The organism is Phenylobacterium sp. (genome assembly GCF_035539035.1).
GTDB lineage: Bacteria > Pseudomonadota > Alphaproteobacteria > Caulobacterales > Caulobacteraceae > Phenylobacterium.
Genome location: NZ_DATLJI010000016.1, coordinates 500,561 through 557,351, shown reverse-complemented (window position 1 = coordinate 557,351; position 56,791 = coordinate 500,561). Strand labels below are relative to the sequence as shown.

Genomic DNA, 56,791 nt, shown 5'->3' with positions numbered 1-56,791 from the left:
GGCCTGTTGGCCTCCATCCAAGCCTCCACGTCCGCCTGGCGGCGCAGGTCGACCGCGTCTCGGCCGACGGTGAGGACCTCGCAGTCCTCCGACGCCAGCCGGCGGACCACCGCCGAGCCGACCATCCCGCGATGGCCGGCTACCCAGACGCGCTTGCCCTGAAGCCGATAGAGGCTCACCGCGGCTCGGCCCCGACGAACAGGAGGTCGGCCTGAATGGCCGAGCCGTCCGTGTCGAAGTGGGTGTTGAAACGGCCCTTCAGCGCGAACCCGTGGCCCCACAGAAATCGCTCGATCTCGTCCGCTAACTTCTGGCCGGCGTAGAGCTCCACGAACGACGCCTCGACGTAGACGACGTCGATATTCGGCAGCAGGGCGGTCGCGCCCTCCAGCACCTCGTATTCGAAGCCCTGTACGTCGATCTTCAGAAGGGCAGGACGAGCGAGTTCGCCGCTGACCACCTGATCCAGGCGTTCGGTGCGCACGCTGAGCTGCCCCGCCTCATCCATGCCAAACATTTCGCGTTGGCGGTCGCCGAGCGGCAGGAGGGACGAGGAGTCTTCGCGGCTAGCAACATGCATGAGTGCGAGGCCTGACTCACGGCTGCAGGCTAGATCGTGCACCGTGGAACGCTCGGCGGCGAAGGTCCGAAGGACCTGCTGCAAGCGGGCGCGCGGCGCAGGCAGGGGTTCGAAGCATTCGAGCCGCGCCTGCGGCCAGGTGGCCGCGGCGAAGGCCGCGAACTGCCCCTTGTTGGCGCCGACGTCAATCACAGTGCCGAAGGCGAATCTTGAAAGCGACGCCTCGTGCTCCACTGTCGGGGCCACACGCAGCCACAGCGCCGGCCAGAGCTGAGGGCGGATCGCGATTGCGGCAAGCTTGTGTGCGCGCGAAATCATCGTGGCGTCCTAGCCGTATCCGGAGCAGCCGTCGGCCTTTTCTGGACGAAGACTAACAAGAACGGGCGCAGAGCCGCCGGAACGACACCTCCGATCCATGATGTGATGCGAAGAAGTGCGCGGCTGCGCGCGAAATACATGATTTCGGCGGAGTGAGTGAACGAGCAATTGCGCCAGCGGCCTTCTGGAAAGTAGCGGCGGATCGCCGATTCTGTGTTCAGTCGATAACGGGTTGGGAACACGTCGACTTCGGACCTGCCCGGCTGCAGGATCGAAATGGCTTTACTGTGAAGGCTGTTGGGAATCAGCGTCGCTCCCATCGCCACGATGCCGAAGCGGTTCGGGGTGCGGGCGCAAAACCATCCTCCAGGCTTCAGGACTCGTTCGACCTCTCGTGCAAAGGAAGCTGGGTCTTCCACATGTTCGAGCACCCAGTCACTAAGGACGACATCGAAGGTCGCGTCCGGGAAGGGAAGCGGCGCGCATGGGTCGAATACGACAGCTTCGTCGACGTGCGGGTTCTGAAGGACCGCGGGGTCAACGTCCGCACCAACGACGCGGCCAACCCGCCCCTGCAGCGTTGCGTACCGACGCTTGTAGTCGGAGATTTCGGCTCCGCCGTGTGCACCTCGACCGGCTCCAAGGTCCAACACCGAAGAGGTGGGGCCAATCAGGGCGTGGATATACGAGTAGAAGAGGAATGTGAGGTCGAGGCGGCTAAACCCCGCGATGCTTCGCTCGGGGAAGCACGCAACTAGATTATCCTCGGCGACAGATGGCATGGCGCTGCTCAGGCGTAGGCCGCGATCGGGTCGGTGAGCATGGCCTTCAGGTCCTCGCGGACCATCTCGCGGGCGAGCTCGCGGACGCTGGTCTCGTGCGCCCAGCCGAGCCTCGTGTGCGCCTTGGTGGGGTCGCCGAGCAACAGGTCGACTTCGGTGGGGCGGAAGTAGCGGGGGTCGACCTCGACCAGGCACTTACCGGTCTTGGCGTCGTAGCCCTTCTCGTCCTCGCCTTCACCTTCCCACCGGAGCTTGAAGCCGGCGTCCTCGAAGGCCCACTCCACGAACTGCCGGACCGTGGTGGTTTCGCCGGTGGCCAGCACGTAGTCGTCGGCTTGCTCCTGCTGCAGCATCAGCCACATGCCGCGGACGTACTCCCGGGCGTGGCCCCAGTCGCGCTTGGCGTCGAGGTTGCCCAGGTAGAGCTTTTCCTGGCGTTTGTGGGCGATGGCCGCGGCGGCGCGCGTGATCTTGCGGGTGACGAAGGTCTCCCCGCGCAGCGGGCTCTCATGGTTGAACAGGATGCCGTTGGAGGCGTGCATGCCGTAGGCCTCGCGGTAGTTCACCACGATCCAGTAGCTGTAGAGCTTCGCCACGCCATAGGGGCTGCGCGGATAGAAGGGGGTGGTCTCCTTCTGGGGAACTTCCTGCACCAAGCCGTACAGTTCCGAGGTGGAGGCCTGGTAGAAGCGGGTCTTGTCCTGAAGTCCCAGGATCCGGATGGCCTCGAGCAGGCGAAGGGTGCCGACGGCGTCGGCATTGGCGGTGTACTCGGGCGTCTCGAAGCTCACCGCCACGTGGCTCTGGGCGGCGAGGTTGTAGATCTCGTCCGGCTGCACCTCCTGCACGATGCGGATCAGGTTGGTGGCGTCGGTCAGATCGCCGTAGTGCAGGCGCAGCCGCGGGTCTTCCTCGTGCGGGTCCTGGTAGATGTGCTCGATGCGGCCGGTGTTGAACGACGACGAGCGCCGCTTCACGCCGTGCACGACGTAGCCCTTTCCGAGCAGAAGCTCCGTCAGATAGGCGCCGTCCTGGCCCGTGACGCCGGTGATCAGCGCGACCTTGCGGCCTTTCGCGTCAGGCATGTGAAGACCCCTCGGAGATGATGCTCATGCCGCTTTGAGACGTGCGGCGGTTGTTTGAGGCGACCGCTGCAAGAAGAGAGCCGCGCGGGTGAAATCTGCGATCAGGCCGGGCTTGCCCAGGGCCTGGGCGAGCCGCAGCCGGTGGGCGCGTTGCTCGGGGCAGGGCGGTTCGGCGGCGGCTTGCAGGATGGCGCCGGCGAGCGACAGCGCATCGCCGGGCGGGGTGAGGATGGACGAGGTGTCGAGGAAGGCTGCCAGCTCGGTGCCGGCCTCGGCGGTGACGACGATGCGCCGGCCGGACGCCAGCATGCCGCCGAGCTTCGAGGGCAGCAGCAGGTCGGCGGCGTCTCGCTCCTGCGGAAGGACGTGGAGATCGGCGAGGCTGAGGAACTCCGAGAACCGCGCCTCGGGCTGGAAGTCGTAGACGCGGATGTTCGGCAGCTCGGCGGCGGCCGCCTCGACCTGCGACCGCATCGGGCCCTGGCCGGCGATCGCGAAGACGATGTCGGGGCGGCCCTGCAACTCCCGGGCCGCGTCGATCACCAGCCGGACGCCCTGTTTTGCGCCGATGTTACCGGAGTAGAGGACGACGAAATCGCCGGGCTTCAGGCCAAGCTCCGCGCGGTAGGCCTGCGAGGTCTCTTGCGGGCGGATCTGCTCGAGGTCGACCCAGTTGCGGATCACCTCCACCTGCGCCGGATGGACGCCCTTCTCGAGGATCTTCTCCGCCATCCGGTAGGAGATGGTAATCACCCGGCCGAACGCGCGGGTAACCAGGCGGTCGTAGAGCGCCGCGGCCTTGACGAGCAGTCCGCCCTTGCCGAGATGGCCGACGGCGAAGGCAGCCTCGATCTCCAGGTCTTGCACGTGCAGCACGGTCTTGGCGCCTACCAGCCTGGCCGCCAGCAGGGCCAGCGGCGCCGTGAACAGAGTGGGCTCGACGGTGAGCACCACCTCGGGGCGGCGCTTGAGGATCTGCCAGAAGGCGACCGGCGCGGAGCTCAGCGCGAAGGACAGCGGCGCGAGCAGGCGGCGGATGCCGCGCATCTCCTGGTGCAGGTAGAGCGGGCAACGATAGACCTTGGCGCCGGCCAGGGTCTCTTTCGCGTAGTGCCTGGCGGAGTATGGCGCCTTGGCCTTCCAGCCGGGGTAGTGCGGCGGCGCGGTGACCACGCAGACGTCGTGACCCTCGGCTGCCAGGTGCTCGCCGATCTCGCCGGTGTAACGGCCCACGCCCGCGATCTCGGGGGCATAGTTGATGCCGTAGATGACGATCCGCTTTTTCAAAGACGCCCCCCGCCGTGGCTGACGGTCTTCCCCCGAAAACTCTGCCCCTCTCAGAGCTCAAGTGCTCCGCCGCCGAGGCTTGTCCCTACCGACGTTCGATAGCGCCCCTAATCGCTAGCTAGCAGGGGGCCGATCGCCGCAGCGCCGCCATTGTCCCAATCCTGCACACCTGAGCAGCGGCGTTGCAGGTGCTGCGCCAGATGTTCACCCGGCGCCGCCCTGCCACCTCGCCGTCAGGACCTCAGCTCACATAGTACTTCTTGTACTCCGCATAGTAGTAGCCCGGGTCGCCATAGCCGTACCGGGTCTGCTCCTTCATATCCATCTGCGTCAGGGCTACGCCGCCCAAGTGGGCGCCGGTGCCGTTCAGCAGGCGGAAGGCGGACTCGATCGCCTGCTGGGGCGTCTTGCGCCAACGGGCCAGGAAGATCACGGCGTCGGCTTTCGGCGCGAGGACGCGGGTGTCCGCCACCGGAAGGACGGGGGCCGTGTCCAGCACGACCAGGTCGTAGCGCGCGCGAAGCTCCGCAAGCACGCGATCCATGGCCACCGAGCCGAAGACGTCCTTCGGGGTGAAGGCGCTCTTGGCGAGGGGCAGGTAGTGGGCTCCGGTCGCGGCGTCGACCTGTATTGCGGCGTCCAGCGTGGCGTCGCCGCCCAGGACTTCGAGCAGCCCAACGCTGGGTTCTGCCCCGAGCACCCGGTTCACCGTCCGGCGTCGCAGGTCGCAGTCCACCACGATGGTCCTGGCGCCCTGCAGCGCGGAGGTGCGGCCCAGGCAGATCGACGTCGTCGTCTTGCCCTCGCCCGGGAGGGACGAGGTGACGGCGACCACCTTCACGGGCTCGCCGAGCCGGGCGTAGAGAATCGAGGTTCTCAGGTTCCGGAAGGCTTCCGCGAAGCTGGAAAGCGGCTTCTCGACCACGTAGTCGATGGGCGCGGCCTTGCTGCTATCGGCGACTGAGGCGAGGAGGGGAACCGCGCCAAGGTAGGAGGTCTCCAGGCGCCGCTCGACGTCCTCCGCAGTGGCCAGGCCGGCGTCCAGCATTTCAGCGAGCACCACGGCGCCGGCTCCGGCTCCGAGGGCGAGGAGCAGGCCCAATGCCAGGTTGAGCGGCACCTTCGGCGAGCTCTGGCCGGTCGGGATCTTCGCTTTGGAGACCACCCGCGCGTCCGATTGCTCAATGCCTTGCTGGGTGGAGGTCTCCTTGTAGCGGTTCAGGTAACTCTCGTAGAGCGTGCGCGAGGCTTCCGAGGTGCGCTGGAGCTCGTTGAGGCGGACCATGGCGCGGTTGTTGGCGGCCAGGGTGCCGCGCGCCCCGCCGAGACTGCCGGCGAGAGCGGCTGCGCGCTGCCGGGACACCGACGCGCGGGCCTCGAGGTTTGAGATGATCCGCTGGATCTCCTGCTCGATCTGGGCGTCTATGTCCGAAAGCTGGCGCTTGGCCTTCAGCATCTCGGGGTGGCGCTCGCCGTAACGGCCCTGCAGGTCCGCGACCTGGCCGCTGACCTGGGCGCGTTGTTCTCTAAGCTTCTGGACCACAGGCGAGCTCAGCGCCTCGCCGACGTCTTCCCCAGTCGACCCGGACGCGAGTTGGCGCCGCGCGGTGTTGAGGCGGGCCTCGTCCTCGGCGACCTGGGCGCGAGCCTGGGACAGGGTCAAGTTGTAGTTGGAAATCTCCTGCTCGGTCAGGTTGGTGCCCGATGCGCTCAGCAGGTTGTTGGCGATCTTGAACTGCTGGACGGCCGCTTCGTCCGCGAGCACTTGGCTGCGCAACTCGTCGAGGCGACTATTCAGCCAGCGCGTCGCCTGTTGGGTGGCGTCGAACTTCGCTTCCAGCTGTTCCAAAAGGTACAGCTCGGCGAAGGTGTTCGCGATCCGCGCCGCCTTCGCCGGTTGCTCGGATTCGAAGCTGACGTTGATGACGTAGGTGAGGCCGGCGCGCTTTACGGACAGATGGCTGAGGACCGCGTCGACGACGCGCTCATGCTGCTTCTGCGCTTCGATGGGGGAGAGCCGTTCCTGCGGCTTCTCCCCGCCAAACACGCCTGCGACGCCGCTGATCACCGCACCGAGGCCGCTCGGCTCCCTCAGCGTGCTGTTGAACTCCGGATCCTGGCCGAGCTTCTGCGCCTTGACGACCCGCTCCGCGAGCTGCCGCGACTTCAGAATCTCGACCTCGGTGTCGACGACGCTGGAGTCGGCGGGGAGGCCGGACAGAACCTCCTCCACGTTGGTGACCCGCTCCTGGCGGGTGTCCAGCATGACGTTGGCCGTGGCCGTGTACATCGGCGTGGCGCTCAGGGTCAGCAGGATGGCGGTCAGGAACACCAGCAGCGCGATCCCGCCGGCCAGCCGGATGCGGCGCCGGAAGGCGGCATACAGCCGGCGCAGGTCGATCTGGCCCAGCGGGGAGACGGAACTGGAAAAGGACCCGCGCTCCTCCATGTCCGATGCGGGAACGGGACTATGGATGTTCATTTTGGCAGCCTCGAAGATGCAGCGCCCAGATCACTGCAGGAGCTGGGCCAACAATCATAGCGCCGCACCGATGCGACCGGTGCGGCCTATGCGCGCTGCCTAGAACTGCGCCGTGAGCGTGGCGGCGATCTTGTTCTGCTTGAAGTCGGTGCCGACGCCCTTGACCGTGTCGCGACGGTCGTAGGCGTAGCTCGCCGCGAGGCCGATGCTCCGGTTCAGCAGATAGGTGGCGCTGACGCCGGCGCTCTGGCGCTCGTCGCGGCGGTTGATGATGTCGTACTCGTCCTCGCCGTAGGCGGCGCGCGCGGTGAGGATCACGTTGCGCATCAGCTCGTGGTCGACCTGGGCGCCGATGTTCGACGACAGGTAGGCGCCGGTGCCGGGGGTGGCGCTGTCCTCGACGGTGCGCGAACCGGTGAAGGTCACGGTTGTGAGCTGCGTCGGGAACCACTCGACCTGGGCGCGCGCGCCGAAGCCGTCGATATCCTCGAGACGGGCATCATCGAAGGACTGCTTCAAGTAGCCGACGGCCACTTCGCCACGGGTGACGGCGCCCAGCTCGAAGTTCGCGCCGACCAGGAACTGTATGCCGTCCGAGTCCCGCCCGGCTTCGGTCGCGGTAGCGGCGCGATCGTACTCCCGCTTGTTGCCGATGACCTCGAAGAAGAGCGCGGTGTCCGGGCTGACGGCGTAGTCGACACGGCCGGCGAGCAGGCTCACGTTCCGGTCGCGGAAGGTCTGGTCGATGATGCCGCCGCCGATGCGGGGCGGGCTGTCGTAGTCGAAGCGCTGGAAGGCGTAGCGACCCTGGAAGCGCAGACGGTTGACCGTGTGTTCGCCGATCAGGCGCAGGGAGGCCAGGTCGTACTGGGTCGGCTCGGCGCCCGCGCCCGGGCTGTCGGGCGAGGTTCGCGGCTCCGTCAGCTTCGCCCAGTCGAACGAGCCCGTCAGGCTCGTAAAGCGGAGCAGGTCCAGCCGGCCATTTAGGCCCGCGCCGTAATCGGTCGTGTTCTCGCTGTCGAAATCCTGGTAGCGGTTCAGGATCGCGCGGGCATAGGCGCCCAGTGCGTGCCGCGACCAGTCCGAATTGAGCGCGACCTCCGGCGTCACGCGCCAGATCAGGTCATCCACCTCATCGCCGTCGGTCGCGAAAATATTGTCGTTGTGCTCCGCCGTGACCGAAACCTTCGGATAGGCGAGGAAGCCCCCCACCCGGAGACCGCGCGCCTCATAGCCCTCGCGGGGCCGCTGGCTGACGGCGACGTTGCGATCTCGCGCGAAGAGGCTGGCGGCCTCCGTCGGCAGGGCCATCCCGACGCGCTCCGCCGTGGGCCCGATGCTGGACTGCGTCGAAGGCGTGGCTATCGGGCCGCCGGCCGGCGTCTGCGCCAGCGCGGCGGTGGAGTACCCGCCCACGAGAAGCATGGCCGTTCCGGCGGCCAAGATCCGCTTATCCCCAATCACGATCACTATCCCCTGTTCGTGTACGTGCCGCTGCGCCCGTGTGCGCATGCAGCTCGGGCAAGCCCCCCAAAGCTTGCCCTGTAGAGTTCTCGGCTAGCCGCGGTAGTCCGGCACCACCGGCGGCGCGGGCGGCGGCGGCGGCGCGGGCGGCTGGACCGTACCGGTGGTCGTCTCTCCCGTCGGGGCCTGCGCCATTTGTGTCGGCGGCGCGCTAGTTTGGGTCGCCACCGTCTGCTGAGTGTTGGTCACAGCAGCGGTGACCGCCGGGCTCGTGATGCCTTGGCTCGCCAGCGTCGTGTTGGCGGTGGTCAGCGCGGCTTGGGCAACCGCGGGCGAAACCGCCGCGGTGGTCAGCGTGCTGGCGATAGCTTGTTCGACGGCCGCCTGCTGGGCGCCCGCGTCGGCGCCGGCGGACGCGGCCACGGCGGTCTGCACGGCGGCGGCCACGGCAGTGGAGACGACGACGGTCTGCTGGGCCTGCACCGCGGCGGCGACGGCCGGCGTGGTCGTGACGCCGGAGCTGGCGAGGTTGCTGACCGCGGCGGCCATGGCCACGTTGGCGACGGCCGGCGGGGCCTGGGCCACCGCGAGGGTGGTGGCGATCGCCTGCTCGACCGCGGCCTGCTGCGCTGCAGGCGTCTGGCCCGCGCTGCTCGCGGCGGCCGTCTGGACGGCCGCCGTGACGGCGGTGGCGACCACAGCGGCCTGCTGCGACTGGACAGCCTGGGCCACGGCGGGAACCGCCGTCAGGCCCTGGCTGGCCAGGGTTGTGACGGCCGTGGCCATGGCGGCGTTGGCCACCGCTGGCGGCGCCTGGGAGGCCGCGATGGTCTGGGCGATGGCGGCCTCGACCGCCTGCTCCACGACCGGCCCGGGCTGGCCCTGGTTGGCGGCGACCGCGGCCTGGACGGCCTGGGCGATGTCGGTCGCCAGCGCCTGGGCCGAGCCCTGGTCCTGGGCGGTGAGCTGGGCCAGCGCCGTGCCGCCCACCATCGTCGCGCCGCCGATCGCAGCGACGGCCACGAGGCTACGCATCGCCGCGCCGAGGCTCATATTCTTAAGGTTCATAGCTTGCCCCACAACATCGCCCAACTCGATTTCGAGAGTTAGCCTCATAAGCTAGACCACACGGAAAGTCGATCCTAAATCAAATATTCACATTCCCGGCATTCCCCGCGACTGATGCAGTTTTGCGACACTCTAGGGCGAGTGCCGGTCAAAGCTGCTAATCCAAAGGGCCGCCGCTAGACGTCCGCTGGGATTGCGGACGCTGGCCAGCACCCGCGGCACGTTGACGTCCCGGCTTCTGAGCCGATGGAAGGCGCGGGCCTCCTCATAGACAGCTCGCCGTGCGTCGGGCGTCAGGTGCTCCCAATGCTCGAGTCCGAAGCCGATGCGCCACGCCGCGATATTGGGGTCCACGGGGAGCAGATCATAGGACTGGCTGAAGAGCTGCACGCCGGCAGGCGTGAGCCGGCCATGGCGCAGGAAATCTATGTAGGCCAGTCGAAGCCGCGGGCTGTTCTCGTAGGGCGCGACGGCGAGCGCCTCCCGCGACTTGCGCTCCGCCCAGTCGACGTCGGCGGCCGAGGGCGAACCCAGCACGCGGCGATAGGCGGCTTCGTCGTAGCCCTGGCTGAAGCCGAGGGTCAGTGGCGGCGGTCCAAGCGTCGCGCCGGTGTTGAGGACCACCAGGCCCCCAAGGCTCAGGAGCCCGCCCGCTGCGGCGAGGGTGGCCAGGATCGCTGTCGTGCCGCGTTCGGTCATCGGCGGGAAGAGCCCTGGCCGGCGCTGAACTGCAGTCCGAGAAGCAGGCTCCAGAAGGCTGCCATGGAATATGTCTCGAGGGCGAAGTCGGTGAGGCCGTGGACGAGCACGACAAGGTCCGCAGCTAGCAGGCCGAAGAGGACCGCGGTCATGCGTGTGCGCCTCAAGGCGTTGCGGGTGGCCAAGACCACCACGCATCCGATGGCCGCGAACATCGGGATGGCGGCTAGCAGCCCCCCCTGTTCCAGCCAGGAGAGATAGACGTTGTGGGCCGCCCGGACGTTCCAGATATCGGCCGCGTTGCGCGCATCGAGCAACAGCCGGTTCAGGGTGTCGAAACTGCCCAGGCCATGGCCAAGCCACGGCGCGCCCTTGAACGCTTGCCAGTGCGCCTCGAAGACCTCCCGACGGCTATCGAGCTCCCAGCCCCTGCCCATGAGGCGGGCGATCAGGACCTCGCCGGCAAAGGCAAGCAGGACGGCGCCTGCGACGAGCGCGAACACCGCTGCGATGCTGGCCCGCGAGAGCTTCGTTCGGCCGCTGAACACCTGCAGGGCTCCGAAGGCGAGAAGCCCCGAGGCCGCGGCCGCGAAGCCGCCGCGCGACGCCGTCGCCAGCAGGCTCACGGCCAGAAGGAGCGCCGCGCCGGCCAAAGGCGCCGTGCTGCTGAAGCGGCGCCGGACGGGTGCCGACCGTGCCCGCGAGACGCCGGCCCCTACGGTCATCAGCAGGAGCGTCCCGAACAAGGTGGCTGCGGTGTTGGGGCCGGCGAAGGTGCCCCCGAGGCGGTTTACGGACGGCCCAAGCCGCCCACCGGCGAAGGTCAGGAACGACCAGAGGGCGATCGCTGCGCCCAGTACGAGGATGACGTTCACCGTCAGGCGGGCTCGCTCGTCGGATGCGCCCGCGGCCAGGCCGACGCCGAACAGGCAGGCCAGCCCCAGGAGCTTGATCAGCTCCAGCAGGGTCTGGGACTTGTCGAGCGTCGCTGCGCCTGGCGCTATGCCGACGTAGGCCCAGACCGGATGCGGTCCGCTGGGAACGAACGGCGTCATCGACCAGAGCGCCACGAGAACGACGACGCCGAACAGCGCTGCGGGCAGGGTGAGGTCGCGGATGCGCCCGAGTTCGCGCCGCAGCTTCGGGGTGGCGAGGCAGGCGCCGAGCAGCAGGGCCCCGAGCAGCGCCAGCGTCAGCGCCGTCTTTGGCAGCATGGCGCCGTAGAGGGCGTGGCCGGCGAAGATCAGGGCCGGGGCGGCGAGCGCCAGCCACCGGGCGTCCTGCGCCCACCAGCCGGGCGTCCACCATGGCGCGCCGACCCTGTCCTCCGCCCGAATCTGCACGCCACCCCCGCTTCGATCGCGCGGGAACAAAGCCTAGTGCAGGCTGGCGAGCAAGAGGCGGGGCGCGCTCGTCTCCAGCGCCGGGCCGGCGGCGAACGCCCAGCGGGCGGCGGAGCCCGCCACCTGCCGCTCGCGCCACTGGTAGGGGGTCTTGGTCCACGGCAGGACCCACGGGCTCAGGTTGTCGAGGACGTATTCGCCTGCGTCGGTGTCCACGAGCAGGACCGCGTGGCTCTGGCCCCTGGACGTGGTGACGACGGCGATGGAGAGGGCCGCCTTGGGGAGGCCCGCGGCGACGAGCGCGCGCCGCTTCTCGAGCACATAGTCCTCGCAGTCGCCGACCTTGCCCCCGGCCTGCAGCGGCGTGCTCCAGATCTCCTCGACCCCATAGGCCTCGGCGTCGGTGCGCTGGACGATCGCGCGGTTCACCGCCTCGTTGGTGCGGGTGACCAGGGACCACAGTCGGGGGGTCAGCGGCAGCTTCTCGGCGGCCGCAGAGGCTTCGGCGACCGCCACGGCGGGCAGGGCGGCGTCCGCGGCGGAGGGCGCGACCGGCGCCTGCAGCTGCTTCGCGAACACCTGGGTCCAGTCGTACCGGAAGGCGGCGTCGGCCGCCGGAGCAGCGGCCGTGACCGCCGGGATCACGGCCTTGGGCGCAGGCGCACTCGTCCCGAAGACGCCGCTCCAGTCGAACTGGATGGCGGCGACCGAGGTGGACGCCGCCTTCGGCGCGGCCCGGTTCATCGCCTCGAGCTCCGCGGCCGAGGCGCCGCAGTCGCCGGGCTGGCGGCCGCAAAACTCCACGAACCCGCGCGGGGCGGTCGCCGCGGCGCCGAGCGCCATCGGGGCGGAAGGCTCCGGCAGGGTCGCGCAGGCCGCCGCGGAGAAACCCAGGCCGAGCATGAGCGCGCGCTGGGCCAGCGTATTGAAGTAAGACACCACACCACACCCAAATTTGTAGTTGTTGGGTGGGTTGTGCGCCCTGTCGCTTTAACGTTGATTGTAGATATATGCTTTCAACAGTCCGAAAGCTTATGGTTCCGCTCCCGTTTACCAAACTTGAGAGAAGTAAACTGGAATTATCCACTTAATCCCGCGTTAGTCATGAATCCGGCGCGAGCTTTGCTGTACGTTTAGGAACTTGTGTCGGCGTGACGCGGGCGGGCCTATTTCCCGCGGAGCAGGTCTGAAGTAGAAAGCCGGGTTCGAGGGGACCCGCACGTGCGGAGCGTTGCGTCATGAAGAAGTTCGTTGGGCTGCTCGTCGGCGCCGTCCTGGCCGTCTGCGGCCTCATGCTGCCGGCGGTGGCGGTCGGCCAGGAGGCGGAGGCGACCCGTGAGGTGCCCGAGTACCGGCTCGGTTCTGCCGACAAGATCCGGGTGATCACCTACGGCGAGGAGTCGCTGACCGGCGAGTTCACCGTTGGTGGATCGGGCAAGGTGTCCTTGCCGCTGATCGGCGAGGTCGATGCCGTCGGTCTCACGGCCCGGGAGTTCCAGGAGCGCGTCGAGACCGCCCTGAAACACGGCTACCTGAAGGACCCGCGCGTCAGCGTGGAGGTGCTCAACTACCGGCCGTTCTACATCCTCGGCGAGGTGAACAAGCCCGGGGAGTATCCCTACACCAACGGCCTGACCGTCCTGAACGCCGTCGCCACGGCGGAGGGATTCACCTACCGGGCCAACAAGGGCAAGGTGTTCATCAAGCGCGCGGATGGCGAGAAGGAAGAGGCCTACCCGCTCACCAGCACGACCAAGGTGGCGCCCGGGGACACCATCCGCATCGGTGAACGGTTCTTCTAGCCCACTGCGGTGCGATCCCGAGCCCTCGGCCTCTCACCGTGCTGCGAGCGGCAGGCGCCAGGCCGCCGCCATGGGGCGCCCAGGGTTCGCGGCGGTTAAGCCTTTCGTAGCACGAACCTTTAACCCCGCTCGGCGTTACCTGGGCTCGACGCTCCAGGGAGACGCCCGTGGCCTACATTCAGCTGACGCACTCTGACCAGCGCGGAACCCGTTTGCCTCTGGGAGCCAGGCTTGCGGTCGTGATGGGGGTATCGGCCGCCGCGTGGGTCGGCCTCTTCCGGCTGGTTGGCCTGATCTAGCTCAGTACGCCTGCGGATCGCGCAACAGGAGCAGGCCCGTGCGGAGCAGGACGACAAGCTCCAGCTTCAGCGACCAGTTCTCGATGTAGTACAGGTCGGCCTCGAGCCGCGCGCGCACGCAGTCCAGACCGCGCACCTCGCCGCGAAGGCCAGTGACCTGAGCCAGGCCGGTGATCCCCGGACGCGCCTGGAAGCGGCAGTGGTAGCCCGGAATGCCCGCACCCCACTGGTGGTCGTGAGCGAGCGCGTGCGGCCGGGGCCCCACGAGAGACATCTCGCCCTTCAACACATTGAAGAGCTGCGGGAGCTCGTCGACGCTGAACATGCGCAGGATACGGCCCAGCGGTGTCACCCGGGCATCGTTCTTCTTGGCCTGTGCGATGTCGTCATCGTCCTCGGCGACCGTCATGGTGCGAAACTTATAGATGACGAACGGCTGGTTGTTCAGGCCGGTGCGCCGCTGGCGGAACAGCACCGGGCCCCCATCCTGGACCTTGATGGCCGTGGCGACGAACAGTAGGACTGGCAGGACGAAGAACAGCACAGTCAGCGCCATAAGCAAGTCGAAGATGCGCTTAGCGCGGCTCGTGGCGACGCGTGGGGCGCTGGCCGAGGGCTGCACCACGCGTGGCGCACGCTGAACGACTGTCTCGAAATTGGTCACTAGAGCCCCCATCCGGCTGTTGCTCAGCAACCTGAGCAATCGCCGTGCCCCTAATAGCTAACCAACCGTTACCATGGATTGGGGCGTCGGCAAAACCCGGGTGCGCGCGTTCTCAAAAGGAGGGTCGCGCGTCAGGATGGAGCGCTGTGCCCACACTACATCCACGCTTCGGCAGGGCGATGCTGGCGGAGGCGCTGGCCGCGCCGCTGGCGACCAGCGCAGTGCGCGACATGGTGCGGGCTGCCCCCAAGGCCAGCGTGGCGCCCAGCGCAGAACGCGACAGCTACATCGCAGCGTCACCAAAGTGACCCTTGATCGGCTCCGATCTCGGAACCACGTTTGACGAGTTAGGGCTCGCCGCCTCCAACGCGGAAGTGCGGTTCAGCCGGTGCGAGCCCCATCAGTCGCGACGCGGCGGGCGGGCGAGACGTCCGGAAGCTGATGGATTTCAGCCGCTAACCCGCGGCAGGGCCGGCACGACCCCTCAGCCGCGCGCATAGACGTCCTCCAGCCGCACGATGTCGTCCTCGCCGAGGTAGGCGCCGGACTGCACCTCGATGAGGTTGAGCGGCACCTTGCCCGGGTTGCAGAGGCGATGCGTCGCGCCCAGCGGGATGTAGATGCTCTCGTTCTCGCCCAGGAGCGTCTGGACGCCGTCGAGGTGGACCTCGGCGGTGCCGTTCACCACCACCCAGTGCTCGGCGCGGTGGAAGTGCTTCTGGAGGCTGAGCTTGCCGCCGGGATTGACGGTGATCCGCTTCACCTGGAACCGCTCGCCCACGTGAATGCCCTCGTACCAGCCCCAGGGACGGTAGACCCGGCGGGTCTGCACGGCGGTGGCGTGGTTGGAGGCCTTCAGCCGCTCGACCACCCGCTTCACGTGCTGGTCGGCGTGGCGGCTGGCCACCAGAACCGCGTCGGGCGTGGCGATGACGATCAGGTCCTCGACGCCCACGGTCGCGATCAGCGGCCCCTCGCTCCTCAGGTACGAGCCGCGGGTGTTCTCGGCCAAGGTGTCGCCGATCTCCACGTTGTCGTCCCCGTCGCGGTCCGCGAGCTCCCACAGCGCGCTCCAGGCGCCGACATCGCTCCAGACGAAGGAGGAGGGGACGACGGCGGCCCGAGCGGTCCGCTCCATGACCGCATAGTCGATGGAGATGGACGGACAGGCCGAGAAGGTCTCCGGATCGAGGCGCAGGAAGTCCATGTCGCGGGTGGCGGCGGCAACGGCGGCCTGCACGGCCGCGAGCACCTGCGGCTCGTGCCGCTCCAACTCCTCCAGCACTGCGCGGGCGGGCAGCAGGAAGATCCCGCTGTTCCAGTAGTAGTCGCCGCTTTCGAGGTAGGCTTCGGCGGTGGCGAGGTCCGGCTTCTCGACGAACGCCTCCACCTTGCGCGCCGCTCCGCTCAGCGCCTCTCCGCCGCGGATGTAGCCGTAGCCCGTCGCCGGCGTGTCCGGTTGAATGCCGAACAGCACCAGGGCGCCCTCGCGTGCGGCGGGGAGGCCGGCCTCGATGGCGGCGAGGAAGTCGGCCCTGGCCGGTATGGTGTGGTCGGCCGGCATGACCAGGATCACGGCGTCCGAATCCTCCGAGCTCGTCAGCAGGGCGGCGCTTGCAACCGCGGCGGCGGTGTTCCGGGCTGCGGGCTCGAGCACGATGGTGGGCGCCGCAGCGCCGGCCTCACGCAGCTGTTCGGCGATGACGAACCGATGCTCGGCGTTGGCCACGACCATTACGGGGTGGAAGCGCTTCGCGTCCGCGACCCGCAGCGCGGTCTCCTGCAGCATGGTTCGCGGCCCGGCCAGCGGCAGGAGCTGCTTGGGATAGCTCTCCCGCGACAGCGGCCACAGGCGCGAGCCCGAGCCGCCCGACAGGATCACAGGATAGATCTTCCCCGACATGCGCGCTCCGACTCCCGACAAACCTGAGGTGCTTCTTGCCACGGACCTATTACTGGCAAGCTACAGCGACGTCGAACGCCGGCGGCGGCGGCGGCGGTGCGGCGTGGCGCCGGGGCGACGCCTCCGCTATGTGGCCCGCATGGCCCCCGACTTCCGCAGTCTTTCCGACGCCGCGCGCTGGTACGGCGAGTGGCTGCGCGACGCGGCGCTGCCGCTGTGGTCGACGGAGGGTCTGGATGCAGCGCGGGGCAGCTTCCAGGAGACGCTCACGGTCGACGGCGCCCCGGCGGGCCCGGTGCGACGCAGCCGGGTGCAGACGCGCCAGGTCTGGGTCTTCGCCACGGCCGCTGGGGAAGGCTGGGGCCGCGCCTACGGCGAAATCGCCTGCCGGGCCTTCGATTTCCACCGTGCGCACTACCTGCGGCCGGACGGGCTCTTCGCCCGGGCGGCCGATGCCGAGGGGCGGATCACCGACCCGACGCCGCTGCTCTACGAACAGGCTTTCGCCCTGCTGGCGCTGTCGGGCTTGCACGCGGCCGGCCTCGGCGACCGCAGGGCGGAGGCCGGGGCCCTGCTCGAGGCCGTGGAGGCGCTCCGTCATCCCTGCGGCGGCTGGCGCGAGGCCGGGGAGCGTCCGTTCCAGGCCAACGCCCACATGCACCTGCTGGAGGCGGCGCTCGCCTGGGAGGCGGCGGGGGAGGGGCGCTGGGCCGCCGTCTCGGACGAGATCGCGACGCTCGCGCTGGAGCGCTTCATCCAGGATGGTCTGCTGCGGGAGTTCTTCGACGAGGCCTGGCGGCCGCTCGGGGACCGGGACGGGGGCCTGGTCGAGCCGGGCCACCAGTTCGAGTGGGCGTGGCTGCTGGACCAATGGGCGACTCGGCGCAGCCGGACGGATCTGCGCTCGGTGGTCCAGGGCCTGTTCGAGCGCGGGCTACAGGGCGTCGATCCCGGGCGTGGCGTCGTCGTGGGGTCGGTCTGGCCCGATATGAGCGTGCGCGATCCGGTGGGCAGGCTCTGGGCCCAGACCGAACACCTGCGGGCGGCGGTCGCCTTCGGGACGGAAGCGCAGGCGCTGGCGGCGGCCGCGGGGCTGGCGAAGTTCCTCCACACGCCCAGGGTGGGAACCTGGCGAGACAAAATGCAGGCGGACGGAAGTTTCGTCGACGAGCCGGCGCCCGCCACCTCCCTCTACCACCTGGTCGCCGGGCTCATGCCGCTGCTGGCGCCGGGCAGGGCGCGCGACGGCTAGAAGCGGGTCGTGAGCTGGACCCGCGCATAGAGGCCGGAGTGGCCGCCGGCCTGGCGCACGGCCTCGCCCGGCAGGGCGCACACCGCCGAGAGGTAGAGCTCCGTGCGTGGGGTGAGGGGCAGGCGCGCGTCCGCCTGGCCGAGAACGGCGGTGAGGCGGCCGTGGTCGGGGACGCCGGGCAGGGGGCGGCCGCCGGCGTAGACGGCGTCCCCGGTGGCGTCTCGCGCCACCAGGAAGCCTGAAAGGCCAAGCTCGGCCCCACCGAACACAGCCGAGCCCTCGATCGCCGCCAGCCGGTAGTTGGTCTGGTAGATGAACGGCGCGTCCGACAGGCCGAAGGCGTTCGGATAGAGGGGATCGAACGTCCCCAGCTCGCCGTCTCCGCGCCTTCGATCGCCGCTCGCATAGGCGAGGGCCGCGCCGAGGGTGGGACGTCGCGGCGCGTCGAAGGTGTAGCTCGCGCCCGTCGCCGCCGACGAGGCCGAGATGGTCTGGTTCGAGGCCTCGCCCCACTGCCAGTCCGCCTGCGCCCAGGCGGCCCAGGCGGGCTGCCGGACGGCGTAACGCAGTCCCGCTGTCCACCGCCGCTCCGGGCCCGTGTGATCCGCGAAGCGCGCCTCCGTCCGCGCCCGGCGGAACACGAAGGCGGTGACGAGGCCCGCGGGCGGCCGGTAGTCGACGGACGCGCCGCGGAAGGTTTCTCCGTCATTGGGCCCGTCGTCGAAGGCGCCACGGCGCAGTCGGGTCGGACGCAGCGCGAAGACGGTGAGCCGGACGTCGCCGCGCGCAGCCTGGCCAAGCGCCCCCTGGAAGGTCCGGCGGATCGTGACCCCGTCGCGGGTGGTCACCAGCCGGTTGCCGGAGAGGTCGATCTCCTGGCGGCCGAGGCGGGCGAGGAGCTCGGTCTCCCCGAGGCGCAGCGGCGCGTCCACGAACAGCTGCGCCACGTCGAGCTCGTCCTGGTCCTGGGGTCGGGGACCGGGACGGCGCCCGTCCGCCTCGGCCGCCGCCAGCTGGCCGAAGACCCGCAGCCTGGGCGTGAGGTGCAGGTCGGCGTGCGCCATCGCGCGGCGGCCGAGCTGCAGATAGGCGGGTCCGCCGGCGATCCCGAAGTCGGCCGCGTCCATGCGCTCGAGCCGCACCCGGAGCTCGCCCCCGAGGCTCACCCAGCCCGCCCCGACCGGCAGGTACCTGAGCCGGTCGAGGCCGGTGAGCGGTTCGTGCGCCAGGCCGGCGCAGTCGTCCTTCCACCGGATCGGCTGGGCGGGGCAGGGGACGGGCTCGGCCGCGGCCGCCGCGCCGGCCGCTACGGCGAATGCGACGAGCGCCGCGCCGCCCCGCCTTCGCCAGGCGCCGTCGCCCGGCCCCGCGCCTAGCCCCATAGGTTGAGGAAGCCGGTGATGATCAGGGCGTTGACGAAGTCGATGAAGAAGGCGCCCACCAGCGGCACGGTGAGGAAGGCCCGCGGAGCGTCGGCGTACTTCTCCACCAGGGCCCGCATGATCGCCATGGCGTTGGCCGTCGTGCCCAGCATGAAGCCCGCGAAGCCCCCGGCGGCCACGGCGGCGTCGTAGGTGCGGCCCATGAGCCACCAGACCGGCCCCACCACGAGCAGGGAGACCAGGGCGAGCTGGGCCGCGAGGATGACCATCAGCGGCAGCGCCAGGCCGGCAAGCTGGGTCAGGTCGAGGGTCATGATCGCCAGCACCAGGAACAGCGACAGGGCGATGGCGCCGGCCACCTCGATGGCTGCGATCGGCAGCTTCACGAGCCCCGTCGCGTCGTCCAGGTTGCGCAGCGCGCCTGCCACCAGCATCGCCCCGATGTAGGGCGGCAGGACCACGCCGGCGGACTTGATGGACGCGCTGACGAGGCCGCCCAGCCACATGGAGACCGCGATCAGGGCGGCGGTCTTCAGCACCATGAAGGTCAGGGCCGCATGTCCGTGCGGCGGGCCCGCCTCGGCGGTGACCGTGACCACCGTCTCCAGCGGCGGCTGCAGCCGAGGGTCGAGCCGGCGGCGGACGATCACCCAGGTGGCCAGCGGCGCCCCGAAGACGCTGGCGAGCACGATGCCCGCCATGGCGTTGGCGGTGGCGACGGCGGCGGCCCCGGGCACGCCGGCCGCCTCGAACTGCGGCGCGAACGCCAGGCCGGTGGCGGGGCCACCGGAAAGCGTGGCCGTGCCGGTGAGCACGCCCAGCAGGGGGTTGAGCCCGAACGCCGCCGAGATGCCGGCCCCGAGCAGGGCCTGGAGAACGGCGACCGCGGCGGCGAGGCCCAGCAGCAGCACGACCTGCGGTCCGCCCCGCATCAGCAGGCGATAGCTCGCCGCGAATCCCAGGGTGGTGAAGAAGGCGATCATCATCGGGCTCTGCAGCGCGGCGTCGAACTTCACCGGCGGCAGTCCCGAAAGCCGGGCGGCGAGCGCCACCAGCGCGGCCAGCATCCCGCCTATCACCGGGGCCGGCAGGTTCAGCTGGTCGAGAAGGCGGACGCGGTCGCGCAGGCCGTAGCCCACCAGCAGCAGGACGCAGCCCAGGGCGGTGGTCTCGAGGGCGTTGAGCGTCAAGGACGCGCTCCGGGGCGGGACCGACAGGCCATGGCGCTCAAGGTTCGCAGCTCCCCCGCCGGCGGGATTCGTCCGGCCTTCGTCCGGGAATGTCGGCACACTCACGCTTCCGCCGCAACTCGGTTGCGCGCCCGGCGCCTATGCTTTGCCGGCCACTGCCCCAAACCGAAGGGCATGGCCTGTGAGCGTGCGCGCCCGTTGGGCGAGAGCGACACCCGGGCACTCTACCCACGGCGGCAGTTGGCCTGACGCAGGGGAAGTCCAAACCCATAGCGGGCAGTTATGGGATTCCCCCTATTGGGAAGGGGGCGTCGGATTGACAATACACCCGACGCAATCGAACCCTTCGAATAGCTGCGGGCAACACTCCGACGTGACCGGCGAATAACAAGAAGCCCTGGTGCGGAGCGGTCTTTTCTGTCCGTCAACTGCGAGGGGGCCTTATGACAAGCCATGCACCGTTGACCCGTCTGTGCGCCGGGCGCGCCGCACCTGCCCGCACAGCGGGGCTGGCGAGCGCTTCCGCCGTGGCCCTGGCCCTGGCCATCCAGCCCGGCCCGGCCCTGGCGCAGACCGCCGGAGGCGCCACCGACGTCCAGGAACTGGTGGTCACCGGCACCCGGGTGGTGCGCGACGGCTACCAGGCCCCGACCCCCCTGACCGTGGTCAGCGAACAGGAGCTGGCGGCGGCCGCGCCCTCCAACGTGGCGGACTTCGTCAACGACATCCCCTCCATCGCCGGCAGCAACACGCCGCAGACCTCGAACGCCTCGATCAGCGCCGGCACGTCGGGCGTGAACGCCCTGAACCTGCGCGCCCTGGGGATCGAGCGCACCCTGGTGCTGCTCGACGGGCAGCGGTCGGTGGGCTCGACGATCACCGGCGCCGTCGACGTCAACACCTTCCCGCAGGGCCTCATCAAGAGCGTCGAGATCGTGACGGGCGGCGCCTCGGCCGCCTACGGCTCCGACGCCGTCTCCGGGGTCGTGAACTTCATCCTGGACCGCGACCTGGAGGGCGTGAAGGGCTCCGTCGAGTATGGCCAGACGACCTACGGGGACGACGACCAGTACCGGGTGAACATCAGCGCGGGCCTGCCTTTCGCCGGCGGCCGCGGCAAGGTGCTGTTCAATGCCGAACTGGTGGACCGCGAGGGCATCTACGGGGTGCCACGCGACTGGAACCGGAAGGGCTGGTACATCATCACAAACCCGGCCTACGCGGTCGGCAACGGCCAGCCGGAATGGCTGCTTACCCCGAACGCGGGCCTCAGCAACGCCACGCCGGGCGGCATCATCGTCAACACGCCTTTGCGCGGCACGGCCTTCGGGCCGGGCGGCGTGGTCTATCAGCAGACCTACGGCACCACCCGCGACCCGTGGATGATCGGCGGCGACTGGCAGGCGGTGCAGGTCAACGACAAGCAGTCCCTGGACGCCGACGAGCGGCGCAAGGGCGTCTTCGCGCGCGCCAGCTTCGACATCACCGACAGCCTCGGCGTCTTCGGCCAGGCTTCCTACAACGAGCACGCGTCCCTGGGCTGGACCGGCGTCCAGTTCAACCAGGGCAACGTCACCATCCGCTCGGACAACGCCTTCCTGCCGGCGGCCATCCGCCAGCAGCTGGCGTCCCTGAACATCGCGAGCTTCAACCTCGGCACCACAAACGCCGACCTTCCCATCCGCAAGACCGACAACAAGCGCTCCGTGACCCGCTTCGTGGTGGGGGCCAACGGCCGGTTCGACCTGATGGGCGACGAATGGAAGTGGGACGCCTACTACCAGCGCGGCAAGACCGAGACCTTCGAGATGGCTCGGGACATCACCAACAACGCGCGCCTGGCCCTGGCGCAGGACGCGGTGTTCCGGCCCGGCGCCAACGAGATCGTCTGCCGCTCGACCCTGACGAACCCGACGAACGGCTGCGTGCCGTTCAACCGCATGGGCATCGGCGTCAACTCGCCGGAGGCCCTCGCCTATATCCTCGGCAATCCCTACCGCCGGCAGTTCTTCACCCAGGACGTGGCGGCGGCGAACCTGGCCGGCAATCCGTTCTCCACCTGGGCGGGGCCGGTCTCGGTCGCCGTGGGCGTGGAGCACCGGAAGGAAGCGGTCTCCGGCGATGTGCCCACCCAGTACCGCTCGGGGTGGTTCGTGGGCAACTACCTCCCCACCTTCGGTTCCTACAAGGTGACCGAAGGCTACCTGGAGACGGTCGTGCCGCTGTGGGAGGGCCTCGACGTCAACGCCGCGGTCCGCGTCACCGACTATTCCACCTCCGGCCGCGTGGAAACGTGGAAGCTGGGCGCGACCTATGCGCCGATCCCCGACGTCCGGTTCCGCGTCACCCGGTCCCGCGACATCCGCGCCCCCAACCTGAACGAGCTGTTCGCCGCCGGGACCAGCCGGACCAATGTTCTCGTCGATCCGTTCAACAACAACCAGAACACCCAGTTCCTGGAGGTGACCACGGGCAACCTGGCGCTCCAGCCCGAGAAGGCGGACACCTGGGGCGTGGGGGTCGTGCTGCAGCCCTCGTTCCTGCCCGGCTTCGCCGCGGCGATCGACTACTTCGACATCCGGATCGACGGGGCGATCGGCGCCGTGAGCGCCCAGACCATCGTCGACCGCTGCTTCGAGGGGGTGTCGGCGTACTGTGCGGCGGTCACCCGCTCCGGCAACCTGATCAGCCGGGTGTCGGTCAGCCCCTTCAACTTCGCCGAGCGCGAGGCGGAAGGGATCGACTTCGAGGCTTCCTACCGTATGGAGCTCGCCGGCGGCGACCTGACCCTCCGCGGCGTCGCCACCTATTACATGAAGAACTACAACAACAACGGGATCGACCAGCCCACGGACCGGGCGGGGGAGAACGCCGCCAACGGACCGCCCGAGCTCATCTGGCGCGCCACGGCCACCTGGCTCTCGGATCCCTGGACGGTGCAGCTCACCGCCCGTGGGGTGTCGGAAGGGACCTACGACAACTCGTTCGTGGAGTGCACCTCGTCCTGCCCGGCCTCGACCATCGCCAACCGGACGATCAACGACAACCACATCGACGGCGCCTACTACCTCGACGCCGCGGTGAGCTACGACCTCGACTTCGCGGGGATGGAGCGCACCCAGCTGTTCTTCAACGTCAACAACATCCTGAACCGCGACCCGGAAATCGTGGCCTACGGCCCCGCCGGCACGGCCTACGGCAACCCCTCCACCAACCAGGGGGTCTACGACATACTCGGGCGCGTCTACCGCGTCGGCGTCCGCTTCAAGTACTGAGGCCCTCGCGGGCCTGTGAAAACCTTGGGAGTAGTGCTTTGAACCAGTTGCGCGGAATCAAGACGAAGCCCCGCACGGGCCGACGGTCGCTGCTCCTGGCCGGCCTGGCGTTCGGCCTGGCCGCCTCCGCGTCCGCTTGGGCGCAGGCGGCCGACTATGACGTGCTGATCCGTGGCGGCCGGGTCTTCGACGGCTCGCTCAAGCCGGGCGTGCTCGCCGACGTGGCGATCAAGGGCGACCGGATCGTCAAGGTGGGCGACATCCCAGCGTCGGCGACCGCGGACCAGGTGGTGGACGCCAAGGGCCGCTATGTGACCCCCGGCTTCATCGACCCGCACTCCCATGCCGCTCCCGGGATCGAGACCGCCGAACTCGCCGCGGCCCAGCCCATCCTCTACCAGGGCATCACGACCGTGATGCTCAACCCCGACGGCGGCGGGCCGGGCGACCTGCGCCCGCAGGTGGCGGCCATCGAGAAGCACGGGCCCGGCGTGAACGTGGCGCCGATGATCGGGCACAACGGCGTCCGCAAGGACGTGATGGATCTGGCCAACCGCAAGGCCACGCCGGCCGAACTGGCCCGCATGCAGGCGCTCGTAAAGGACGCCATGGACTTCGGGGCTTTCGGCCTCTCCAGCGGCCCGTTCTATGTGCCGGGCAAGTACTCCGACACCGCCGAGCTGGTGACCCTCGCCAAGGTGGCCGCCCCCTATCCCCACGCCTTCCACATCAGCCACATCCGCGACGAGTCGAGCTACGACGTGGGCGTGCTTGGCGCGATCGAGGAGCTGATCACCGTCTCTCGGGAGGCGAAGATCCCAGGCGTGGTGACCCACATGAAGATGCTGGGTCCGTCGGTCTGGGGAAAATCCGTCGAGGCGATCAAGCTGATCAATGAGGCGCGCGCCCAGGGGCTGTCGATCTGGGCCGACCAGTACGCCTATGCCGCGTCGGGTTCGGGCCTGCAGCCGTCGCTGCTGCCGGGCTGGGCCCAGGAGGGCGGCAAGGACGCCATCGCCAAGCGGCTGCAGAACCCCGAACAGAGGGCGTTGATCCGCAAGGAGATGGTGTCAAACATGGCTCGCCGCGGCGGGCCCAACTCGATGATGATCCGCGGCTACGATCCCGATCCGTCGCTCGAAGGCAAGCGGCTCGACGAGATCGCCCGGGCCCGCCTGCAGGATCCCGTCGACACCGCCATCGACATGCTGATCAAAGGCGGCGCCGGCATCGTCTCGTTCAACATGAACGAGAAGGACGTCGAGAACCTGATGAAGCAGCCCTGGACCATGACCTCCAGCGATGGCGCGCTCGTGAAGTTCGGCGAGGGAGCGGAGCACCCCCGCGCCTACGGCGCCTTCCCGCGCAAGCTGCGGCGGTATGTGGTCGAGAAGAAGGTCATCAGCTGGGAGCAGGCGATCCATTCCGCCACCGCCCTCACGGCGGAGGTGTTCGCCATCAAGGACCGCGGCGTGATCCGTCCCGGCGCCTACGCCGACGTGCTGGTGTTCAACCCCGAGACCGTCCGCGACGTGGCCACCTACGAGAAGCCCCACGCCTATTCCGAAGGCATGGAGTTCGTCTTCGTGAACGGCAAGGCGGCGGTGGCGAACGGGAAGGTCACCCCGCAGCGCTACGGCAAGGTGCTGCTGCGCACCCGCGGCGACTGACAGGATCTGTTGCGGGGCGGTCCGGCTCTGGACCGCCCGACCCTGCCGTGAGTGGATGCGTCCGATGAACCACCAGTCCCCGCCCGTCGCCCCGGGGCCCGCCTGGGCCGCCCGCGTCTCCGATGCGGTCGGCGCGGCGGTGCTGGGCCAGAAGCCGATCATCGAGCGGCTGCAGATCGCGCTGCTGGTGGGCGGTCACGTCCTGCTGGAGGGAATGCCCGGCCTGGCCAAGACCTTGCTGGTGAAGTCGCTGGGCGCGGTGATGGGGCTTGAGTTCGAGCGCATCCAGTTCACGCCCGACCTGCTGCCGAGCGACGTCGTGGGCACAATGGTCTACTCCCCGCACGACGGGAGCTTCACGCCTCACAAGGGACCGGTATTCGCCAACGTCGTGCTGGCCGATGAGATCAACCGCTCGCCCGCCAAGGTGCAGAGCGCCCTGCTCGAGGCGATGCAGGAGCGGCAGGTGACCATTGGCGGAGTCCGCCACGAGCTGCCCGACCCCTTCCTGGTGCTGGCCACGCAGAACCCTGTGGAGCATGAGGGCACCTATCCGCTCCCGGAGGCGCAGACCGACCGGTTTCTATTCAAGTTGCTCCTCGACTACCCGAGCGCCGAGGAGGAGCTGCAGATGCTGGACCGCTGGGGCTCGGCCAGCCATGCGCCGCGCCTGGAGCGGGTCTCCAACGCCGCGGAGCTGCTGAGCCTGCGCGCGGCGGTGGACGAGGTCCACATGGCGCCGGAGATCGCGGCCTACATCCTGGCGCTCGTGCGGCGCACGCGGGAGCTCGCCGCCTCGCGGGCCGGCGACATGCGGCTGCTGGCCTTCGGGGCGTCGCCGCGCGCGACCCTGGCCCTCTACCAGGCCAGCCGCGCGCTGGCCTTCCTCCGCGGCGCGGCCCAGGTGACGCCGGACCTGGTGCAGGAGATCGCGGGCGACGTGCTGCGCCACCGCATCGGCCTGACCTACGAGGCGGAGGCCGCCGGCATGGCGCCCGACTCCATCGTCGACCAGACGCTCGCGGCTGTCCCCGTCCCCGGCTGAGCTGGGGACGCCGCGGATGAACGCCCCGTCGCGGATCCTCGACCAGCGCGCCCTCGCTGCGCTGCGTCGGCTGGAGTGGCGGCTGCGCCGAAGGCCGGTGGAGACCCCGCTGGCCGGGGAGTACCGCTCCATCTTCCGTGGCCGCGGGATGGAGTTCGACCAGGTCGTCAAGTACGAGTTCGGGGACGACGTCCGCGACGTGGACTGGAACGTCACCGCGCGGCTGGGCGAGCTTTACCGCAAGGTGTTCGTCGAGGAGCGCGAACTCACCGTCTTCGTTGTGCTCAGCGACGACCCGGCGCTGCAGTTCGGCTCCGGCCGGGCGGCCAAGCGCGACACCCTGCTGGAACTCGCATCGCTCGTGCTGATGCTGGCGGTGGTGAACCGCGAGCGGGCCGGGCTGCTGCATCTTCGGCCGGACGGGGCGCGACTGTTCGAGCCGAGTCGCCGCCGCGCACGGATCCTGCATGCGGTGGCCAGCCTGTTCTCCGCCGAGGCGCCTGACCCTGCGGCGGGCGCCTTCACGGGCTCGCCGTTATTCGACCAGCCGCCGCCGCGGGGCGGTCTGGTGGTCTGGCTGGGGGAGGTCCCAGCCTTCCCGCCGCCGCCGGAATGGGCCGCCTTCCGCCGCCGGCATCCGGTGATCGGCATGCGGGTGGAGGACGCCTGGGAGCGCACTGGCCCGACGGTCCAGGACTTCACCGCCTACGACCCCCACGCCCACGAGGTGGTCTGGTTCGACGGCTCGCGGGAGGGACGCGCGGCGCACGCCGCCTGGCGGGCGGAGCGCGAGCGGCTGTGGGCCGAATGGTGGCCGGATGCGCGCGATCGGCTGGTGGTGGACGCCGAGGCCGATCCCCTGACCGCCCTGGTCCGCTTCCTGCGCACGCGGGACGGCGGCGCCCATGCGCGCGGGCCGGCGACCCGATGAGCAGCTTCGGCTTCGCCCAGCCCTGGCTCTTCGCGGCCCTCCTGCTGATCCCGGCCGCCATGGCCTGGCGGCGCAGGCGCGGCCGTACGCCAGTGTGGCTGGTGCCCTACGCGGCCGCCTGGACGGCTCGCGGCAGGGGCGGGGCGAGCCTGCCCTTGCGGGTGGTCGCGCTCTATGCGGCCATGGCCCTGCTCACCGTGGCGGCCGCCCGGCCGCAGCGGACGGACCAGCGGGAGGCGGTGGTCTCGCGGGGCCACGATCTGATGCTGGCGGTCGACCTGTCCACCTCGATGCTCGCCGAGGACTACCGGGGCCCGAACGGGCCGATCAACCGCCTGGAGGCGATCCGGCCGGTGATCCGCCGCTTCATCACCCAGCGCCCGAACGACCGGATCGGCGTGGTCGTCTTCGCCGCCCGCGCCTATACGCTCGCGCCGCTGACCACCGACCACGACTGGCTCGACCGGCAGGTGGCGGCCATCCGCATCGGAATGCTGGAGGACGGCACCGCCATCGGCGACGGGCTGGGGATCGCGTTGACCGGCCTGGAGGCGGCCAGGCCCGAAGAGGGAGAGGCGTCCGCGGGGCAGTTCGTGGTGCTGCTGACCGATGGGGCGAACACCAGCGGGACGCTGACGCCGCCACAGACCACGGCCATCGCCCGCTACCGCAAGGTCCCCGTCTACACGGTGGGGGCGGGACGCGACGGCATGGTTCCGTTCCCGGTGTTCGACGACGCCGGGCGGCGGACCGGCACCCGGCAGTTCCCCTCGAGCCTCGACGTCGAGGCGCTGAAGACCATGGCGGCCGAAACGGGCGGGCGCTTCCTGCCGGCCGGGGACGTGAAGGCGCTGGAGGCGGCCTTCCGGTCCATCGATGGCGCGCGCAAGACAGAGTTCCGGGTGCGCACGCGGCGGGTGACCACGGAGCTGTTTCCCTGGGCGCTCGGTCCGGCGCTGCTGCTGCTGGTCCTGGCGGCCCCGGTGTGGGGGGCGCTGGCCGGCCGCGTCCCCAGGCTGGCGCCTCCATGAGCCTGCTGTGGCCGCAGATGCTGTGGCTGGCGCTGCTGGCGCCGTCGCTGATCGCCGCGGAGTGGCTGCTGGCGCGGCGCCGGCGGGGCTCGGCGGCCGCCGGCTTCGTTCACATCCGTCGCGGCGTCGCGGCGGGCGGCCGGGTGAGCTTCGACCCCGCGGCGGCGGGCGCCGCGGCGGCGTCCTGGCGCCTTTGGGCCGCCTTCCTGCTGATCGTCCTGGCGCTGGCCCGCCCGCAGTGGGGGCAGGCGCCGCGCGCCCCGGACGCCGAGGCCCCGGGCGAGGTGCTGATCGCGCTGGACCTGTCCCGCAGCATGCTGGCGCAGGATGTGGCGCCGACGCGGCTGGAGCGGGCGCGGGCGCTTGCGGCGCGGCTGGCCGAGGATCTGCCGGACCGGCGGGTGGGGCTGATCGCTTTCGCCGGCAGCGCCCACCTCCTGGCCCCGCCCAGCGAGGACCGGGCGGTCCTGCGCGCCTACCTGCCGCGCATGGCGCCCGAGCACATGCCTGAGCCCGGCACCAGCTTCCCCGACCTCTTGGACGTGGCGCTGGCGGGGTTCAGCGCTGCGCCGCAGGGCCGCGCCCTGGTGGTGCTGAGCGACGGCGAGGCCGAGCCGGGCTCGTGGGACGCGCAGGCCTCCGCCCTGCGGCGGAACGGCGTGCAGGTGGTCGCCGTGGGCGTCGGGACCGAGGGCGGGGGGCCGGTGATGCTGGCCGTCGACCGGCCGGTGCGGACGCCGGCCGGTGCGCCGGTGGTGTCGCGCCTGGACCCGGGGGCGCTGCGGGCGCTGGCCGCGTCCACCGGCGGCCGGTACCTGGACATGGCGGGCGCGGCCGGGCTGGCCGACGCCGTCCGCGCCGCCAGCGCGCTACCCCCGGAAGGCGCGGCGCGCGCCCCCGAAGCGCGGCCGGCGCGGGCCGACCGTTTCGCGTGGTTCGCGGCCGCGGCCCTGGTCCTGCTCGCCTGGAGCGCGGTGACGGAGTTCACGGCCCGGCCGCGCCTTCGCCGCCGGCGAGCGGCGGCGAAGGCGGCGCTGGCCGCCGCCCTGCTCGCGGCGGTGACGCCCCTGGGAACTCAGGCCGCCGCGCCGTTGCTCACCGAAACCGACCTGCAGGGCGAGAAGGATCCGCTGGAACAGCTGAAGGAGGTGGTGGCGGAGCTGGTGGGCAAACCCGCACTGGGCGCCGGCGACTACCTGCGCGTGGCCGAGGCGGCGTCGCGCTACGGCGAGATCCACCGCGGCCACGGCCACGGGCTGGAGGAGGGCGTGCTGCGCGACGGCCTCGCCGCGGTGGCGGCCGGGCGGCGGCTGGACGCCGACCTCGCCGACTGGGGGCGGCTGCAGGCCAAGCTCGAACGCCTGCTCGAGCCACCGCCGCTGGTCCCTCCCGATCCGGGCCCGCACGATCCCGCCAATGAACCCGTAGGGGCCGAGGGCGCAGCGCCGCCGCCGGGCGAGGACGCACGCGACAGCCGAGACGAGGAGGCTGGCCAGGATGATAAGGCCCCGACGGCCGGGGAGCAGGGCCTGCAAAACGTGGGCGGAAGCGAACGCGACGCCTACGACGCCGCCGAATGGCGCGAGCCCGCGCTCGTCCAGACGCTCGACCAGCTGCAGCGGCTTCGCGCCGCCGACTCGCCGGCCGAACTGTTCGCCCTGATGAACGCCCGCCGGCGCGCGGCGCGGCCCCGGGAGCAGACGTGGTGAGCCGCTTCGCTGCGCTCGTGGGGCTGCTCCTGGCCATGTCGGGCGGCCCGGCGGCGGCCCAGGGGCCGGCGCCCACCGGGGCGTTCGAGGCGCCGGGCCGGCCCGTCTGGGCCGGCGAGGTGTTCGACCTCACCCTTGCCTGGCGGGTGGACTGGGCCACCTTCCAGAACCTCGACGGCGAGCTCAGCTGGACCCCTGGCCCCCTGGTGGCGGAGCCTTGGGGCCCGCCGGCGCTGCGCGGCCCGCCGACCGACGGGTGGGCCACCATCGCCCTCAGGACCCGGGCCGTGGCCCTGCAGCCGGGCCGGATCGACCTGCGGCCGGCGCAGCAGCGGATGATCGTCCAGACCGGCATGGTCGACATGGAGGAGTACCGGCGGGCGGTGACGGGGCCGGTCAGCGTACGCAGCGCGCCCGGCCGCCTCGAGGTTCGACCGCTGCCCCCGGCGCCGCCGGGCTTCACCGGCGCGGTCGGGCGGTTCGTCGCGACCTCGGCGGTGGACAAGGCCGAGGTCCGGGTCGGCGACCCGGTCACCTGGACGGTGACCCTCACGGGGGTCGGCAACTGGCCGGCGATCACGGGGCTTGCGCCGCGGCAGGTCTCGCGCGATTTCGAGGTGCTGGGCGCGCCCAAGCTGGCCGAGGACAAGTCCGCGACCCTGTTCGAGCGCTCGGTGCGGGAGAGCGTCACCCTCGTGCCGCAGAGGGCCGGGACCTATGTCCTGGGCGCTTTCGAGATGGTGACCTTCGATCCGCAGCCGGGCCGGTACGTGACCGTGCGGGCGCCCCCGGTCACCCTGACCATCCGGCCGGGCCCCAACGGCGACCTCGCGCCACCGCCGGGCCCGCCCGCGCGGGCCGACGCCGACATCCTGCCGCCGATGCTGCACGGCCGGGGAGCCGCCCTGGCGCCGCCGTCCGACGTCGCCTTCGCCGCGGGCCTCGCGCTGGCCCCTTTGGCGCTGGCCGGCCTGTGGCTGTCGTTGGCCCTGCGCCGGGCCTGGTGCCTCGACCCGGAGCGGCCGGCACGAGGCGCGCACGCCCGGCTTGCACGTACGCTGGCGCGGCTGGCGCAGGACCCCGCGCCGGCCGAGCGCCGGCGGCTTGTGCGGGCCTGGCAGGCCGACGCCGGCGCGCGCTGGAAGCTCGGGCGGGCCGCGCCGACCCCGAACAGCTTCGGGTCCCAGCACGCCTGGCGCCAGCTGTGGGCCGAGGCCGACCTCTTCCTCTATGGCCCTGCAGGCCGGCTTCCTGACGACTGGGCTGCACGCGCCAGCCAAGCCCTGGCCGAACTGGGCGCGCCGCCGGCCTTCTCGCCCGCGACGACCTTCCGCCCGGCCAACCTCCTGCCCGCGGCCTGCGCCGTCCTGGCGGTGGCGGTGCTGGGCGCTGCGGGCGCCGGCGGGGCCGCGCCGGCCCTGACCGAGCCGGCCCTGACCGAGCCGGCCCTGCGCAAGGCGCTCGCCGACCAGCCGGCCGACTGGCGGACCCGCCACAACCTCGCCGTCACCCTGGCCGCCCGCGGGCGCTGGGACGAGGCGGCCGGGCAGGCGGCGGTCGCCTGGTTGCAGCAGCCCGGGGCGCCCGAGACCCGCGTGCTCTGGCTTCGCGCCGCCGGCAAGGCCGGCTACAGCCTGGATCGGCGGGCCAGCGTCCCGCGGCCGCGCGCCGGCCTGGCGCGGGCCGCGGCGGTGGCGTCGCCGGCGGCGTGGCGCTGGCTGGCGCTGGGGTTCGCCTGGGCGTTTGCGGGCGGCCTGGCGCTGGTCCTCGCCGCCCGCTTCGGCCAGGGCCTTCTACGGCTGCGCGCCGCAGGTTTCGCGCTCGCCGCCTTCTCCGCCCTGGGCGGGGGGACCGCCGCCTCGGCGCTGATGTTCTACGGCGTGCTGGCGAGCCCCGAGGCGGTGCTGGTCTGGAAGGCGGGGCCGCTGCGGCCGCTGCCGGTGGACACCCCCGCCGAGACCGCTCCGGTGCAGCTGGCCGCCGGCGCCGCAGGGCGCGTCGATCGGGAGTTCCTCGGCTGGCGGCGCCTGCGCCTGGGCGACGGCCGGGCGGGCTGGACTCGCCGCGAGAACCTGGTCTGGGTATGGACCGCGGATCAGTAGCCGCGCGTGCGGTCCACCACCCCGACCAGGGGCTCGCCCGCGACGGCGCGGCGCAGGTTGGCGACGATGCCGGCGCCGGCGCTCGACGGATGGGTCACCGCCGCCGCGTGGGGCGTGACCACGATGCGCGGATCGCCCCAGAACGGATGCTCCGCCGGCAGCGGCTCGGTCTCGAACACGTCGAGGGTGGCGCCCGCCAGGCGGCCAGCGTCGAGGGCCGGAATCAGGTCCGCCTCCACCAGATGGCCGCCTCTCCCGACGTTGATCAGGTACGCCCCCGTGAGCGCGGCGAACGTCTCCGCGTTGAGGATGCCCCGTGTCTGTGGCGTAAGCGGCAGGACGCACACCACGATCTCGCATCCGGCAAGGGTCTCGGCGAGAGGACCGTTCGCGGTCTGCACACCGGGCAGGCTGCGGAGCGAACGGCTCCAGCCCCGCACGTCGAATCCGAGGCTTGCGAGGGCGGCCGCGCAGGCGCCGCCGATCTCCCCCAGCCCCAGCACGGCGACCTTGCGGTCGCGGGCGAGCGGCGGTTGGAGCGGTCGCCACTCCCGCCGCTGCTGCTGGTCCCCGTAGATCGGCATCAGCCGGTGGTAGTGCAGCACGCGCTCGGCCACGTATTCGGCCATGCCGACGCTGAGGCTCTCGTCGAGCATCCGCACGACCGGCGCCTCCGGCAGCTCCGGGTCGAGCAGCAGCCGGTCGACACCGGCTCCGATCCAGAAGATCGCCTTCACAGCCGGGAAGCGGCCGAGGAACCCCGGCGGATGCTGCCAGGCCACGATGTAGTCGACCTCGCCGGGGTCGCCGGCCTCCGGCCAACGCCGGATCTCCACCAGCTCGGCGGCCGGCTGCAGCGCCTCCAGCCAGGCCTCGGCGTCGGGCCGGAAATAGGCGAACAGCAGGACAGGACGGCCTTGGGCGTTCAACTCTGCATCCCGAACGGTCACGGCCCCGCCAGCGCGGCCGGCCCCAGCAAGTCCATGAACTGAGGGACCAATGCAACCACCGCGCGGCGCGAACGCCAACTCCCTGAACCTCCGGCACATCGAGATCTTCCACGCGGTGTATCGCGCGGGCTCCATCAGCGCCGCCGCCCGCGGCCTGAACGTCTCCCAGCCCTCGGTGAGCAAGGTGCTCAAGCACGCCGAGGGACGCCTGGGCTTTCCGCTCTTCCGGCTGGTGAAGGGACGCCTCGTCCCCACGGACGAGGCCCACGCGCTCTTCCCCGACGTGGACGAGATCTACGGTCGCATCGAGTCCCTTCGCGAGACCACCCGCAACCTCCTCAACGGGGGCGACGCCCACCTGCGGGTGGCCATGCTTCCCTCCCTGGGACTCGGCGTGGTGCCGGAGGTGGTGGCCAGGTTCCACCAGCGGCATCCGGGCGTCAGCTTCACCCTGCAGACCCTGCACAACGAGGACATGCTGCGGGCGCTGTACGAGCGCAAGTCTGACCTCGCCGTCGCCTACGAGGCGCCGCGTCATCCCAGGCTGGCGCATACCCGCATCGGCACCGGCGAGCTGGTCCTGCTCTACCGCCGCGAACACTTGCCCGAGGCGCCGCCCCGGCTGAGCATCGAGGCGTTCCCCAACCAGGAGATGATCAGCCTGGCCGGCAGCGGGCCCGTGGGAGCGCTGTTCGCCACGGAGGTGATCCAGCGCAGCCCCGGCCGGGCCGAGGGTCTCGTCGCCCAGACCTACTACATCGCTGCGGCGCTCGTGCGGCACGGCGCCGGCGTGGCCATCGTCGACGAGTTCACCGGACGGGCCCACCGCGGCCCGGACCTGGATTTCCGCCCACTGGAGGACGCGGTGACCTTCGGCGTCTACGGCATCTACCTGGAGGACCAGCCGCTCTCCAAGACCGCCCGGGCATTCGTCAGCGCGCTGAAGGCCGGGATCCAGGATCTGCAGGGCGCATAACCTCGGGCTATAAGTCACCTCTCTCTTTCGAGCTTCACCCATGGGGCGGTTCCGCGATGATGCAGGCGCCGCTGCAATCGCACGTGAAGTGAGTGAAGATGATACCGCCGCCCTATCTGCTCTATCTGGGCGACTCCCAGGACGAGCTCTCGGTGAAGACCTCACGTGGGGTCGCTCACTGGCGTCCGGAGTGGGCCCTGGGCGAACACCGCGGGCCGCTGTGCAACGTCACCCTGGGCCTGCCGCACCTCGGCTTCGCAGAGGCTGCGGCGCGCGGGGCCAGGACGCTCATCATCGGCGTCGCCAACGCCGGCGGCTTCCTGGGCCCGCGGATCGTCGCCGACGCGGTGGCGGCGCTGGAGGCGGGTCTCAACGTCGCGTCCGGCCTGCACGAGCGACTGGCGGAGCATCCCGAGATCGTGGCGGCGGCCGAGCGCAATGGACTGGCCCTGTTCGATGTCCGCGAGCCGCCGAAGAAGCTGCAGGTCGGCAACGGCCGCCCGCGCGCGGGTCGCCGCCTGCTCACCGTCGGAACCGACTGCTCGGTCGGCAAGATGTACACCACCCTCGCCATCGAGCGGGAAATGCGCGCCAGGGGGCTCGCGGCGGACTTCCGCGCCACCGGCCAGACGGGCATCTTCATCGCCCAGTCCGGCGTGCCGATCGACGCGGTGGTCGCGGACTTCATCTCGGGCGGGATCGAGATGATCTCTCCCGCCCGTCACGACGGCGGCTGGGACCTCATCGAAGGGCAGGGATCGCTCTTCCATCCCTCCTACGCCGGCGTGTCGCTGGGCCTGCTTCACGGGGCCCAGCCGGACGCCATCGTGCTCTGCCATGAACCGGAACGGCCCCACATGCGCGGCATCTCCGGCCGGGCGCTGCCGGGGCTCCAGGAGTGCCTCGAGGCCAACCTGGTCGCCGCATCCCTGACCAATCCCGGCGTGTCGGCGGTGGGGATCGCCCTCAACACCTCGAAGCTGACGCCCGCCGACGCCCGGCGGCTCTGCGACGAGACTGCGGCCCGTTTCAACCTCCCGTGCCAGGACCCGGTGTCCATGGGCGTGGACCAGATCGTCGACAGGGTGCTCCAATGCTTCGCAAAGTCACCGCAAGATCAGAGCGTTGGCCTCTGACCGGATCGTTCCGGATCTCGCGGGGGGTCAAGACCGCCGCCGACGTCATCGCGGTGGAGATCAGCCAAGGCGGGCGCCGAGGCCGCGGGGAGGGCGTGCCCTACGCCCGCTACGGTGAGACGCTCGCGACCGTGTTGTCCCAGATCGGCGAGGCGACCCGGCGCATCGAGCAGGGCCTGCCGCGCTCGGATCTCGCCTCCGTCCTCCCGCCCGGCGCGGCGCGCAATGCCGTGGACTGTGCGCTCTGGGACCTTGAGGCCCGGCTGAGCGGACGCAGCGTGGCCGAGCTGCTCGGCCAGCCGCCGCTCACGCCCATCGTCAGCGCGCTCACCGTCAGCCTAGATGCGCCCGAGGCCATGGGAGCGGCCGCAGCGGCCATGGCTGGCGTCGAGCTGATCAAGGTCAAGGTGGACGCCGTCTCGCCGGCCGACTGCCTGCGGGCGGTTCGCGCCGCCGCGCCCCGGGCCCGCCTCATCGTCGACCCCAACGAGAGCTGGACAATCGAGACCCTCGCGGCGATGCAGCCGGTGATGAGGGAAGTCGGCGTCGACCTCGTCGAGCAGCCGCTGCCCGCGGGGGACGACGGCGCGCTGTCGGGATTCGAGAGCTGCGCGCCGATCTGCGCGGACGAGTCCGTGCACGTGGCGCGGGATCTCCCCGGGCTGCGCGGCCGATATGACGTCGTCAACATCAAGCTGGACAAGGCGGGGGGCCTCACCGGCGCGCTGGAACTCCTCGCCGCGGCGCACGCCCAGGGCTTCGGGGTGATGGTCGGCTGCATGGTGTCGACGTCCCTCTCCATCGCCCCGGCGTTCCACGTGGCGCGTCACGCCGAGTTTGTGGACCTCGACGGCCCGGTCTGGATCGCCGCGGACTATCCGGGCGGGGCGGTGCAACGGGGCGCGGAACTGCTTCCGCCGGCCGACGCGCTCTGGGGGGCTCCTGAGGTGCAGGCGCAGTTGCACGAGGCCTGACACGGCCCGCGCGCGTAGGGACGTTCTCCCTCATCCGCACGGCTCTCCCTAGCGCCAGCCCCGGCGGCGCGAGCCTTCTGCCACGCTTCCGAAAATTGTCGGCCGCGGCGCGGAACATTCCCGAAGCTTGGCTGGTTGGGCGCCCGCAAAAACGGACGTAACGGCGCAGCCTGAAGCCCCACCACGGGAACTCCCGGCCCTGCGTTACGCGAAGCTTGGAGCTGTCACATGAAGCGAGTTGCAAGTGTCATCGGCGTAGCGGCGGCGGGCCTGCTGGCCACGGCCTGCGCCACCATGGATCGCGGCATGGCGCGCCAGGAGGCGGCGGCGACCCTCGCCAACGCCGCCGAGCTGCAGGGCACCAACGCGGCCGAGGTGGTCGGGCGGACGTCCATGGCGTTCGGGGACAGGTACACGGCGGCGAATCTCTTCGAGCGCGCAGCCGACTCCCGCGCGAGCGTCGGCAAGCGGTTCAACCTGGCCGCGGCCTATGAGGCGACGGGCCGTCTGCCGGAGGCGGTGACCATCTACCGCACGCTGGTGGACGACGGACAGTACGTGACCATGAGGTCCAATCGGCCGATGAACAATCCGGACGTCCCGGTCCGCCGCTACAACATCGCCGAGGAGTCGGCTCGCCGCCTGACCCGGATCATGGTGGAGAACCCGCTGATGTTCCCGCAGCAGAGCGGCGGCGCGCTCGCCGCGACCGGCTTCGCAACCCCGGTGGCCGCGACGGTCGGCGGCACGACCACCTCGGGCCGCATCTCCGACGCCCAGGCCATGGAGCTGGACCGGCTGGCCAGCGGAGCCGAATAGCCGCTCGTCTTACTGATCAGGGGCCGCCGCTCACGCGGCGGCCCTTTCCCGGTGAAGCGCCGGCGGGAGGTCACCCCGGCACGACGCGCTCGAGCGGCGCGGGTCACCCGACAATCCCGTTGGGCCCACGATGTCCTCAGGACGGACGCCTGGGCGCCGCCCGGGGCAGTCAGCTGTACTTGGCGGACATTGGCGCGCCGACAGGTCCGGGGACATCCGGACGGTCGACTTCATTGGCGAACCACCTGAGCTGCGGCACGTTCGTGGAACATGGACGATAGCCGCGACCGCGCACACCGCGCCTGGCGGGCCGCCGAGAGGATCCGGCGGCTCTCCGACGACATGATCAAGGTGGGCCCGTGGGGCCTCGGCCTCGACGGGGTGCTCGCCTGGGTCCCCGGCGTCGGCACCGTCTATTCCCTCGGGGCCGGTGGGTTGCTGCTTTACGAGGCGACCCAGGCGGGCGCCTCCCGGGCTACGCTCGCCCGGATGGCCGCCTGGCTGGCGGCCGACAGCGCCTTCTCCGGCGTGCCGGTCATCGGCTGGGCGATCGACACCTTCTTCCGCGGCCACCGGATGGCGGCGCTCACGCTCCAGAAGGATGTGGAGCGACGCCACGGGGCGCCGGAGGCCCTGGAGGCCGGGGGCCTCGGCGGCGGCGGGCCCGCCGCGAGGCCCGGAATGCGGGATGTGACGCCCGGACGTCGGCAGGGCTGATCCGCCGAGCGCGCCGGGTCAGGCCTTGACCACATTGTGGCCCGGGAGGCCCCGGGCGGCCATGGCGTTGCGCGTGTCCACGACGAGGCTGGCGTCGGCCAGCAGGCCGTAGTCCACGGCGTCATGGTCTGTCGAGATCAGGATGGCGTCGAAGCCGCTGACCGTCTCGGCGGTCAGGGCGGTCGAGCGGCGGCCGGCGTACTCGGCGTGCTCCCGCGTGCTGGGCGCCTCCGGCACGTGCGGGTCGTGGAATGCGACCTCGGCGCCCCGCGCCTCCAGGAGCGACATGAGCTTGAAGGTGGGGCTTTCCCGGACGTCCGCGACGTTCTTCTTGTAGGCCAGGCCGATCACCAGGACCCGGGAGGCGCTGAGCGCGCGCTTGAGACGCTCGTCCAGCGCCCGCGCCAGCACGTCCACCACATGGTTCGGCATGGAGGTGTTGATCTCGCCGGCCAACTCGATGAACCGGGTCGGCACCTCGAACTCCCGGGACCGCCAGGTCAGGTAGAACGGATCGATCGGGATGCAGTGCCCGCCGAGGCCCGGGCCGGGATAGAAGGGCATGTAGCCGAAGGGCTTGGTCTTGGCGGCCTCGATGACCTCCCAGACGTCGATGCCCATTGCGCCGTAGATCAGCTTCAGCTCGTTCACCAGGGCGATGTTGACGGCCCGGAAGACGTTCTCGGTGATCTTCACCGCCTCGGCGACGTCAAGCGAGGAGACCGGCACCAACGTGCGGACGACCGCGCCGTAGAACGCCTGCACCAGCTCTGACGCCTGCGGGCCGTCGCCGGCCACGACCTTGGGGATCGAGGTGGTGTCGAACGCCGTGTTGCCGGGGTCCTCGCGTTCCGGAGAGAAGCCGAGGAAGAAATCACGGCCGGGCGTGAGGCCGCTCGCCGCGAGGATTGGCTTCAGCACCTCCCGCGTCGTGCCCGGGTAGGTGGTGGATTCCAGCACGATCAGCTGTCCCGGGCGCAGGCGGGCGGCGATCTCCCGTCCCGTCGCCTCGATGAAGGACAGGTCCGGGTCCCGGTGGCGGCTGAGCGGCGTGGGCACGCAGATCACGATCACGTCGCATTCCGCCAGCCGATCGTATACGGTCGTGGCCGTGAAGCGGCCGGCCGCCACGAGCCGGCCGAGCTCCTCGCTGGAAACCGCGTCGATGTAGGATCGCCCGGCGCGGATCTGCGCCTCCTTTGTCGGGTCGATATCGAACCCGATGGTCCGGAATCCCTGGCGGGCTGCCGCGGTGGCCAGTGGAAGGCCCACGTAGCCCAGGCCGATCACGCCGGCCACGGCCGTGCGTTCCGAAAGCCGGGTGCGCAGCGTCTCGAAGCTGGTCGTCGTCTCTGGCATCGGCCCTGTGGGATCTTCCGGCCGCGCCCGGGCGGCTCGCGTCTCCATCCGTGGTCTGGCGCTCCGGGTCAAGCTCACGGGCGGCGGCCGCCGTCCGCGGAATTGCCGCCCGCGCCGCCAGGGTGTGGCCGGCCGCTCTGCGTCTCAACGCCTGGGCGGACTGCGCCCGGTCTTCCCGCGCATGGCGACCTCCAGGGTCAAGACCGGCTGGCGTTCATCGGCAAGGTCCACCAGCTGATGCGCGGCCCCGACCCACGCCGGGCTTCCCGATCCAATGCATACGCGCGCCCGGCCCCGACGCGAAGGGGCCGGGCCGCTCCCACGCCGGCAGGGCTGCGGCCGGTCCGGGTCGTCGCGGCTGCTGGTGGGCGGCGGCGGGCCGGGATCAGCCCGGGTCTGGCGCCGGGGTGGCGGCCGCGCCTGCCGGAGTTGGCCGGATCGCCTGGACGGGGCGGCTCCTGCGGTGGGCCAGGCCGTGGGCCTCTCTTGGGCCGATCTGGTCCGGGGCCCGCCGCCGCCGCAACGCGGCGTCCGCGTCCTACGCTCCGCTGCGGGGCTTCGCCTGCGGCGGCGGCCCTGGGGCCCCGGTCTGGGGATCGCCATCGAGGCCGCAATGGCGCGGCCCGAGCAAGCAGGAGACTGACCATGGCGACCATCGGAACCTTCACCCGGCAGGCGGACGGCTCTTACGCCGGCGCCATCAAGACCCTCAGCCTGAACGTCCGGCAGGCGCAGCTGCGCCCCAACGACAAGAGCGACGAGCGGGCTCCGGACTTCCGGATCTTCGCCGGCGCCGTCGAGTTCGGGGCGGCCTGGAAGAAGACCTCGCGCGAGAACCGGGACTATCTCTCGGTCAAGCTGGACGACCCCAGCTTCGCGGTCCCGATCTACGCCACCCTGGTGGACGCCGAGGAGGGCTACAGCCTGATCTGGTCGCGCAGCCGCGCGGCCGACTGAGCGGGCGGGCGGCGCGTCCCCGGCGCGCCGCCCCCTGGCCTTGCGAAGGCGGCGGCCGCGGGGCCGCCGCCCTTTTCCGCGCCCGGGCCTGTCGCTGCGCGACCGGCGGTCCGGGCGTCTTGAAGCCGGCCTCCCGCGGATGATCAGTGGGGGCGCGGGCCCTGGGCGTCGTCTCCTCGGGACGCCCCGGCCTCTCGCCGGCGGCCCGCGCCGGCCACCGTCCCATGGCCGGCGGGCGGCGGCGCCGAAGCCCCCCGTCGCGGCTGCTCCTGGCCGCGAGGCGCCGCCGCCCCTGCCGGGGCCTTGGCCGGAGACCGCCCATGACCATTCTCGGACACTTCACCCAGGCCGGCGAAGACTACGCCGGCGCCGTCCGCACCCTGTCGCTCTCGGCGGACCTGCGGTTCGTGCGCGCGCCCAGCGAGAACGAGCGCGCGCCTTCGCACCGCGTCATGACGGGCGAGGCGGAGTGCGGCGCGGCCTGGCTCTCGCAGGACGAGGCCTGCGTGCTCAACGTCCGGCTCGACGACCCGTCCTGGCCCGAGCCGGTGCGCGCCCGCCTGGTGCGTGGGCGCGGCGACGACCTGCTGCTCGTCTGGCGACGTCCCGCGCCGGAGTAGAGATCTCACGTCCCCGGCCCGCCGTCCTCGCCGCCGCCACGCCCGCCGGACCGATCCGGCGGGCGTTGTCATGGGCGGGCGTCTGCCGGATAGTTGCGGGCGGCCCGCAAGATTCTCGCGGGCGGGAGGCTGGCGCCGATGGGCGAGATCGCAGACCACGCGCCGAACGGTCCGGAGCTGACGGACTACGACCGCGAGCACATGATCACCTACCTGCGCCTGCTGGACGCCGAAGCAAGCGGCGCCCGCTGGGAGGAAGCCGCCCGGCTTCTCCTACGAGTCGATCCGCAGCGCGCCCGCGACACCGCCCGGCTGCGCTACGAATCGCATGCGAGGCGCGCCCGCTGGATGGCCACCGAGGGCTACCTCGAGCTGCTGCGCGCGGCGCGCGGCTGAGGCGCCGTTGACGTGGCCCGCGCCCGGGCGAAGGCTCCCCTGTCCTTGAGACTCGCGGGCGCGCGATTCGCCGCCCTGGTCCTGGAGGGGGGATGGCGCCGCGGGACTGGCGGAATCCGGCCGACTACGCCGACCTGGCGCGCCTCGACCTCGCGTCCCTGGCCTGGGAGTTCCTGAGGCGCAATCCGCAGTACCGGGCCGAGCAGGCCGCCCGCACGGAGGACTCCGGGGACGGTCCGGCGGCCGCCGCCCGCTGGGGCCTGCGCTTTCCCGTCCCGCCGGACGCCTCGGCGGACGAGGGCCCGGTCTTCTGGCGCGCCGAGGCGGCGCCCGCCCACGTGGTCCTGCTCGCCCGCTCCGCCCAGGGCGGCGTCACCGGAGAGGCCCTGGCGGGGCGCTGCCTGGCGCGGCGGCCGGCCGGGGACGGGCTGCACCTCAGGTTCGCGGACGGGCTGCAGGCGGTCATTCCCGCCGCCGTGGGCCTGCGCGCGCCGCTCGCGGCGGAGGCGGCGCTCGACGCCGACCTGGCCGCGCGGCTCACCGCGCTCGGCGCGCTCGAGCGCCTGCTCGGCGGCCGGCCGCCCGGACCCGACCCGCTGCCGCCGCTCAGCCGGCGGCGGGCGGGCCTGATGCTGCGCGCCCTCGACGCCCGGACCGACGGCGCGAGCTACCGGGACGTGGCCGCCCAGGTCCTGGCCCAGCCGCCCGGGGAACCGCGGGCCTGGCGGACGGCCCCGGCGCGCGACGTGGCCATACGCCTTTGCCGGTCGGCCTGGCGCATGGCCGGCGGCGGCTACCGCGCGCTGCTGCGCCGCCGCCGCTGAGGGGTGGCGAATCCGGGGCGGGCGGTCTTCGCCATCCCCCGCGGCGGCGGGGACCCGCGAAGGTGGCGCCTTCCCGGCGCCGGACCTCCGGCGCGGAGCCCTGGAGGCCGTCATGCCCGATCCGCAGAATCCCCTGCCGTCCCGCTACCTGCGCACCCCCGAGGCCGCGCGCCTGCTCGGCCTGTCGCACCGCACCCTGGTAAGGTTGGCGCTGATCGCGACGCTGGTGGTCTGCGCCACCGCCGAGCCCAGGCCGCGCACATTGATCGGCGCGAGCTTGTTCAGGTCCGACGGATTGATGTCGAAGCTGCCGTTGGCCTGCATGGGCCAGCCCTGCAGGAACAGGCGCGCGTCGTTCTGCAGGTAGCCGTCGGCGTCCACCGTGAACGAGCCGGAGCGGGTGAACAGCCGCGCGTCGCCGTTGGTCAGGCCGGTGGACTTCTGGGTGGTGATGAAGAAGCCCTCGCCGGAGATGGCGAGGTCGGTGGGCGAGGTGGCGCTCTGCACCAGGCCCTGCTGGCTGATGAACTGCCGGGTGTTGCCCTGCACCCCGCCGGCGGAATAGCGGCCGGACACCTGGGCGGTGACGACGCTGGCGAAGTTCACCTGGCTGCGCTTGTAGGCGTTGGTGTTGACGTTCGCGATGTTGTCCGAGATCGCGGCGAGCGCTGAGGAGTTGGCGACCAACCCGGAGACGCCCGCCAGCATGGCGGAGTTGATGCTCATTGGTTCGTTCCGTTCTGTTTCACTGGTGATCCGCGTGCTGCGGATGCGGAACGGCGCCTTTCGGCCGTCGCGTCCGCCGGACTTCAGCCGGCGGGTTGATGGGGGTCGCCCTTAGGCATCTGCCGGGGGCGGGTTGCTGGTGCTGTCCGGATCGCCGGCGTCGCCGGGATCCGTATCGTCGTTACTGGCGGTTGCGGCCGGCAGGCTGACGCTGGACACGACGTTCCAGGGGACCTTGCCGCCGTTGATCGTCAGCATCGTCTGGCCTTCGGCCTGCTCGACGCCGGTCACCATGCCCTGGACGTAGACGGTGGAGGGCACCGCCGCGGCGGTGGTGTCCTTGGCGCTGACCCGCAGGGTGTACTTGCCGCCGTCCGGCAGCTTCTGGCCCGAGACGTCCTTGCCGTCCCAGCTGAAGGCGTGCTCGCCGCCCTTGGCCGCGTCGCCGGTCAGGGTCTTGGTGTGGACCGTCTTGCCGCTGGCGTCGACGACCTCGACCTTCACCTCCTCGGCCTCGCGGTCGAGCTTGTAGACCCAGTCGGCCTTGCCGCCCTTGAGCGCGGTGGTGTCGGTGACGGCGCGCACCTCCTTGCCGATCAGGCTGACGGCGGTGGAGATGCCCGAGTTGGTGTTGCCCACCAGCTGCTTGAGCAGGTCGTTGGTGAGCAGCTGCTGCTCCACCCCGGTCATCTGCACCATCTGCTGGGTGAACTGGTTGGAATCCATCGGCGACAGCGGATCCTGGTTCTTCAGCTGCGTGGTCAGCAGCGTGAGGAAGGTGTCGAAGTTCTCCGCCAGGCGCGTGCGTGCGCCTGACGTGACTTCTGTGGGGGCTCCGACGGCGGAAACGGTCATGGGCGCTCTTCCTAGATCCGGACGTCGAGGCCGGCGGCGACGCCGCGGCGCAGGCTGAGCCCGCCGCGGAGCGGGGCCGCGTCGGCCTCACCGGCGGTATCCAGCGCCGCGCGGAAGGCCCGGCCGCGGAACGCCGCGCCGGTGTCGCGGCCGTCCTCGCCCAGGAAGCCCTGGCTCGGCCGGCCCTGGTCGCCGGCCACGTCGAAGGACATGCCGCCGGAGAGGTCGAAGCCCGCCTGCTCCATCGCCCGCTGCAGCTCGCCCGCGCGGGCCTTCAGCTCGTGCGCGGCTTGCGGCGTGTCGAACGACATGGCCGCAGTCATCCGGCCGTCGGCGCCGATCTCCACCCGCACGTCGACCTTGCCCAGGCCGTCGGGCGTCAGCTCCACGTCGAACCGCGTGGAGCGGGCGTCGAGCTTCTTGAGGATCTGGGCCGACAGGTTGGCCACGGTCTCGGGCGATCCGCGCACCTGGGCCGCCGCATGGCCGACGCTGGTCGGGGCGGACGGGGAGGCCTGGGCCGGGGTGGGCTCGGCGGGGCTGGCCGCGTCGGTGGTCTGGAACTCGCCGGCGGAGGCGTCCGCGGCGGCGACGGCGGTCTCGGGCAGGGGGGCCTCGCCCGGGCGGTCGGCCGCGGGCTTGGCCACGTCCGCGGTAGGCTGGGCGGCTCGCGCGCCGAGCGTCGGCGCGGCGGAGCCTGCGGCGTTGGCGGCGAAGGCCTCGACGCGTCCGGGGCCCTTGCGGTCGGTCTTGGCCTCGACCTTCTCGCGCGGGGCCGGCTGGGCCGCCTCGGCGGCCTGGGCCGCGACCTGAGGCGCGGCGGCGGCGGTGACGGCCGGCTGGGCCGACGGCGTCGCCGGCTGGGACGGGGCGGGCCCGGCGGCGGGGGCCGGGGCGGCGGGGTCCGCGTCCGCAGCGGGCGCGGCGGCCTGGGCCTGCGGCGCGGCCGGCTGGGCTGCGGCGGCGCGGGTCTGGGGGCGGACCGGCGCCGGGTCAGGTTTGCCGGGCGGCAGCGGGGCGGTCTGCCCGGCAGTCTCTGCCGCCGGTTCGCCCTGGCCCTCGGCAGGAACCGTCTCGGCGCCTTCTTCCTCCCGCAGGAAGGCGGCGTTCGGCCCGGCGTGGGCGAAGGCGGGCGCCGCCGGCCCGCCGGGCGTCTTGGCCTGGCCCCACGCGGGCGGCGACGGGGCCTTCGCCGCCGCATCCTGGGCGCCCGCCGCCGCCGCCGCGGCGGGCGCAGCGGCGGTCTGGGCGATCGCCGCGGCCAGCGCAGGATCGATGAGCGGGAGCGCGGGCTCGCCGGCGGCCTCGGCCGGGTCCGTCACGGTCTCGCCGTCCACCGCCTCGACGGGTCCCTGCGCGGTCGCCGGCCCCCCCTGCGCAGCGGCGGCGGGCGGGACGGCGTCGGTGGCGGTGAGCTGGCCAAGGAAGGCCGCCATCATCGCCTCGAAGGCGGCCGCGGGGTCCTGCGCGCCCGGCTGGGCGCCGCCGACGCCGGGGCCGGCGGAGGTCTGGACGGACACATTGAGCAGGGGCGCGGTCAAGGAGGCCTCGGGCTTGTCGGTGGAGGAGCGCCTTCTTGCGCCGGACGAGTCGCCGATCTCCGGAGCAACCTTTGCGCCAGCCGGCCAAGTCGTTGTCTTGCTTGGAAATTCGTTCCCCCGGCAGGTTCTGCGCAGGGCTGGGTCGCGGCGGAAATTGCCGAGCCACGGCGCCGGGGGTGGGTCGTTCCGTGCCGCCCGGCCGGTTGGCCCGGCTCTTGCGCCCTTAACCATAACCCATGTCGACGGCTCGAAAGCAGACGTTGAAAAACAACGACTTTTCCCGGCGCACCGCGCCTGCGTTCCGAAAAGTCCCGGCAGAATCCGCCGGGGCGCGCAGGCTTTGCCGGGCGGAGAGCTAGATGTCGCTCAACGTCACGATGAGGACCGCGACCACCGGCATGCTGGCCGCCCAGACCGGGCTGCGGGCGGTCTCGGACAACATCTCCAACGTCAACACCCCCGGCTACGTCCGCAAGGAGGTGGAGCAGCGCCCGGTCGTCGTGAACGGCATCGGGATGGGCGTGGAGGTCACCGCGATCAAGCGGGTGACCGACCAGTACCTGCAGCTCGCCAGCCTCACCGCCAATTCCGACTCCGCGCGCTGGGGCGTCTATTCCGAGTACTTCGACAACGCCCAGGCGCTGTTCGGCGACCCGTCCAGCGACACCTTCTTCTTCAACCGGCTGGACGACGCCTACGCCGCCTTCGCCGCCGCCGCCGACGATCCCTCCTCGACCCTGCTGCGCAGCCAGGCGCTGGCCAACGTCGAGGACTTCCTGGGCGAGGCCAACCGCATCAACACCCAGCTGCGCGAGCTCGGCCGCACGGTCGAGGGGCGGATCAGCACCGACGTGGAGCGGGTCAACGAGCTGCTCTCGCAGATCAACCGGCTGAACGCCGACATCAGCCGCGCCTGGCTGATCGAGCAGGACTCCTCGGGCTCGGAGAACATCCAGTCGGGCCTGGTGGACGAGCTCAGCGCGCTGCTCAGCGTCCAGGTGGCCAAGCGGCCGGGCGGCGGGGTGGACATCCGCTCGGCCGAGGGCGTGAAGCTGGCCGGCGACGGGGCGGCGACGCTCTCCTACGTGCGCACGGACTCCACGCGCGGCTATATCACCGCCAAGCCGGCGGGCGGCATCGGCTCGACCCAGTCGATCCAGATCCCCGGCGGCGAGCTGCGCGGCCTGATGGACCTTCGCGACCAGAAGCTGCCGGCGCTGTCCGACCAGCTCGGCGAGTTCGTCTCCCGCGCCGCCGAGCGGCTGAACGCCGCCCACAACGCCGCCAGCGCCGTGCCGGCGCCCGCCACCCTCAACGGCCGCCTCACGGGGCTCGACCTGCCGACCGCGATCAGCGGCTTCACCGGGACCTCGACCATCGCCATCGTCGACCCGGCCGGGGTCGTGCAGCGCACCGTGGCCATCGACTTCGACGCCCAGACCATGAGCATCGACGGCGCGCCGGGCGGTCCGTTCACCCCGGGCAGCTTCCTCGCCGACCTCAACATCAGCCTGGGCGCGTTCGGCTCGGCGAGCTTCACCGACGGGGCGCTGTCCATCGCCGCGACGGGCCCCTCGCGCGGGATCGCCATCGACGAGGGCACGTCGATGAAGGCGGGCCGGCAGTTCTCCCACTTCTTCGGGCTGAACGACATCGTCCGGTCCACCGGCTACACCACCTACGAGACCGGCCTGAAGCCGACCGACGCCCACGGCTTCACGCCCGGCGACACCATCAAGCTCATGCTGTCCCAGAACGACGGCAAGCCGCTGCAGGAGGTGACGGTCACCGTGCCCGGGGGCGCGACCATGGCCGACCTCGTCGCCGAGCTGAACAACCCCACCACCGGCGTCGGCTTCTACGGGGCCTTCAGCCTCGACGCGAACGGCGCGCTGAGCTTCGCCAGCACCGGCCCGACGCCCGCCAACCTCTCGATCGTCCTGGACGGCACCCAGCGCGGCGTCGGCGGCCCCTCGGTCAGCCAGCTGTTCGGCCTGGGCGTCGTCGAGCGCTCCGCCCGCGCCGGCCGCTTCCTGGCCAGCCCGGCCCTGATGGCCGATCCGACGAAGCTCGCGCTGGGCAAGCTCGACCTCACCGCCGCGGCCGGCCAGCCGGCGCTGCGGCCGGGCGACGGCCGCGGCGCGCTCGCGCTCGCCACCTCCGGCGACGTGGCCGCCCGCTTCCAGCCGGCCGGCTCGCTGGGCCTCGTGACCATGACGGTCAGCCGCTACGCCTCCGAGTTCGGCGGCTCCATCGGCCGCGAGGCCGCCGCCGCCGAGACCCGCAAGGAAAGCGCCCAGTCGGTCTACGCCGAGGCCACCGCCCGTCGCCAGGCGGTGGAGGGCGTCAACCTGGACGAGGAGCTCGTCCGTCTCACCACCTACCAGCAGGCGTTCAACGCCTCCGCACGCATGATCCAGGCGGCCAAGGACCTCTTCGACGTCCTGGTCCAGATGGTCTGAGGAGAGGCCCCTAGATGGTCACCCGCGTTTCCACCGTCGGCAGCTACAGCGCCGTCCTGCAGAACCTCCTGGCCGCCCAGGCGCGCCAGGCGGAGGCGTCCGACCAGGTCGCCACCCAGAAGCTCGGCAAGGACCTCAAGGACTATTCGCGCCACGCCGAGATGCTCACCGCCATGCGCTCGGTGCAGACCCGCATGGAGGTCTACGCCGAGCAGAACCTGATGATCGCCGACAAGCTCACCACCCAGGACGCGGCGCTCAACCAGATCACCGACGCGGCCGGCTCCACGCGCCAGGCGATCCTCGACGCGCTCGCCGCGGGCGACGCCGGCACGCTGATGGAGGAGTTCGAGGCCCAGCTGCGCAACGGGCTGGAGGGCATGAACGCCCGCTACGGCGGCAAGTACCTGTTCGCCGGCGGCCAGGTGGACACCAAGCCGGTGACCGCCACCAAGCTGGACGACCTGTTCGGCGTGCCGCTGCCGGCGATCGCCGACTTCTTCAAGAACGACAACTTCCAGACCCAGGCCAAGCTGGACGACTCCACCGTCGTCACCACCGGCATGCTGGCCAGCGACCTGGGGACGGAGATGCTCACCGCCTACCAGGCGATCAAGGCCTTCCACGAGGGCGCGCTGGGCCCGCTCGACGGCAAGCTCACCGCCGCCCAGCAGAGCTTCCTGGAGGGCCAGCTCGGGACCTGGGAGAACATCCGCTCCGACCTGACCGTGCTCACCGGCCGCAACGGCCTGGTCCAGCGCCGCGTGGACTCGGTGAAGGAGAACCTGGAGACCCGCTCCAACACGCTCGCCGGCATGGTGGGCGACATCACCGACGCCGACATGGCCAAGGCCGCCACCGAGCTGCAGGCCGCCCAGATGTCCGTGCAGGCCGCGGCCCAGGTGTTCATGACCCTGCAGAACACCTCGCTGCTCAACCTGCTGCAGTAGGCGAGGCTCAGTCCAGCTTGAACGGTCCGCCGAGCCGGGCGACCAGCCGCTCGCCGTCGTAGACCTCGGCCGCATAGTGGCCGGCGTAGACGTCCTCGGCCCGTTCCAGGGCCTCGTTGTCGTTGGCGAAGCGGTCCTCGAGCGCCTGGGCGATCCGTTCGTCGCCGCTCAGCACATAGATACGGTACTCGATCACAGTGGGCTCCCCTTGGCTGAAGCCGGCGGTCGGGACGCCCCCTTGGCGGGCCGCCGGCGCTTCTGGGTCCGGGGAGAAGACTGGTCCGCCTTTGCCGCTTTTCTGTGACGTTTGTTGTGGCTGCGGCGGCGCGCCGCGGCCATTTCCGGCCCGCCCCTCGCAAACCCCTGACCGGACAGCTAAATAGCGCCCATGAACGCGCCCGTGGTCCTCGCCCAAGCTGCGCCGGACGACCTGCTCCAGGTGGTCCGCGACGCCGTGCGCCTGCCGCAAGGCGCCCGGATTGTGGCGGCCATGTCGGGGGGCGTCGACTCCACCGTCACCGCCGCCCTGCTGGCCCGGGCCGGCTACGACGTGGTCGGCGTCACCCTGCAGCTCTACGACCACGGCGCGGCGATCCAGAAGAAGGGCGCCTGCTGCGCCGGCCAGGACATCCACGACGCGCGCATGGCCGCCGAGGCGATCGGCATCCCGCACTACGTCCTCGACTACGAGAGCCGGTTCCGCGAGCAGGTCATCGAGGACTTCGCCGACGCCTACCTGCGCGGCGAGACGCCGATCCCCTGCGTCCGCTGCAACCAGACGGTCAAGTTCCGCGACCTGCTGGACGTGGCCCGCGACCTGGGCGCCGAGGCCATGGCGACCGGCCACTACGTCCGCCGCGAGGTCGGCCTGTTCGGCCCCGAGCTGCACCGCGCCGCCGACCCGGCCCGTGACCAGTCCTACTTCCTGTTCGCCACCACGGCCGAGCAGCTCGCCTTCCTGCGCTTCCCCCTGGGCGGCCTGCCGAAGCCCGCCGTGCGCGCCGCGGCCCTCGACCTCGGCCTCTCGGTCGCCGACAAGCCGGACAGCCAGGACATCTGCTTCGTGCCGGAGGGCCGCTACACCACGGTCATCGACCGCCTGCGCCCGCACGGCGCCGAGCCCGGCGACATCGTCCACCTCGACGGCCGCGTGCTGGGCCGCCACGAGGGGGTGACCCGCTACACCATCGGCCAGCGCCGGGGGCTGAACGTCGCCGTCGGCGATCCCCTGTTCGTGGTCCGGATCGACGCCGATGCGCGCCAGGTCATCGTGGGTCCCCGCGAGGCCCTGCTGACGAACGCCCTGACGCTGAAGGAGACCAACTGGATCGGCGACCTGCCGAGCCTGGAGGCGGCCTGCGACGCCGGCCGCCCGGTGCTCGCCCGCGTCCGCTCCACCCGCGAGCCGGTCCCCGGCCGCCTCGCCGTCGTCGACGGCGAGCCCGGCCTCGTGTTCGACGGTGCGGAAGAAGGTGTCGCCCCCGGCCAGGCCTGCGTCCTCTACGCCCCCGAAGCCCCCACCCGCGTCCTCGGCGGCGGCTTCATCGCCCGCACGGTCCGCGCCGTCTGAGCCGTCTCCCTCCCTTGATGGGGAGGGGTCGACTCGCCGAAGGCGAGCGGGGTGGGGAAGTCGCGTCCAAGCTTTGACTCCCGGTCTGGCCCACACCTCCCCACCCTGGCGGCTCCGCGGCCTGTCCCTCCCCATCAAGGGAGGGAAAGCCTCCCCAGCAGGGGAGGGAAAGCGCGCCCTCGCGCCTCACCGGGCGATGAATTATATCCTCACCCATGACCCAGACCTCCGACCCCGTCGTCATCGCGTCCTACGCCCGCACGCCCATGGGCGGCTTCCAGGGCGTGTTCGCTCCCGTGAAGGCCACCGAGCTCGGCGCCGCGGCCGTCCGCGCCGCCGTGGAGCGCGCGAACGCCCCCAAGGACCAGATCGAGCAGATCTTCATGGGCTGCGTCCTGCCCGCGGGCCTCGGCCAGGCGCCGGCCCGCCAGGCCGCCATCGGCGCAGGGCTCCCGACGTCGGTCGAGGCCACCACGGTCAACAAGATGTGCGGCTCGGGCATGCAGGCCGCGATCATGGCCCACGACGCGCTCGCCGCCGGCTCCGCCGACATCATCGTCGCCGGCGGCATGGAGAGCATGACCGGCGCGCCCTACCTCTCCAAGCAGCACCGGTCCGGCGCCCGCATCGGCCACGACCAGATGTTCGACCACATGTACCTGGACGGCCTGGAGGACGCCTACGAGCCCGGCCGGCTGATGGGCTCCTTCGCCGAGGAGACGGCGAAACAGTACCAGTTCACCCGCGAGGCCATGGACGAGTACGCCATCACCTCCCTCGAGCGCGCCAGGGCCGCCACCACGTCCGGCGCCTTCCGGAAGGAGATCACTCCCTTCGAGGTGGTCACCCGCAAGGGGGCGGTCCTGATCGAGGACGACGAGCAGCCGCTGAAGGCCGACCCCGCCAAGATCCCGACGCTGAAGCCCGCCTTCGCCAGGGACGGCGCCATCACCGCCGCCAACGCGTCTTCGATCTCCGACGGCGCCGCGGCGCTGGTCATGACCCGCGAGAGCGTCGCCCGCCGGCTCGGCATGAGCATCGTCGCCCGGGTCGCCGGCCACGCCGCCCACGCCCACGAGCCCGGCCTCTTCACCACCGCCCCGGTGCCGGCGGTGCAGAAGGCGCTGAAGAAGGCCGGCTGGGGCGTCGACGACGTCGACCTCTTCGAGATCAACGAGGCCTTCGCCGTCGTCGCCATGATCGCCGAGCGCGACCTCGGCATCGACCGGGCGAAGATGAACGTCAACGGCGGCGCCTGCGCGCTCGGCCACCCGATCGGCGCGTCCGGCGCCCGCATCCTCGCCACCCTGCTCGCCGCCCTGGAAGCCCGCGGCGGCACGAAGGGCGTCGCCTCCCTCTGCATCGGCGGCGGCGAGGCCACGGCCATGGCCGTGGAGCTCATTTAAGAGCCCGCTCATCCCGGCTTTCGCCGGGATGAGCGGAGGAGGGGTGTTCGTGTGGTTCGTGGACCCTATCTTCCCAAAGGCCGTTTCGTCGCCGAGGAGAGTTCCATGACCACCCTTCGCAACGACACCGAGAACCACCGCTACGAGATGGACGAGCAGGGGATGACGTCCTGGGCCGACTACCAGATGCGCGACGGCCGGCTCTACATCCTGCACGTGGAGAGCCCGCCAGCGCTGCGCGGCACCGGCGCGGCCGGCCGGCTGATGGCCGCCATGAGCGCCGACATCAAGGCCCAGGGCCTCAAGGTCACCCCCATCTGCGGCTACGCCGCCGCATGGCTGCGCCGCAGCCACGACTACCGCGACCTCCTGACCTAGCGCCCCTCCCTCCCTTGATGGGGAGGGCCGACTCGCCGCCCGGCGAGCGGGCTGGGGAGGTCGCGATCAGGCCCAGGCTCCCCGCCAAGCTCCCACATCCCCACCCTGGCGCTTCGCGACCCGTCCCTCCCCAACAAGGGAGGGACCGGAATCGAAACGGCCCGCAGGCTCTGCGCCCACGGGCCGTTCATACTTTAGAAACCTGGTTAACCGGCCCGGCTAGCCTTGCGGGTCCTCGACGGAGAGCGGGGGATCAGCGCTCCTGTCGGACATCTCGCGGGCATTCGCCGGCCGGACCAGCGCCGGAACGGGACATCCGTCCCATTTCGGCCCGTTCGGAATGACCGCCTTCGGCTGACGCCGGCGCCGGCCGGACCCCGCCCCATTGAAGTGCTCAGGGCCCGGCCGTCACGCACGGCAGGCGGTCGGGGAAACCTCGTGCGCCCGCTTACGTGCGGGCGACGATGGCCTCCAGGGTCTGGACGCGCATTTCGCAGTCCTCGACCAGCCGGCGGGCGAGATCGCGCACGCCCGGCGGGTAGGCGTCGCCGCCGTCCGCGATCTCCGCGGCCAGCTGTTCGACGTCCACGATCGCCTGGTTCAGCGCGCGGATGTGATCCTTGGCGAGCGTCTTGGCCTCGAGCTGCAGGCGACGGACGCGCTGCGCGACGGTTTCGGCCTTGGGCCCGGAAGTCTTAAGGTCGTTGTCGGCGACCACACTGAGAGACGGTGACATTCTGTAGTACCTCAAATCCCCAACCCAGGTTCTCGGAAGCCCGCTGGTCCCCCATGGACCGGCTCGAAGAAGCTCCCTGGCCTGCTGTCCCGTTAAAGAACGAAGACAGCACAGGTTCCCTGACAGCCGCATGAACGGCGCCAGCACGGCAGAGGTGGGGATTTGGCGCCACGCTGTACAGTTAACCGGTGACCACCGACACGCCGAGATTTTCAGGGGCGGGGATTAGCGGGGCTGTGGACTGAGCCGAACCCAGGTTTCCGCCTCATGGGTTCTGCGGGGAAGGCAGTATCCGCCGGCGGCGGCTGAGCCGCCTACTCCCCCTCCGCCGCCTTCAGGTCTACCCGCTCCCCGCCGTCCACGAAGCTGTAGGACCCGCCGGGCTGGAGGGGGCCGTAGACGGACTTCTTGAGGCGGTTGCAGACCAGCTCCACCTTGCGGCGTGGGTCGAGGGGCCGGGACCAGTGGGCGCCGGGCTTCAGGCGGACGTTGACGAACAGCCGGCCGTTCAGGAGCACCGCGCAGTAGACCAGCTCGCTGGCCTCGTTGCGCAGCGTCAGGGTCTCGTCCGGCGGCCCCTCGGCGGCGGCGGCCGGGACGGCCAGGGCGAGCGCGGCAAGCGCGGCGGCCAGGCGGACGGTGATGGGCATGGGCTCGCGCTCCCCCGAGGACGGCGGCCCCGACGCTGCGGCCGCGCCGGGATACAGTCAACTCCCCACACCGATCGCCCCAGCTTCCGCGGGGATGAGCGGAAGAGGGGCCGGCGCTTTCGCGTCCTTCGCGTCTTTCGTGGTTCCCCACACCCCCGCTCACCCGCCGCATTGACGCCGCCGGCCGCGCTTGCTCCCTTCGCCGCCGAGCAAGGGGAATCCAGGGGCGATGTGGGAACAGGGTGACGGCGCGGCGGCGGGGCCGCCGGCGCTGAAGGGGACGCACGTGGCGGCGGCCGCCTGGCGGGCGATGCGGGCGAGGCCCCGGCCGCTGGTCGCCATCGGCGTGGTCTATGCGGCCTTCGCGGTGGCCTCCCAGTGGTCGGCCCGCGCGCTGGCGGTGACGGAGGGCCTGCCGGCGGTGACGCCGAAGTTCGTGGCCTATTCCATCGTCGGCGGCGTGCTGGGGGCGCTGTTCGCGGCGCTCACGCTGCGCACCCTGCTGCAGCCGGGCCGATCCGCCTGGCGGCCGGATGCGGGCCTCTTCGCCTATGTGGTCCTGCTGACCGTGGCCGGGGTCGGCCTCAACCTGCTGGTCCTGGGCTACGGGAACCCGCCGCCCGCCGACGCCGCCGATCCGCAGGCCGCCATGGCCTTCCTGGGCCGCGCCGTCGTGGTCATGGGGATCTATGTGGTCGCCGCCTGGGCCTGCCTGCGCCTGATGCTCTGGCCGATCAGCCTGCTGCTGGGGGAGGGGACCGTGCCGCCGAGCCGCTCCTTCGGGCTGATGCGCCGCGCCGTGTGGCCCTTCGTCTTCGCCGCCGCGATCCTGGGGATCGGCCCGGTGATCGTCTGGGGCGTGGTCGCCTCGCAGTACACCACCGAGGGCGGCGAGTGGCGCCTGGTGATCGGCGCGCCCTTCCTGGTGTTCTTCGCCATGGCCTGCGCCGCCGTCGGCGCCGAGGTCTACCGCCGCCGCGTCGCCACGGCGCCCGGCGGCGTCGCCGACACCTTCGACTGATGCACCCCGCCCTGGCAGACGCGGTCGCCGACCTCGTGCCGCCGAGGGTGACCTTCGGCGAACTGGTCGCGCGCGCCGTGCGGGTGCTGATCGCCTCGCCGGCCTCCGTCTGGGCGATCTGCGCCTGCCTGGCCGCCCTTCGCGCCGGGGTCCGGCTGACCGAGCAGGCGCTGGGCCTCGCTGGCGAAGGTGTGGCTCCGACGCCCACTGTCTGGGCGACCACGACCGTGGAGGTGTTCGGCGGCGCGGCGCTCACCGGGCTCGCGCTCCGCCGATGGCTCGCGCCCCGGCTTGGCTGGCGGCTCGACCGCGGCTTCTGGGCCTATCTCGCGCTCGCGGGCCTGGCCTCCTTCAGCTTCTCCGCGCCCAGCCTCCTGCAGATCCCCATGGAGGTCGTGCTGCCCGGCGCCCCGCGCTCTAGCCCGGCCCTCACCCTGCTCCTGCAGACGACGGTCTTCCTGGCCCTCGCCTACGTCTATGCCCGGCTGATGCTCTGGCCCATGACGCGCCTCGTGGGCGAGCGCGCCCTCGGGCCCGCAGGAGCCTGGCGCGCCATGCGCGGCGGGTCCTGGCCCTATGTCGGGGCCGTGGTTCTGGTGTCCCTGCCGGTGATGCTGGCCACCGGCGGGCTCGGCCGCCTGCTGGAGCGGGGGCTCGGGCCGCCGGGGGCCTGGGCCGAGGTGGCGATGACCAGCCTCGGACTGGCCCTCGTGGAGCTCTTCGCCGCGGCCGCCTCCGCGATCGTCTACCGCCAGCGGGCCCGCACCGAGGCCGACGTGGCCGAGGTGTTCGATTAGGCCGCTGAATCCTTGGTGATCCGGCGGGCCCGGGCTTAGCCTCTCACCTGCGACACGCGACGGTCTTTCGACAGGTGAATCCCCGCCCGTACGACGCTCCCACGTCTATGCGCGCGCCCGCGCACGCGAGGGACGTGTCACGCCGCGTCGCTCGGCGGCGTCCCTACCGCCGCTTCTTGCGGAAGCGTTCCTGGGCCTCGGCGCGGGCTTCGGCGCGGACCTGCTTGACCGCCGCCCGGTCGCCGGACTGGCCGTCGCCGGCCAGCGCGTCGGAGGCGAACTCCAGGTCGAGCAGCTTCAGCCGCTTGATCTCGTCGCGCAGCCTGGCCGCCGTCTCGAACTCCAGGTTGGCGGCCGCCTCGCGCATCTTGTTCTCCAGGTCGCGCAGGGTGGTCTTGAAGTTGTCCCCCATGAACGGCTTGCCGTCCTCGGCGACGCCCACCGGCACGGTGACCCGGTCCTTCTCGTAAGGGCTGGCCAGGATATCCTTGATCTGGCTCTTCACGCTGGCCGGCGTGATGCCGTGCTCGAGGTTGTACTGCTCCTGCTTCTCGCGCCGCCGCTTGGTCTCGGCCATGGCGCGTTCCATGGAGCCGGTCACCTGGTCGGCGTAGAGGATCACCCGGCCGTAGACGTTCCGCGCCGCCCGGCCGATGGTCTGGATCAGCGAGGTCTCGGAGCGCAGGAAGCCCTCCTTGTCGGCGTCGAGGATGGCCACCAGCCCCGTCTCCGGGATGTCGAGCCCCTCCCGCAGGAGGTTGATCCCCACCAGGATGTCGAAGGCCCCGAGCCTTAGGTCCCGGATGATCTCGATGCGCTCAAGGGTGTCCACGTCGGAGTGCATGTAGCGGACCCGCAGGCCCTGCTCGTGCATGTACTCCGTCAGGTCCTCGGCCATCTTCTTGGTCAGCACCGTGATCAGGCAGCGGTAGCCCTGAGCGATCGTCTGGCGCGCCTGGTCGATGACGTCGTCAACCTGGCTGAAGCCGTCCTTGGAGACCGGCTTCACCTCCACCGGCGGGTCGATGAGGCCGGTGGGGCGGATGACCTGCTCCACGAAGACGCCGCCGGTCCGCTCCATCTCCCAGGAGCCGGGCGTCGCCGACACGTGCACGGTGTCCGGCCGCATGGCGTCCCACTCCTCGAACTTGAGCGGGCGGTTGTCCATGGCGCTGGGCAGGCGGAAGCCGTACTCGGCCAGCGTGAATTTCCGCCGGTAGTCGCCCCGGTACATGCCGCCGATCTGCGGCACGGTCTGGTGGCTCTCGTCGACGAACAGCAGGGCGTTCTCCGGGATGTACTCGAAGAAGGTCGGCGGCGGCTCGCCGGCCCGGCGGCCGGTCAGGTAGCGCGAGTAGTTCTCGATGCCGGCGCAGGAGCCGGTGGCCTCGATCATCTCGATGTCGAAGGTGGTCCGCTGCTCCAGCCGCTGGGCCTCGAGCAGCTTGCCGTTGGCCACCAGCCACTCGAGGCGCTCCTTGAGCTCCTTCTTGATCTCGTTGATCGCCTGCCGGAGCGTCGGCCGGGGCGTCACATAGTGGCTGTTGGCGTAGATCTTGATGCCCTTGAGGTCGGCGGTCTTCTTGCCCGTCAGCGGGTCGAACTCGCTGATCGTCTCGACCTCGTCGCCGAACAGGCTGATGCGCCAGGCCCGGTCCTCGTAGTGGGCGGGGAAGATCTCGATGGTGTCGCCGCGCCGCCGGAAGGTGCCGCGCTCGAAGGCCTGGTCGTTGCGCTTGTACTGCAGCGCCACCAAGTCCCCCATGAGCTTCTTCTCGTCCACCCGCTGGCCGGGCTCGAGGGTGAAGGTCATGGCCGTGTAGGTCTCGACCGAGCCGATGCCGTAGATGCAGCTGACCGAGGCCACCACGATCACGTCGTCGCGCTCCAGGATCGCCCGTGTCGCGGAGTGCCGCATGCGGTCGATCTGCTCGTTAATCGAGCTGTCCTTCTCGATGTAGGTGTCGGTCCGCGGGACGTAGGCCTCGGGCTGGTAGTAGTCGTAGTAGGAGACGAAGAACTCCACCGCGTTCTCGGGGAAGAAGCTCTTGAACTCCGAGTAGAGCTGAGCCGCGAGCGTCTTGTTCGGCGCCAGGATCAGGGCCGGCCGCTGGGTCGCCTCGATGACTTTGGCCATCGTGAAGGTCTTGCCGGAGCCCGTGACGCCCAGCAGCACCTGGTCGTGTTCGGAGCCCTCGAGGCCCGCCACCAGCTCGCGGATCGCCGTCGGCTGGTCGCCGGCCGGCTCGTAGTCCGAAACGAGCTTGAACGTCCGCCCGCCCTCCGACTTGGCCGGGCGCGCAGGCCTGTGGGGCTTCCACAGGAGCGGCATGGTGTTCTCGTCGTAGTCGAACGTCGCGGACATGTCGGCGACGCCGCCGGCGGAGGCTCTGGGCATCGGCGCAAGATAGGATTCCGGACGGTGTTATTCCAGCCGCCCTGCTGCCAACATGCTGGCAGCAACGAGAGACGAGGGGACCCGATGTCCGAACACCCGCAGTCCGCCGCCATCGCCGCCGCCCAGCAGGTGCTCGACGACTTCATGGCCGCCTTCAACGCCCGCGACGTCGAGGCCTGGGACGCGACCTTCAACTTCCCCTCGGTGCGG

General features: G+C 71.2%; 49 protein-coding genes (1 of these 49 only partly in view). 25 read left to right on the top strand and 24 right to left on the bottom strand.

Annotated features, from left to right (window positions below):
- The 11 genes from fcl to VM685_RS16590 all read right to left on the bottom strand — a co-directional run.
- Nucleotides 1-179, bottom strand: the 5' end (the start) of a protein-coding gene (fcl, locus tag VM685_RS16640) for a GDP-L-fucose synthase (RefSeq protein WP_325461298.1). The gene continues 769 nt to the left of window position 1, outside the view; only the first 179 of its 948 coding nucleotides appear in the window; it begins with the start codon at nucleotides 177-179; its stop codon lies off the left edge, out of view.
- Entirely contained in the window at nucleotides 176-898 is a 723-nt protein-coding gene (locus VM685_RS16635; protein WP_325461297.1) for an FkbM family methyltransferase, read from the bottom strand. Before VM685_RS16635 ends, fcl begins: the two co-directional genes overlap by 4 nt.
- Nucleotides 895-1,680: a class I SAM-dependent methyltransferase gene (locus VM685_RS16630; RefSeq protein WP_325461296.1), complete on the bottom strand. Its 786-nt coding sequence runs from the start codon at nucleotides 1,678-1,680 to the stop codon at nucleotides 895-897. Before VM685_RS16630 ends, VM685_RS16635 begins: the two co-directional genes overlap by 4 nt.
- An 8-nt stretch (nucleotides 1,681-1,688) precedes the next feature.
- Entirely contained in the window at nucleotides 1,689-2,765 is a 1,077-nt protein-coding gene (gene gmd / locus VM685_RS16625; RefSeq protein WP_325461295.1) for a GDP-mannose 4,6-dehydratase, read from the bottom strand.
- A 24-nt stretch (nucleotides 2,766-2,789) separates the two neighbouring features.
- Entirely contained in the window at nucleotides 2,790-4,052 is a 1,263-nt protein-coding gene (locus tag VM685_RS16620; RefSeq protein ID WP_325461294.1) for a WcaI family glycosyltransferase, read from the bottom strand.
- A 241-nt stretch (nucleotides 4,053-4,293) separates the two neighbouring features.
- Nucleotides 4,294-6,501, bottom strand: coding sequence for a GumC family protein (locus tag VM685_RS16615; RefSeq protein ID WP_325461293.1), 2,208 nt, complete (start codon nucleotides 6,499-6,501; stop codon nucleotides 4,294-4,296).
- Nucleotides 6,502-6,633: 132 nt separating this feature from the next.
- The gene (locus VM685_RS16610) at nucleotides 6,634-8,046 is read right to left on the bottom strand and encodes an outer membrane beta-barrel protein (protein WP_325461292.1); all 1,413 of its coding nucleotides are present in this window, start codon (nucleotides 8,044-8,046) and stop codon (nucleotides 6,634-6,636) included.
- A gap of 45 nt (nucleotides 8,047-8,091) precedes the next feature.
- Nucleotides 8,092-9,066, bottom strand: coding sequence for a hypothetical protein (locus VM685_RS16605; protein ID WP_325461291.1), 975 nt, complete (start codon nucleotides 9,064-9,066; stop codon nucleotides 8,092-8,094).
- 132 nt (nucleotides 9,067-9,198) lie between these two features.
- Nucleotides 9,199-9,765, bottom strand: coding sequence for a hypothetical protein (locus VM685_RS16600; RefSeq protein WP_325461290.1), 567 nt, complete (start codon nucleotides 9,763-9,765; stop codon nucleotides 9,199-9,201).
- Entirely contained in the window at nucleotides 9,762-11,138 is a 1,377-nt protein-coding gene (locus VM685_RS16595; protein ID WP_325461289.1) for an O-antigen ligase family protein, read from the bottom strand. The genes VM685_RS16600 and VM685_RS16595 overlap by 4 nt, the downstream gene beginning before the upstream one ends.
- Before the next feature lie 3 nt (nucleotides 11,139-11,141).
- On the bottom strand, nucleotides 11,142-12,047 hold the full coding sequence (locus tag VM685_RS16590; protein WP_325461288.1) for a transglutaminase-like cysteine peptidase: 906 nt from the start codon (nucleotides 12,045-12,047) through the stop codon (nucleotides 11,142-11,144).
- 299 nt (nucleotides 12,048-12,346) lie between these two features.
- On the opposite strand from VM685_RS16590, the gene VM685_RS16585 reads away from it, so the two are divergent.
- On the top strand, nucleotides 12,347-12,910 hold the full coding sequence (locus VM685_RS16585) for a polysaccharide biosynthesis/export family protein (RefSeq protein WP_325461287.1): 564 nt from the start codon (nucleotides 12,347-12,349) through the stop codon (nucleotides 12,908-12,910).
- A 300-nt stretch (nucleotides 12,911-13,210) separates the two neighbouring features.
- Here the strand turns inward: VM685_RS16585 and VM685_RS16580 are convergent, their stop codons facing one another.
- Nucleotides 13,211-13,873 carry a sugar transferase gene (locus VM685_RS16580; protein WP_325461286.1) on the bottom strand — a complete coding sequence of 221 codons (663 nt, stop codon included), beginning with the start codon at nucleotides 13,871-13,873 and terminating at the stop codon, nucleotides 13,211-13,213.
- 484 nt (nucleotides 13,874-14,357) lie between these two features.
- Complete coding sequence (locus VM685_RS16575) at nucleotides 14,358-15,776, bottom strand: mannose-1-phosphate guanylyltransferase/mannose-6-phosphate isomerase (RefSeq protein WP_325461285.1); 1,419 nt, start codon at nucleotides 15,774-15,776, stop codon at nucleotides 14,358-14,360.
- A 139-nt stretch (nucleotides 15,777-15,915) separates the two neighbouring features.
- Here VM685_RS16575 and VM685_RS16570 point away from each other — a divergent pair, with 139 nt between their 5' ends.
- Nucleotides 15,916-17,028, top strand: coding sequence for an AGE family epimerase/isomerase (locus VM685_RS16570; protein ID WP_325461284.1), 1,113 nt, complete (start codon nucleotides 15,916-15,918; stop codon nucleotides 17,026-17,028).
- Here VM685_RS16570 and VM685_RS16565 read toward each other — a convergent pair.
- Both VM685_RS16565 and VM685_RS16560 read right to left on the bottom strand, forming a co-directional pair.
- Complete coding sequence (locus tag VM685_RS16565) at nucleotides 17,025-18,410, bottom strand: alginate export family protein (protein ID WP_325461283.1); 1,386 nt, start codon at nucleotides 18,408-18,410, stop codon at nucleotides 17,025-17,027. The genes VM685_RS16570 and VM685_RS16565 overlap by 4 nt on opposite strands.
- Complete coding sequence (locus tag VM685_RS16560; RefSeq protein WP_325461282.1) at nucleotides 18,401-19,600, bottom strand: sodium/glutamate symporter; 1,200 nt, start codon at nucleotides 19,598-19,600, stop codon at nucleotides 18,401-18,403. Before VM685_RS16560 ends, VM685_RS16565 begins: the two co-directional genes overlap by 10 nt.
- Nucleotides 19,601-20,127: 527 nt before the next feature.
- Between VM685_RS16560 and VM685_RS16555 the strand changes: the two genes are divergently transcribed.
- The 7 genes from VM685_RS16555 to VM685_RS16525 all read left to right on the top strand — a co-directional run bounded on the left by VM685_RS16555 (nucleotide 20,128) and on the right by VM685_RS16525 (nucleotide 31,363).
- Nucleotides 20,128-22,875, top strand: a complete 2,748-nt coding sequence (locus VM685_RS16555) for a TonB-dependent receptor plug domain-containing protein (protein ID WP_325461281.1) — start codon at nucleotides 20,128-20,130, stop codon at nucleotides 22,873-22,875.
- 38 nt (nucleotides 22,876-22,913) lie between these two features.
- Nucleotides 22,914-24,545, top strand: coding sequence for an N-acyl-D-amino-acid deacylase family protein (locus tag VM685_RS16550; RefSeq protein ID WP_325461280.1), 1,632 nt, complete (start codon nucleotides 22,914-22,916; stop codon nucleotides 24,543-24,545).
- A 64-nt stretch (nucleotides 24,546-24,609) separates the two neighbouring features.
- Complete coding sequence (locus VM685_RS16545; protein ID WP_325461279.1) at nucleotides 24,610-25,590, top strand: MoxR family ATPase; 981 nt, start codon at nucleotides 24,610-24,612, stop codon at nucleotides 25,588-25,590.
- A 16-nt stretch (nucleotides 25,591-25,606) separates the two neighbouring features.
- Nucleotides 25,607-26,521: a DUF58 domain-containing protein gene (locus tag VM685_RS16540; protein WP_325461278.1), complete on the top strand. Its 915-nt coding sequence runs from the start codon at nucleotides 25,607-25,609 to the stop codon at nucleotides 26,519-26,521.
- A complete protein-coding gene (locus VM685_RS16535) occupies nucleotides 26,518-27,552 on the top strand; it encodes a VWA domain-containing protein (protein ID WP_325461277.1) in 1,035 nt (344 codons plus the stop codon). The genes VM685_RS16540 and VM685_RS16535 overlap by 4 nt, the downstream gene beginning before the upstream one ends.
- Nucleotides 27,549-29,261 (top strand): vWA domain-containing protein, encoded by a 1,713-nt coding sequence (locus tag VM685_RS16530; protein WP_325461276.1) that lies wholly within the window; start codon nucleotides 27,549-27,551, stop codon nucleotides 29,259-29,261. Before VM685_RS16535 ends, VM685_RS16530 begins: the two co-directional genes overlap by 4 nt.
- Entirely contained in the window at nucleotides 29,258-31,363 is a 2,106-nt protein-coding gene (locus tag VM685_RS16525; protein ID WP_325461275.1) for a BatD family protein, read from the top strand. The genes VM685_RS16530 and VM685_RS16525 overlap by 4 nt, the downstream gene beginning before the upstream one ends.
- Here the strand turns inward: VM685_RS16525 and VM685_RS16520 are convergent.
- Nucleotides 31,357-32,292, bottom strand: coding sequence for a glyoxylate/hydroxypyruvate reductase A (locus tag VM685_RS16520; protein ID WP_325461274.1), 936 nt, complete (start codon nucleotides 32,290-32,292; stop codon nucleotides 31,357-31,359). The two genes, VM685_RS16525 and VM685_RS16520, sit on opposite strands and share 7 nt — an antisense overlap.
- A gap of 70 nt (nucleotides 32,293-32,362) precedes the next feature.
- Between VM685_RS16520 and VM685_RS16515 the strand changes: the two genes are divergently transcribed.
- From VM685_RS16515 to VM685_RS16495, 5 genes are all read left to right on the top strand, one after another.
- Nucleotides 32,363-33,289, top strand: coding sequence for a LysR family transcriptional regulator (locus VM685_RS16515; protein WP_325461273.1), 927 nt, complete (start codon nucleotides 32,363-32,365; stop codon nucleotides 33,287-33,289).
- 98 nt (nucleotides 33,290-33,387) lie between these two features.
- On the top strand, nucleotides 33,388-34,425 hold the full coding sequence (gene dgcN / locus VM685_RS16510; protein ID WP_325461272.1) for an N-acetyltransferase DgcN: 1,038 nt from the start codon (nucleotides 33,388-33,390) through the stop codon (nucleotides 34,423-34,425).
- A complete protein-coding gene (dgcA, locus tag VM685_RS16505; RefSeq protein WP_325461271.1) occupies nucleotides 34,383-35,399 on the top strand; it encodes an N-acetyl-D-Glu racemase DgcA in 1,017 nt (338 codons plus the stop codon). Before dgcN ends, dgcA begins: the two co-directional genes overlap by 43 nt.
- Before the next feature lie 228 nt (nucleotides 35,400-35,627).
- Nucleotides 35,628-36,218 (top strand): hypothetical protein, encoded by a 591-nt coding sequence (locus VM685_RS16500; RefSeq protein WP_325461270.1) that lies wholly within the window; start codon nucleotides 35,628-35,630, stop codon nucleotides 36,216-36,218.
- Between the two features lie 270 nt (nucleotides 36,219-36,488).
- Nucleotides 36,489-36,935 (top strand): DUF4112 domain-containing protein, encoded by a 447-nt coding sequence (locus VM685_RS16495; RefSeq protein ID WP_325461269.1) that lies wholly within the window; start codon nucleotides 36,489-36,491, stop codon nucleotides 36,933-36,935.
- 18 nt (nucleotides 36,936-36,953) lie between these two features.
- Here VM685_RS16495 and VM685_RS16490 read toward each other — a convergent pair whose 3' ends face one another.
- Nucleotides 36,954-38,294 (bottom strand): nucleotide sugar dehydrogenase, encoded by a 1,341-nt coding sequence (locus VM685_RS16490; protein ID WP_325461268.1) that lies wholly within the window; start codon nucleotides 38,292-38,294, stop codon nucleotides 36,954-36,956.
- A 645-nt stretch (nucleotides 38,295-38,939) separates the two neighbouring features.
- On the opposite strand from VM685_RS16490, the gene VM685_RS16485 reads away from it, so the two are divergent.
- From VM685_RS16485 to VM685_RS16470, 4 genes are all read left to right on the top strand, one after another.
- Nucleotides 38,940-39,251 carry a DUF736 domain-containing protein gene (locus VM685_RS16485; RefSeq protein ID WP_325461267.1) on the top strand — a complete coding sequence of 104 codons (312 nt, stop codon included), beginning with the start codon at nucleotides 38,940-38,942 and terminating at the stop codon, nucleotides 39,249-39,251.
- Nucleotides 39,252-39,571: 320 nt separating this feature from the next.
- Nucleotides 39,572-39,871, top strand: coding sequence for a DUF736 domain-containing protein (locus VM685_RS16480; protein WP_325461266.1), 300 nt, complete (start codon nucleotides 39,572-39,574; stop codon nucleotides 39,869-39,871).
- Nucleotides 39,872-40,009: 138 nt separating this feature from the next.
- Nucleotides 40,010-40,267, top strand: a complete 258-nt coding sequence (locus VM685_RS16475) for a DNA -binding domain-containing protein (RefSeq protein ID WP_325461265.1) — start codon at nucleotides 40,010-40,012, stop codon at nucleotides 40,265-40,267.
- Nucleotides 40,268-40,359: 92 nt separating this feature from the next.
- Entirely contained in the window at nucleotides 40,360-41,091 is a 732-nt protein-coding gene (locus VM685_RS16470; protein WP_325461264.1) for a DUF2285 domain-containing protein, read from the top strand.
- Nucleotides 41,092-41,235: 144 nt separating this feature from the next.
- Here VM685_RS16470 and VM685_RS16465 read toward each other — a convergent pair whose 3' ends face one another.
- From VM685_RS16465 to VM685_RS16455, 3 genes are all read right to left on the bottom strand, one after another.
- Nucleotides 41,236-41,817, bottom strand: a complete 582-nt coding sequence (locus tag VM685_RS16465; RefSeq protein WP_414693386.1) for a flagellar hook-basal body complex protein — start codon at nucleotides 41,815-41,817, stop codon at nucleotides 41,236-41,238.
- A 111-nt stretch (nucleotides 41,818-41,928) separates the two neighbouring features.
- A complete protein-coding gene (locus tag VM685_RS16460; RefSeq protein ID WP_325461263.1) occupies nucleotides 41,929-42,672 on the bottom strand; it encodes a flagellar hook assembly protein FlgD in 744 nt (247 codons plus the stop codon).
- Nucleotides 42,673-42,683: 11 nt separating this feature from the next.
- Nucleotides 42,684-44,213, bottom strand: coding sequence for a flagellar hook-length control protein FliK (locus tag VM685_RS16455; RefSeq protein WP_325461262.1), 1,530 nt, complete (start codon nucleotides 44,211-44,213; stop codon nucleotides 42,684-42,686).
- Nucleotides 44,214-44,572: 359 nt separating this feature from the next.
- On the opposite strand from VM685_RS16455, the gene flgK reads away from it, so the two are divergent.
- A complete protein-coding gene (gene flgK, locus VM685_RS16450) occupies nucleotides 44,573-46,675 on the top strand; it encodes a flagellar hook-associated protein FlgK (protein ID WP_325461261.1) in 2,103 nt (700 codons plus the stop codon).
- 14 nt (nucleotides 46,676-46,689) lie between these two features.
- On the top strand, nucleotides 46,690-47,625 hold the full coding sequence (locus VM685_RS16445) for a flagellin (protein ID WP_325461260.1): 936 nt from the start codon (nucleotides 46,690-46,692) through the stop codon (nucleotides 47,623-47,625).
- Between the two features lie 7 nt (nucleotides 47,626-47,632).
- Here VM685_RS16445 and VM685_RS16440 read toward each other — a convergent pair whose 3' ends face one another.
- Nucleotides 47,633-47,821, bottom strand: a complete 189-nt coding sequence (locus tag VM685_RS16440) for a hypothetical protein (protein WP_325461259.1) — start codon at nucleotides 47,819-47,821, stop codon at nucleotides 47,633-47,635.
- 192 nt (nucleotides 47,822-48,013) lie between these two features.
- Here VM685_RS16440 and mnmA point away from each other — a divergent pair, with 192 nt between their 5' ends.
- The 3 genes from mnmA (at nucleotide 48,014) to VM685_RS16425 (ending at nucleotide 50,979) form a co-directional block, all read left to right on the top strand.
- Nucleotides 48,014-49,195: a tRNA 2-thiouridine(34) synthase MnmA gene (mnmA, locus tag VM685_RS16435; protein ID WP_325461258.1), complete on the top strand. Its 1,182-nt coding sequence runs from the start codon at nucleotides 48,014-48,016 to the stop codon at nucleotides 49,193-49,195.
- A 215-nt stretch (nucleotides 49,196-49,410) separates the two neighbouring features.
- A complete protein-coding gene (locus VM685_RS16430) occupies nucleotides 49,411-50,601 on the top strand; it encodes an acetyl-CoA C-acyltransferase (protein ID WP_325461257.1) in 1,191 nt (396 codons plus the stop codon).
- 105 nt (nucleotides 50,602-50,706) lie between these two features.
- Nucleotides 50,707-50,979, top strand: a complete 273-nt coding sequence (locus VM685_RS16425) for a GNAT family N-acetyltransferase (RefSeq protein ID WP_325461256.1) — start codon at nucleotides 50,707-50,709, stop codon at nucleotides 50,977-50,979.
- Between the two features lie 448 nt (nucleotides 50,980-51,427).
- Here the strand turns inward: VM685_RS16425 and VM685_RS16420 are convergent, their stop codons facing one another.
- Both VM685_RS16420 and VM685_RS16415 read right to left on the bottom strand, forming a co-directional pair.
- Nucleotides 51,428-51,715 carry a hypothetical protein gene (locus VM685_RS16420; RefSeq protein ID WP_325461255.1) on the bottom strand — a complete coding sequence of 96 codons (288 nt, stop codon included), beginning with the start codon at nucleotides 51,713-51,715 and terminating at the stop codon, nucleotides 51,428-51,430.
- Between the two features lie 314 nt (nucleotides 51,716-52,029).
- Entirely contained in the window at nucleotides 52,030-52,365 is a 336-nt protein-coding gene (locus tag VM685_RS16415; RefSeq protein WP_325461254.1) for a hypothetical protein, read from the bottom strand.
- A gap of 229 nt (nucleotides 52,366-52,594) precedes the next feature.
- Between VM685_RS16415 and VM685_RS16410 the strand changes: the two genes are divergently transcribed.
- Nucleotides 52,595-53,386 carry a hypothetical protein gene (locus VM685_RS16410; RefSeq protein ID WP_325461253.1) on the top strand — a complete coding sequence of 264 codons (792 nt, stop codon included), beginning with the start codon at nucleotides 52,595-52,597 and terminating at the stop codon, nucleotides 53,384-53,386.
- Entirely contained in the window at nucleotides 53,386-54,183 is a 798-nt protein-coding gene (locus tag VM685_RS16405) for a hypothetical protein (RefSeq protein WP_325461252.1), read from the top strand. Before VM685_RS16410 ends, VM685_RS16405 begins: the two co-directional genes overlap by 1 nt.
- Before the next feature lie 163 nt (nucleotides 54,184-54,346).
- Here VM685_RS16405 and uvrB read toward each other — a convergent pair whose 3' ends face one another.
- The gene (gene uvrB / locus VM685_RS16400; RefSeq protein WP_414693385.1) at nucleotides 54,347-56,581 is read right to left on the bottom strand and encodes an excinuclease ABC subunit UvrB; all 2,235 of its coding nucleotides are present in this window, start codon (nucleotides 56,579-56,581) and stop codon (nucleotides 54,347-54,349) included.
- Nucleotides 56,582-56,791 lie beyond the last annotated feature (210 nt).

Excerpts from the sequence above, each read along its gene's own strand:
- VM685_RS16635 (WP_325461297.1), bottom strand. The coding sequence starts at position 898 with ATGATTTCGCGCGCACACAAGCTTGCCGCAATCGCGATCCGCCCTCAG.
- VM685_RS16630 (WP_325461296.1), bottom strand. The coding sequence starts at position 1,680 with ATGCCATCTGTCGCCGAGGATAATCTAGTTGCGTGCTTCCCCGAGCGA.
- gmd (WP_325461295.1), bottom strand. The coding sequence starts at position 2,765 with ATGCCTGACGCGAAAGGCCGCAAGGTCGCGCTGATCACCGGCGTCACG.
- VM685_RS16615 (WP_325461293.1), bottom strand. The coding sequence starts at position 6,501 with ATGGAGGAGCGCGGGTCCTTTTCCAGTTCCGTCTCCCCGCTGGGCCAG.
- VM685_RS16610 (WP_325461292.1), bottom strand. The coding sequence starts at position 8,046 with ATGCGCACACGGGCGCAGCGGCACGTACACGAACAGGGGATAGTGATC.
- VM685_RS16605 (WP_325461291.1), bottom strand. The coding sequence starts at position 9,066 with ATGAACCTTAAGAATATGAGCCTCGGCGCGGCGATGCGTAGCCTCGTG.
- VM685_RS16600 (WP_325461290.1), bottom strand. The coding sequence starts at position 9,765 with ATGACCGAACGCGGCACGACAGCGATCCTGGCCACCCTCGCCGCAGCG.
- VM685_RS16585 (WP_325461287.1), top strand. The coding sequence starts at position 12,347 with ATGAAGAAGTTCGTTGGGCTGCTCGTCGGCGCCGTCCTGGCCGTCTGC.
- VM685_RS16575 (WP_325461285.1), bottom strand. The coding sequence starts at position 15,776 with ATGTCGGGGAAGATCTATCCTGTGATCCTGTCGGGCGGCTCGGGCTCG.
- VM685_RS16570 (WP_325461284.1), top strand. The coding sequence starts at position 15,916 with ATGGCCCCCGACTTCCGCAGTCTTTCCGACGCCGCGCGCTGGTACGGC.
- VM685_RS16565 (WP_325461283.1), bottom strand. The coding sequence starts at position 18,410 with ATGGGGCTAGGCGCGGGGCCGGGCGACGGCGCCTGGCGAAGGCGGGGC.
- VM685_RS16545 (WP_325461279.1), top strand. The coding sequence starts at position 24,610 with ATGAACCACCAGTCCCCGCCCGTCGCCCCGGGGCCCGCCTGGGCCGCC.
- VM685_RS16540 (WP_325461278.1), top strand. The coding sequence starts at position 25,607 with ATGAACGCCCCGTCGCGGATCCTCGACCAGCGCGCCCTCGCTGCGCTG.
- VM685_RS16535 (WP_325461277.1), top strand. The coding sequence starts at position 26,518 with ATGAGCAGCTTCGGCTTCGCCCAGCCCTGGCTCTTCGCGGCCCTCCTG.
- VM685_RS16530 (WP_325461276.1), top strand. The coding sequence starts at position 27,549 with ATGAGCCTGCTGTGGCCGCAGATGCTGTGGCTGGCGCTGCTGGCGCCG.
- VM685_RS16515 (WP_325461273.1), top strand. The coding sequence starts at position 32,363 with ATGCAACCACCGCGCGGCGCGAACGCCAACTCCCTGAACCTCCGGCAC.
- dgcN (WP_325461272.1), top strand. The coding sequence starts at position 33,388 with ATGATACCGCCGCCCTATCTGCTCTATCTGGGCGACTCCCAGGACGAG.
- dgcA (WP_325461271.1), top strand. The coding sequence starts at position 34,383 with ATGCTTCGCAAAGTCACCGCAAGATCAGAGCGTTGGCCTCTGACCGGA.
- VM685_RS16500 (WP_325461270.1), top strand. The coding sequence starts at position 35,628 with ATGAAGCGAGTTGCAAGTGTCATCGGCGTAGCGGCGGCGGGCCTGCTG.
- VM685_RS16495 (WP_325461269.1), top strand. The coding sequence starts at position 36,489 with ATGGACGATAGCCGCGACCGCGCACACCGCGCCTGGCGGGCCGCCGAG.
- VM685_RS16490 (WP_325461268.1), bottom strand. The coding sequence starts at position 38,294 with ATGCCAGAGACGACGACCAGCTTCGAGACGCTGCGCACCCGGCTTTCG.
- VM685_RS16485 (WP_325461267.1), top strand. The coding sequence starts at position 38,940 with ATGGCGACCATCGGAACCTTCACCCGGCAGGCGGACGGCTCTTACGCC.
- VM685_RS16480 (WP_325461266.1), top strand. The coding sequence starts at position 39,572 with ATGACCATTCTCGGACACTTCACCCAGGCCGGCGAAGACTACGCCGGC.
- VM685_RS16475 (WP_325461265.1), top strand. The coding sequence starts at position 40,010 with ATGGGCGAGATCGCAGACCACGCGCCGAACGGTCCGGAGCTGACGGAC.
- VM685_RS16470 (WP_325461264.1), top strand. The coding sequence starts at position 40,360 with ATGGCGCCGCGGGACTGGCGGAATCCGGCCGACTACGCCGACCTGGCG.
- VM685_RS16465 (WP_414693386.1), bottom strand. The coding sequence starts at position 41,817 with ATGAGCATCAACTCCGCCATGCTGGCGGGCGTCTCCGGGTTGGTCGCC.
- VM685_RS16460 (WP_325461263.1), bottom strand. The coding sequence starts at position 42,672 with ATGACCGTTTCCGCCGTCGGAGCCCCCACAGAAGTCACGTCAGGCGCA.
- flgK (WP_325461261.1), top strand. The coding sequence starts at position 44,573 with ATGTCGCTCAACGTCACGATGAGGACCGCGACCACCGGCATGCTGGCC.
- VM685_RS16445 (WP_325461260.1), top strand. The coding sequence starts at position 46,690 with ATGGTCACCCGCGTTTCCACCGTCGGCAGCTACAGCGCCGTCCTGCAG.
- mnmA (WP_325461258.1), top strand. The coding sequence starts at position 48,014 with ATGAACGCGCCCGTGGTCCTCGCCCAAGCTGCGCCGGACGACCTGCTC.
- VM685_RS16430 (WP_325461257.1), top strand. The coding sequence starts at position 49,411 with ATGACCCAGACCTCCGACCCCGTCGTCATCGCGTCCTACGCCCGCACG.
- VM685_RS16425 (WP_325461256.1), top strand. The coding sequence starts at position 50,707 with ATGACCACCCTTCGCAACGACACCGAGAACCACCGCTACGAGATGGAC.
- VM685_RS16420 (WP_325461255.1), bottom strand. The coding sequence starts at position 51,715 with ATGTCACCGTCTCTCAGTGTGGTCGCCGACAACGACCTTAAGACTTCC.
- VM685_RS16415 (WP_325461254.1), bottom strand. The coding sequence starts at position 52,365 with ATGCCCATCACCGTCCGCCTGGCCGCCGCGCTTGCCGCGCTCGCCCTG.
- VM685_RS16410 (WP_325461253.1), top strand. The coding sequence starts at position 52,595 with ATGTGGGAACAGGGTGACGGCGCGGCGGCGGGGCCGCCGGCGCTGAAG.
- VM685_RS16405 (WP_325461252.1), top strand. The coding sequence starts at position 53,386 with ATGCACCCCGCCCTGGCAGACGCGGTCGCCGACCTCGTGCCGCCGAGG.
- uvrB (WP_414693385.1), bottom strand. The coding sequence starts at position 56,581 with ATGCCCAGAGCCTCCGCCGGCGGCGTCGCCGACATGTCCGCGACGTTC.